Below are 56,448 nucleotides of genomic sequence, written 5' to 3' on the forward strand. Positions count from 1 at the left end.
TGCGTCTATGGTGATGGGTCCTGCGGGCTTCATTGCGGTGATTGCAGGCTGGACAACAACAGAGGTTGGACGTCAGCCTTATACGGTCTACGGGCTGCTCCGAACGGCAGACTCTGTCTCACCTGTTGAAGCGCCTGCTGTGTGGGCCTCGCTTGTGGTGTTTGTCGCGGTGTACTTCATCGTCTTTGGTGTCGGCATCTTCTACATCTTCCGGGCCATGGCTAAGTCGCCGGATGCAAGCCTGGGCGTCGAAGAAGGCGTTCCAGTCAGAACTGCGGGCATTACACCTGCCCAAGCCCTTCAACCGAATGAGGGAGATCGTTCTCATGATGCTTGATTATCCGCTTATCTGGGGTTTTCTCATAGCCGTTGCGATCTTCGCTTATGTTGTGCTGGATGGCTTTGATCTTGGTATCGGGATTTTGTATCCGACCACCAAAGATGCAGATGAACGCACTTTGATGATGAACAGCGTTGCCCCTGTATGGGATGGTAACGAGACCTGGCTCATCCTTGGTGGCGGTGGCCTGTTTGCGGTGTTTCCGCTGGCCTATTCCGTCATCATGCCTGCGGTATATGCACCAATTATCGGTATGTTGATCGGCTTGATCTTCCGCGGTGTGGCCTTTGAGTTCCGCTTCAAATCCTCTGTTGAACGCAGGCCGTTCTGGGATCTGTCTTTCTTTGCAGGTTCCATCGTGGCTGCATTCTGTCAGGGTCTGGTGCTTGGTACCTTGGTGCAAGGCATTGAAGTGGTGGATCGCACGTACGCCGGTGGCTGGTGGGATTGGCTGACGCCATTTTCCGTCATGACTGGTTTTGCGGTTGTTTCCGGTTACGCCCTTTTGGGATCAACCTGGCTGGTGATGAAGCTGGAAGGTGTGCCGCAAGCGCATTTCCGCCGCGTGTCTAAGTATGCAGCTCTGTTGCTGATCGCTTTCCTTTTGCTGGTGAGCATCTGGATGCCCTTCATCAACGAGAGCATTATGGAGAAGTGGTTCAGCTTCCCGTATCTGCTTTACACGTTCCCTGTGCCGCTTCTTGTTGCGATCACCACGCTAATTCTGTGGCGTGCACTGATGACCGACGCGGATTACACGCCGTTCCTCGCCTCACTGGTGCTGTTCCTGCTCACTTATGTGGGATTGGGGATCAACATCTTCCCGTATGTGGTGCCACAGGTTTACACGCTTTGGGAAGCTGCAGCGCCTGACAGCAGTCTGAAGTTCCTGCTTGTGGGGGCGGTCATCCTTATCCCGATGATCCTCGCTTACACGGCTTATGCGTACTACGTGTTCCGCGGCAAGATTAAATCAACGGAGGGTTACCACTGATGACCTCTGACAAGACTGGTGAAGTTGAGCTCCCCCTCTGGAAGCGTTTGCTATGGTTTGCAGCCCTTTGGATTGCAGGCGTCGCTTCTGTAACAGTGGTCTCTTATGCCTTGAGAAGCCTTATTATTTAGGCTTTGCGAGACGCACTTTTAAAAAATAAGGGCGTGCTATCCCCATAGCACGCCCTTCTCCCAATGAACCGCTCGCGGTTCCTCCTCCGCTACGGCTCGAAACTGTTTGGAGTCGAACATCTCCCGAAAATTCGCCTCTCATATTTCAGGGGTGTACTGTGATATGTTTTAAAAATCCTTTCAATGCGTCAAAACCCGCAGTTAGGCGATTTTATTGCTCAAAACCGGCGAAAATGAGCAAATCAAGCAGATGCTCATATACGTGCAACGCCTCGTCCTGGCAGAGAAACAGATCGACCTCTCCTCCTGATTGCTCTTATTGACGCCTTGCAACCTCTTACCTGTCATGAAAAGTTCACTTGTTGTTTGAGGCAATAAAGATTAGTCAGCAGCCCAATTTCTTGAAGGCGGCGTTACCGTTGTTTTGGTTCTACCGATCATTCCGATTATCTCTTTGGAGTAGCATCTATGATTTTCGCGCAGCTCACCGACATTCACATCAAAGCTGGCGGAAAGTTCGCCTACAACTGCGTTGATACGCTGTCTCATCTGCGCAAGGCGGTGGCGCATTTGAACACGTTTCGACCCCAGCTGGACTTTGTGGTGATCAGTGGCGATCTCGTGGATCTGGGCAATGCAGATGAGTATGAGCTGTTTCGTCAGGAGATCGATCAGCTAACGATGCCGTTTTATGTGATCCCCGGCAACCATGATCATCGGGATGCGATGCGCGAGGCTTTTGCGGATCATGGTTATCTGAGTAAAGAAGGCGCGTTGCAGTTCTCTATTGAGAAGGATGGTCTACGGATCATCGGATTGGACACGACCATTCCGGGCAAACATGACGGGCATTTTGATGCCGATAAGCAAGCATGGCTGCGTGCCGAGCTGACAGCTCACAAAGACCAACCTACGCTCGTATTCATGCATCATCCCCCCTTCAAGACCGGCATTGAGCACATGGATGACATCATGCTGATGCGTGCTGACGATGACTTCTGGCCTGTTGTCACCGGACAATCGCAGATCCTGCAGATTGCTTGTGGGCACGTTCATCGGGCGATTGAGGTCTTTAAAAACGGCATTCCGGTGAGCATCTGCCCTGCCTCGGGTCATCAGGTGACGCTTGATCTGGAGCCGGATGGGGAACCAAGCTTTGTGATGGATCCACCAGCGGTGCGGATCTTCCGTTGGACCGGAGGAGAGCTGATCAATCACCTGAGCTTTATCGGTGACTTTGGTGGGCGGCATCCGTTCTTTGACAAGAACGGTAATCTGATCGACTAGGCTGGGTCTTTCTCAGCTCCAGCATCTGCAGCATTCTCAACGATGTCGTGGGAGACAGCGGCACCCATTTCCTGCAGTGCTTCTTTCTGCAGCTCCCAGGCTTTCTGATTGTAGGCGAGGATTGCCGGATCGCAGAGTTCGACACGGTAACCTCTGTTGAGTGCACCAATGCTTGTGTTCTTCACGCAGGCGTTGCCATCCAGACCGGTGAGGATCAGATGATCAACCTGATGGGTCTTCAGAAATGCTGAGAGTTCCTGCTCGCCAAAGGCATCACTCTTGGACTTCTCAATATCCAGATCCGGCTTTGCTGTGACGCGTGGATCCATCTGGAGGCCATTCGAACCCTGCGCTCCCAGTCCTCCCCCCAGCAAGCGGACCAGAAAGTTGGTATACCACCCCTGATAGACATGCCGGATGGCGATGATTGGCCAGCCTTTTTGCTTGGCCAGCTCGGACAGTGCATTGATCTGATCGAGGCGGGATTGCAGGTAATCAGAACCCCATTTGCGAGAGCCGGTTTCTTTGGTGAAGTCGGCCTGCACATCAATGATCAGCAGCGCCGTGCCACGACGACCTTCAGATTTGATCGAGGGACCGTTGGTGGGGGTTTGAATCTTGAGGACACCCCAGAAGGTGTAGGCAGCAAGGGCCGCCAGAGCTAACAGAACTCCCAGAACCAGAATAAGCACCATTCGATCCCCCAAGCCAATTTATGCCTGCAGCTGCACACTATCATGTGGGTGCAGCCCCAAAACATTTATGGATTTTAGGGGGTAAAACCGCTGAGAGACAAGCTCTTCTCAGCGGTTCTGAGCGGTCTTAGTAGGTTTCGTCAGCTGCCGGGAATTGCTCGCGGCGCACATCATTCGCGAATGCCTTCACACCCAGCTCGATCTGGGATTTCAGCTCTGCATACTTGCGGACGAATTTTGGTGTCTTGTCGAACATGCCGAGCATGTCATCCGTCACGAGGATCTGGCCGTCGCAGTCTACAGAGGCGCCAATGCCGATGGTCGGGATTGGCACGCTATCAGAGATCTCACGCGCAACTTCGTCTTTGGTGCCCTCAACCACAACGCAGAACGCACCTGATTCAGCCACCTGACGCGCGCATTCCAGCTGTTCCTGGCGGCTTTCTTCGTTTTTGCCAGCAACCTTGTAGCCGCCTTCCACATGCAGATACTGCGGACGCAGGCCGATGTGCGCAACAACAGGGATACCACGATCCACGAGGAAGCGGATGGTTTCAGGAGCTGCGGAGTTGTACTCCAGCTTAACGGCCTGACAGCCGGTTTCCTGCATCACACGCAGTGCGTTTCGGTAAGCAGCCTGCGGACTTTCTTCAAACGAACCGAATGGCATATCAACGACAACGAGCGCGTTCTGAGAGCCACGCATAACGGCCTTGCCGTGCATGATCATCATATCCAGCGTGACAGCTGTTGTGTCTGGCAGGCCATGGAGCACCATGCCAACGCTGTCTCCCACCAGCAGCAGATCGCAGTGTTCATCCAGCATCTGCGCGATTGGCGCAGTATAGGCAGTGAGGCAGACCAGCTTGTGATGGCCTTTTGCCTTCATGATGTCTTTAGTGGTTTTCCGCCGAATTGCAGATGTATGAGACATGATTCTAGGTGCCCGTTTCGTTCATCCAAAGCAGCCTGCCCTTGCTCAGAGCTTTTGAACTGCCTGTATCCTTTGTTATCCCGCGCACTCGCTGCCAGTCTGTCAGCACATTTCCTGAGTACGCGTTATTATTATTGGGTTTCGATTTTTGCCTGTGCTTTCAGAGGCATGTCCTTGCGCTACCTCACTGAAAGGCGCGCATCGCCCCTCAGAATTGCGCATTGCAACATGTGTCCCCTGCGCCTTTATAGGGAATTTTCGGAGAATATTAAATAACGTTGAGAGACCCAATGGAACTTTTGGTGTGGTATGTACCCGTCACAGTTGAGTTGCGGACTTTCTAAACTGACTGGGTGTCTCCCCCGTCCATTGCTTGAAAGCCCTGCGAAACACCCTTGGATCAGAGTAGCCCAGCTCCGCTGCGATTTGCTCTGAGGACAGGCGAGACCACAACAGCAACTCCATGGCCTGAGATTGGCGGATCTGAGAGAGGATGTCTCGGAAGGAAACCTGAGAAGCTGAGAGTTTGCGACGGAAGCTGCGCTCGCTCATGGAGAAAACACCAGCAATTTCCTCGATGGATGGGTTGTTTTTCAATCGGCGACGGGTTTCTTCTTCGACAGACTTGAGGAAGTCGAGACGCGTGCTTTCTTCCTGCATCATGCCAGCCAGCAGTGTTTCCACTTCGTGCAATACAAACCGGTCCGCAGTTGCCAATGGCCGTTGCAGGTGGTCTGCATCAAACTCGATAGCATTTCGTGAAGCTTCGAATATGACAGATGGGTCGAGAGCGTCCTGAAAGAGACTCTTCTTTTCAGGTGGCGTCTGCATCATCTCGATGCGGTTGATCGCTTGCTTGCTTCCTGTGGTGAAGCGGACAACACCCACCATGGCCGCGAACAGTTCCTGGACGAAGAACGTGAGAAGCACCGGCTCGTGAAAGCGGCTGCGGGCGATCATAGTGAGGGCATTGCCGGAGGATGGCTCCAGATCAATCTCCAGCATACTGCCGGTGAGACGGTGATACCGGATACCCAGTTCCAGTGCCTCTCTGCCCGTTGCGCTTGCCATAACGCCGAGACTGACAAGGCCGAGTGAGGTGATGGATTGACGGTGACCAACAGCCAGACCGAGGCTCTCATCACCCGTCAAAGCCAGTGCTTTCAGGATGATCAGGCGGCTTTGCTGATAGGTCAGGCGGGCATCGTGTGAGAGGAAGGCTGTCGGGTCACTGTACTGGTCCAGCACCGTGTGCGGCAGGACTTTTTCGGCTGCAATGCCGCGCTGCTCCAGCTCTTGCAGCAGGTAGCGCAGCAAGTGTGGTGGCACCTTTGAGCGCTGTGCCACATCTGACAGTGCTAACTGATGATTTTCCGTCTGCATGTCCCCTCCCGCCACGCTCATGCTAGCGGAAACACGGGAGTGACCGCAAGATATGGCCGAAATTGTCCGCCCTACGTCCGTATATGTCCTTCTAATCCACCTTAATCTTCCCCTAAGGTAAGCCTTTCACAGTTCGGGGAGGGAACGGTGGAGATTATTGATAGAGGTGACGCGGTTTGCATTGCTGGTGCAGGCCCGGCGGGACTCGTGATGGCCCGCGCATTACAGCACAACGGCATTGAGTGGGATCAGTTTGATCCAAACCCGGATGTGGGCGGTCTCTGGGACATTAAGCACGAAGGCACTGCGATTTATGAGAGCGCGCATTTCATCAGCTCTCGCAGTTTGTCTGGCTTTGCAGATTTTCCGATGCCGGATCATTTTGCAGATTACCCCAAGCACACAGAGATCCTGAAGTACCTGCATGATTTTGCAGAGGCTTATGGCCTGCGTGAGAAGATCACTTTCTCAACCAAGATTGAGAAGCTGACCAAAACCAAGGATGATCGTTGGCAGGTGCAGCTCTCCAACGGCGAATGCCGCGAGTACAAGGCTGTGGTGTGTGCCACAGGATCACAGTGGCAGGCCAATATGCCCGCGTTGAAGGGCTCGTTTGATGGTGAGATCCGCCACAGCCAGACCTACAAGAACATTCGTGAGTTTGACGGTAAACGGGTGTTGGTGGTCGGAGCTGGCAATTCTGGCTGCGATATTGCCTGTGATGCCGGCGTGATGGGCGAAAAGGCCTTCATTTCCATGCGGCGTGGCTATCACATCATTCCCAAACATGTGTTTGGCATGCCTGCTGATGTATTTGCGGATGGTGGGCCTGATCTGCCGGTGTGGTTGATCCGACCTTTCTTCACCTTGCTGCTGCGCATGTTCAACGGCAGTCTGCAGCGGTTTGGAATACCCAAGCCAGATCACAAGCTGTTTGAAACCCATCCGCTGCTGAACACTCAACTGGTGCATTCATTGCAACACGGGGATGTGACGGTGAAGCCGGATGTGGATCGGCTGGATGGCAAGTACGTGGTGTTTAAGGATGGCAGCCGGGAAGAGATTGATCTGATCCTTTGCGCAACCGGCTATAACCAGCAGTTGGACTTTGCGGGTGACTACTTCAGCTATGAAGGTGGGCGGCCCAAGATGTTCATTCAGGCGGCTTCGCGCGAGCATAAGAACCTGTTTGGTATCAGCTACATTGAAACCAACTCCGGCGCTTACAAGCGATTTGATTATATGGCCGGGCTGGTCGCCAACTATCTGAAGGATCAGCGGGATGATCCTTCCCGTGCTAGCCAGCTGGAGGCGATCATCAGAAGTGAAACACCTGATCTTTCCGGTGGCATTCATTTCCTAAAGACAGACCGGCACGCTGGCTACTGCGATGCAGTGGCGCACACCAAGTATGTGAAGAAGCTTTATCAGCGGATGGGATGGACGTTCCCGGAGGATATTCGGTTCAAGCGAGCTACCCCCAAATCCAAGCAAGCTCAAACTGCTAAGAAGGCGGAGGTTGCTGCATGAACACCTATCGTTTTCAGGGGCGAACAGCGGTGATCACCGGAGGCGGTGGAGACATCGCCGGTCATATCGCCACGCGTTTGCATGAGCGGGGTATGAACCTCGTTCTGGCAGACAAAAATGGCCGTGCAGCCCGCGAGCTTCAGGCCCGACTGGATAACCTGCGGGTTCATGTGTTTGAGGGGGACCTGACACAACGCGATGAGATGGAGCGTCTTTTACGTGAGGTGGAAGAGAACTTTGGTGTGCTGGATGTTCTCATCAACAACATGGCGATCACCAAGGTTGATCGCTTTCATGAGCGCACGCCGGAAAGCATTGAAGAAGAGATCACCATCAACATGGTTGCCCCTCTGGTGCTGAGCCGATTAGCGGTGCCCTATCTGCTGAAGGGCGATGATCCACGTATCATCACGACCACATCGCTTGGCGGAATTCAGCCGCTTCGGGAAACGCCGATTTATGCGGCAACCAAGTTCGGTTTACGTGGTGCCATGCTGTCCTTTGCGCTGGATGAAGACCTGCACGGCATCAAGGTGAGCTGTGTTCTGCCCACGGCGACAGATACTTACATGCTGCGGCAAGAAGCGTTGGAAGGTGGCAGTGTGCTCAACTTCATTGATGAGCCGCAGTCGCCCAGCGTGGTGGCTGATCAGTTCGTGAAGCATCTGGAGAAGCCATGTCTGGAGCGCTACCCCAAAGCGAGCGATTCCTGGCTGACCCGGCTGGCCATGCTGCTGCCCAACCTGATGCCACGCATTCTGCCGTTCTTTGAGAAAAAAGGCCGACGCGGCATGGCAAAGTATGTTGCCTCTCTGCGCAGGCAAGGTCTGCTGGTTGAGGTGGACGGCAAGCTTTATCAGCGCCAGCGGCTGTATCTGGACAATCCGGAAATGGAGCAGGAGTTGGAGAAGAGTTAGGTGCTTGTTGCTTGGCTCTTCTTAAAGCTCAGCGTGCACTGGTCCCATCATTCAAGCTGGATGTTTTAAATGTCACAGCACACGTATAGGTAGGCGTTTATGGTTGGCATCAAACGGATAACTTTGGTGCCCCATGCCTATTTCAAATACCAGCTCTTCACCGCCTGCTGTTTCCAGCGGACAGATCCAACAGGACGCGAACATCAGTTCTGCGACGACAAAGACGGAAGTCCCCAACGAGAGCACTAAGGCCGCTCACGAAGGCAAGACGGGATACTTCTACGCTCCGTTTGTGTCGGATGATGTTCTGAAAATGGTTTCCGGTACCAACCTTTCGCGCTTTAATGCCGGCAAAGAGCTAAGATCGCTCATTGTCGCAACAAACGCTGACAAGGTGAAGTTTGAAGTACTCAAACATGAGTTGGCTGAGAAGAACTACAAAGAAGCCGGTGATCTTGCTTCTGGCTTCAATTCATACATGGCAGAAAATGATCTCTCCGAGACAGGTTTTATAACGACTGTCGGCCCAAACAAGTTTGAAGACATGCTGAAGGCGGCAAGTGATCATGCATGGCGGGCAGATGCATTGCTGCGTGTGAAGGTGATCAGCAACGAAGAGACCGGAATACTCGGCAATCTGAAAACCAAAGAGGATAAACTCTACCTTGTGGGACATGGTCGGCAAGGTGAAGAGGGCATCACCTCAAAAACGGGGCCCGAGGAGCAAGGCTGGGAAGTTGCATGGTCCAAGGATATTGCCAAACAGCTGGCGAAGGGAGGATTGGACAAGTCCTTCAGCGATATTCGGGTCAGCTCCTGTCACAGCGCAGATGCCCGATTGCCGAAATCCTTCTCTCCTGAAGACCTGAAAGCTGCCTCTGAGACAAAGGTAAAGAACTTCTTGTTTATCGAAGTCGAGCGGGAGCAATCTTTTGCACAAGCGCTGGCGAATGACTTGAAAAAAGCTGGTTTCGAGCAGCCGGAAGTTTCCGGATACCATGGTTTGGGCAAAGTGTTTTCCGCTGACACGCATCAGTATCAAGCTCTGGATGAAACAGATGGAGCTGAGACAGCCAGAAGTTCATCCGTGCGGGAAGTTTTTATCCCAGTCTAACGCGTTCTACAGCCTGTCCCGAAGGCTGTAGTAGAGCATGCCGAGGACCATGAGGGGCCAGCGGAGGTGGCGGCCACCGGGGAAGACGTGGGTTGGGACTTTTTCCATCACATCAAACCGGCTGGCCTGTCCATCGATGGCCTCTGCCATGAGCTGGCCTGCCAGCGTTGCCATGGCGACACCGTGGCCCGAGAAGCCGCTGGCGTTGAGCATGTTGGGGGCGAGCTTTGCAAAGTACGGCATGCGGTTAAGCGTGATGCCCAGCGTACCGCCCCAGCCATATTCGATCCGCACATCCTTCAGCTGCGGGTAGATCTGCAGCATGGGTTTACGCACGAAGGCCTTGATGTCCTGCGGGAACTGGAAGCTGTAGCTTTCCCCTCCCCCAAACAACAGGCGATTGTCTGCTGACAGGCGGTAGTAGTTGATCACGAACCGGGAATCCGCCACGGCTGCATCATTGGCGATCAAAGATCTGGCGAGGTCTTCACCCAGCGGCTCTGTGGCGATGATGTAGTTGTTGATGGGCATAACCCGCGAGGCGACGCGTGTTTCCAGACTGTCGATGTAGCCATTGCACGCGAAGACCACATAACGAGCGGTGACCTGACCGTTGGCGAGCTTCAGTCTCGCCGGCTCCCCTTTCTGGATTTCCAGCACCTCTGAGTTTTCAAAGATCTGGACACCAGCGTTTTGACAGGCTTCTGCCAGCCCCAATGCGAAGTTGAGAGGATGGAGGTGTGCGGCGCCCATATCCAGCGTGCCACCGTGATACGCCGTTGTATCGAGCAACTCTTGTATTTCGGCTTTATCTACAAAGCGGATTTGGTCGTAATCGTATGTGTTTGCGAGCTTTTCTGCGTAGGCTTTGCTGTGGCTGACGTAGCTTTGTTTATGGTCTGCGTGGAGAATGCCGGGCTTCAGATCACAGTCGATCTGGTGTTTGGCAATGAGATCTTTCACCAGAGATTTTGCCGTTTCAGCAAGGTTCCAAAGGTCTTTGGCACGGTCCAGGCCGACCAGAGCTTCCAGTTCATCCTGATCTTTACGCTGACCGCTGCCAAGCTGGCCGCCATTGCGGCCAGAAGCGCCCCAGCCAACGCGGTGGGCATCAAGGAGGTGAACTTTGTAGCCGCGTTCGGCCAGATGCAATGCGGAGGACAGACCGGCATAGCCCGCGCCGATCACACAAACATCGCAGGTGTGCTCTCCCTCCAGCATTGGAAAGGAAAGCTGCTTGTTTGCGGTCGCAGCGTAGTAAGAGGCGGGGTGTTGCCCTGCCTTGTCGTTGGCGTGCAGAAAGCCTTGCGAAATAGCCATGTACATCCCTGATGGGGCTTGAGGTTCTTCCCAAATCCCCAAGACAACGCAGGTTTTGGTTAGTGCCCTTCTTGTTTTTCTCGCACGGCTGCCTGCTGAATAAAGTTTACGATCATGTGCGCGACTTCGCTGATCTGCATGGGTGCATCGGAGGATGCGATGGCATGATCGGCAATGTCTTCCGGCAATGTATCACCGCGACGTTCTTTGAAGAGAGCCACTGAATAGTCTTTGTTGAACTCCGGATGCCCCTGCAGTGTGAACGCTCTACCCTTGTAATCAATGGCTGCAAACTCACAGAAGTCGGAGGACGCGATGACCTCCCCGTCTTCCGGCAGTCTGGTCACCTGATCCTGATGGTAAGCCTCAATGGAGAAGCTGGTCAGGCCTTCCGGTACCCAACTTGGGTTCTCCAGAACGTAGTAGGTGAAGACACCGCAGCCCCAGCCTTTGTCAGACTTTTCAGCCTTACCGCCCAGTGCTTCTGCGAGGATCTGGTGTCCGAAGCAAATGCCGACGATTGGCACGTGCTCATCATAGGCGTTTTTCAGGAAGGTTTTGAGCCGGTCGATCCACTTAAGGTCATCATAGACACCATGTTTGGAGCCTGTGATTAGCCAGCCATCGCAATCATGGACGGTTTGCGGCAACTGACCATCCACCACAGGATAGGACATATAGTGCCAGTCGGCCCCTTGCTCTTTTAAGAGCGTTTCGAACATTGACGGGTAATCACCGAAGGTCTTGCTCAGATTTTCAGGTGGTCGGCCAACTTCCAGAATTCCAAGTTTAAAGGTCAAAGAGCACTCCAAAATTCCAAGAGGCAAACGCCGCAAATATATCAGGATGGAATGTCCAGTTATATCCTGTCGGCTTTGCCTCTGTAAACTCTTGGAGGCCACTTGGGTGCAATTCTCATGCAGCTCTTTTGTGCTGGTTGAGCGGGATTGGTTTGTTCAAGGGAAAGGCTGGCAGGTGACTGATGGCGTGCTTTAAGGCTTCCTGTTCCGGTGTTGCCTGAAAGTCAGGGAGCAGTTCCTCAAAGTGCTGTGTGTCCATCCAGTGCGGCACATCCCAAAGGTAGCGCATTTCCAGCAAGTGCTTTGCTAAGGGCCAGAATGGTTGGCTTAAGCGGATCATCCACCAGTTGAAACTCTTGATGGTGATAGTTTCGCCTGTGACAGCAGTGAGGGCTTTGCTCATCTCATCACCTGTCCAAGTATAGCCAGGAAAGGAGATGTCCTCATAGGTGTTCAGCTGATCCCGCATTTCCAGAAGCTGGACCGCAGCTCGTGCCATATCTGGCAGATAGGCCCATGCGTGCGGGGCATCTGTTTTTCCGGGATAGATGAGTTTTCCCTTCTCCAGTTTGGTCGCCATGATGAGATCGAACCAGTTGCCGCTCGCAGAGGTGTCAATGAAGTCTCCGGCACGCAGCAGGATAGTTTGCACGCCCGATGTTTTGTAAAGGCGCTCCAGCTCTATTCTGATGAGGCCGAGCTCATTGGTAGCGTTTTGAGGTGTTTGCGGGCCGATGGGAGGTTTCATGTTGGGGCCGAAGCAGTAGTTGTTGCCCGGAATGATCACGGTCGCGCCAGACTGCTTTGCGGCTTCTATCACCTGACGGGTGAAGGGCAGAACATCCCGCTTCCACTGCGGATATTGTGGGTTTGCGCCGTTGACGATGACATCCACGCCTTTGGCTGCTTCCACCATGTTTTGCGTCTTACGATCAAACTTGCGGGCTTCCCAACCAGCGGCCTCCAGTTGCTCAATCATATTTCTGGAAAATCTGCCGGTTGCCCCCAAAATCAAAGCGATAGGTCTCATATCTGGCTCCTGCGTTATCCTCTTTGACTATGATAGTAGGCACTTTCTTTGCTATGTAAATTCGATTGAAATGCAGATATGATATTCAATTATGAATAGTAGTTTGCATCATCTTTCCTGGGATCTGATCGGCATTTTTGTGGCTGTGGCGGAGACCGGTAGCCTTTCAGCAGCGGCCAAACAGCTGAACCAGAGCCAGCCGACCATTGGGCGTCAGGTGAAAGCGATTGAGGCTGAGCTGGGCGTCTCCCTGTTCTATCGCCATCAACGCGGGCTTGGGTTGACGGAAGATGGTGAGGCCTTGCTGCCCCATGCCAAAGCGATGCATGCGGCGGCGGCGCAGTTTCTGCTGCATGCGGAGGAGCGGAAGCAGAGCGGATTTGCGGGCTCTGTGCGTGTAACCGCCAGTCAGGTGATTTCCAATTATGTGATGCCCAAGCTGATCGCAGAGTTTCGGCAGACTTATCCTGAAATCCAGATTGATCTGGTGCCTTCTGATGATGCGCAGAACCTGCTATTTCAGGAAGCGGACATTGCCGTGCGCATGTTTACGCCAACCCAGTTGGACATCGTTGCCAAGAAGATTGGTGAGACGCCGCTGGGGCTGTTCGCCAGCAAGGCGTTCCTGGAGCGTGTTGGTATGCCCAAAACCAGAGAGGACTTGTTTGCGCTGGACTGGATTGGTTATGACCGATCTGATCTGATCCTGCGCGGCATGCAGGAGGCTGGGTTGAAGGTGGACCGGAACTTCTTCAGCGTGCGGTGTGATGACAGGGTGACTTATTGGGAGCTGGTGCGGGCTGGATGTGGTGTCGGGCTGGGACAGATCGGTATTGGCGTTGAAGATGACAGCCTTGTTCGCCTTGAACTGGACGATCCATTGCCTGCTTTGCCCGTTTGGCTGGCCTCCCCTCATACTCTCAAGCAAATTCCGCGTATCAAGCTGCTCTTTGATTTCTTAGCTGAGAAACTGCCTAAGCTGTTGTGAATGAGAGCTTCTGAGGGACTTTGGTTCTCTTAGCCAGCATTTACCCCCTCAGAAAGCAGGGACAAACCTTCCCTAGCGGAAATTATCCCATTATCCCCTTTCGTACACACGCCCTGTCTCACACTTTTGGCGGTATCTATGCAGGGGGAACTGTCGGGAAAGCTGGAAAAACTGGTGATTCAGCAGGCGCTGATTTTAAAGGCGTAGATTTTACAGTGAGTCTTTTATCGAGAACACTCCTGCAATTTTTGCCCCGTAATTTGACGGTACAAGTTCCCAAGATTGCCACATTTTACTCAGGGTGTTTTCTTAGATCTCACAAGAACACCGAAACTTCTTAGCGAGAACTGAGAGATAAGGCAGACCCAGTAATGCGTTGTATCTGCTTATCTTTCTGCTTCTCGCAAGAAGACCAAATAAAGCGTGGCCCCTCTAAATACAAAGATCACTGAATTGTAGATTGCCGTCATAAAACAAGGGAACGCGCCGTGAGTGATTTTCGCTTGTCCAGCCCTCATGCCCTCAATCCCGAGGAAGGTAGCCATCCAATGCATGAGGTGCTGGACGCCCTCGTTGAAAGCATTGCTTACATCTCCCGCACGCATGGAAACTTTCTCAGCAAGACAGCCATTACGGCCGGTCTGCCGCTCATCAATGGCCGGCTGCAGTTTTCGCAGGTTGAGAAAGCCGCCGAGAACTGCGGATTGCGAGCGGTCAAACAGAGGATCGCGCTCAGCGAAATCTCCAGCAACAGCGTGCCGTGCTTGCTGGTGTTTCATGATCGCGCCCTGCGCCTACTGGTGGGGTATGATACTGCCACGCGGCAAGTAAAGCTGCTGGATCCACTAGAGCTGGAGAGACCGCAGTTTCTGAGCCTCGATATTCTACAGCGGGCTTATTCTGGCTATGCGATCCTGTTTTCCTCGCTTCATGCCAAGGACAGCAGTGGGCAGGTTCGGGAGAATAACAAACACTGGTTCTGGGGGGAGTTCACTCGCTTCTGGCCGGACTTTGGCAGTGTGGCGGTTGGGACGTTGCTCATCAACTTGCTCGCCCTTGCTTCCCCCCTCTTCATCATGAATGTTTACGACCGCATCCTTCCCAATTTTGCAGTCGCTTCTTTATGGGCACTGACGATTGGCGTGGTAATTGCGTTGGCCGGAGACAGTGTGCTGAAAGTGGCGCGGTCTTCCATCCTCAACAGCCTTGGCAAAAAGGCCGATCAGCGGCTGGCTTCCAAGATCTTCTCTCAAATGCAGAACATCGATTTTGCAGTCAAAACCAAAAGCGCAGGAGAGTATGCGGGGACGGTTCATGAGTATGAGAAGCTTCGCGAGTTCTTCAGTTCTACTGCATTGATTGCCTTGCTCGACTTTTGTTTTGTCGGGCTTTTTATTTGCATCCTGTTCTTCATTGTCGGCCCCATCGCCTGGATTCCGCTGCTGGCCATTCCGGTGGTCTGCCTCATCAACTTAGCAGTTCAATTGCCTTTGGAGCGGACGGTGCAGGCGTCCAGTCTGGAAGGTAACAAGCGGCAGAATATTCTGATGGAGACATTGGGCGGCCATGAAACTGTGCGGGCTCTCAATGCAGAAGCACATATGCAGGCGCGGTGGGAGCACTCGGTGGAACGCAGCAGTGAAGTTCTTTTGCAGAGCCGGTACTGGTCCAACCTTGCCATGGTTGGAACGGGGCATGTGCAGGGCATGGTCTCGGTGCTGATCATTGTCTGGGGTGTTTATCGAGTGGAAGCTGGTGCGGTGAACATGGGCGGGCTGATCGCTGCGATGATGCTGTCTTCCCGCGTGCTTGCACCAATCTCTTCCATCGCCAATGCATTGGTTCGCTTTCGGCAGGTACTGCATAGCTATCGCCAGTTGGAAGAGCTGTTGAGCCAACCGACAGAACGCAAAGCAGGGAAAGCAACGGCAAACCTTAGGCGATGCCGCGGTGAGGTTCACTTCCAGAACGTAAGCTTCTCCTATCCGCTCAGCGAGAAGGCCAGCGTAACACATTGCAGTTTTGCGATTGAGCCGGGGGATACGGTCGGGCTGATTGGGTGTGTTGGTTCCGGAAAGTCGACGGTCGGCCGGCTGATGAGCGGATTGCGTTATCCGACTGAGGGCGCTGTGCTTGTTGATGGCATTGATACGCGGCAGTTTGATCCTGCGGATCTGCGTCGGTTTGTTGGCTACCTATCTCAGGAAAACACGCTGTTTCAGGGCACGTTGCGGGATAACCTTTGCCTTGGTCTGCCTCATCTCACCAATGAGGAGATTGAGGAGGTTTGCCATGTCACGGGGCTGGATGCTCTCGTGAACAAGCATCCGGCTGGGTACAATCTGATTGTTGGAGAGAATGGTGGGGCTCTTTCGGGCGGGCAGCGGCAGTGTGTGGCATTGGCACGGATTTTACTTCGCAAGCCGAAGATCCTGTTTCTGGATGAGCCTTCCAGCCAGCTGGACCTTTCTGCCGAGCAGCGGCTTTTGCAAGGGCTGCAGAGTTACAACAATGGGGCCCTGACACTCATCATCAGCACGCACCGCCCTTCCCTTTTGAAGCTCACTAATCGCCTGATCGTTCTGGATCAAGGGCGCGTTATTGCAGATGGGCCAAGTGATGAAGTTCGGGAGATGATGCAGCAACCGCGTCTTCGGGAGGTGCCTCGTCCCACACAGGTGCCTATTGAGGAAAGGCTGCGCGCATGAAGGGCTGGTCGCTTCCCATAGAGCCTTTGCACTTGCCGGAGTTTCACAGTGCAAAGCATTCGCGCATTCTGATCTTCACGTGTGCTGGGATCTTATTGCTGCTGTTCGTCTGGTCTGCTTTTGCGCATGTGGAGGAAGTAACACGTGGTGATGGCCGTGTGATCCCCTCTCGGCAGATGCAGATTGTGCAGGCGCCGGAGCGTGGGATTGTCTCCGAGGTGATGTTCTATGAAGGGGAGATCGTGGAACAAGGGGCGGTTCTGGTGAAGCTGGATAACACCGGCTTTGCTTCCCAACTGGGAGAATTGCAGCAGAAGAAGTATGCGTTACAGGCGCGTCTGGCGCGGTTGATGGCGGAGGCCCGGCAGGCAAATCTTCAGCTGGATCTGAGCAACACACCCTCTGACATTGCAGCCTTTCTGCAGCGGGAGCTGGAGGTTTACAAGGCGCGTAAGGATCAGCTCAATGCGGAAGTTGCCGTGCTGCGTAGCCAGTTTAGCCAGAAAGAGCAGGATCTGAAGCAACTGGAAGCAGAAGCGCAGATGCTGGGTTCCAACCTCACCATTATCGCACGAGAGTTAGAGATCAATCAGCAGCTCTATAAGCGAGGTGTTCTGCCAGAGATTGAGTTTTTGCGTCTCAAGCGTCAGTACACCACCATGCATGGCGAGCAACAAATGCTGGAGGCCTCCTTAGCCAGCGCGCGGTCCGCCAAGCAGGAAGCCATGCAACGGGTGGTCTCTGCACAGACGGCTTTTGCCTCCAAAGCGCAGTCGGATCTGGTGGCGACAAAGGCAGAGCTGGCGGTGATTGAAGAGCGGTTGCGGGGGGCGGAAGATCGCGTTCATCGCAGTGCGTTGGTGGCGCCTGTTCGCGGTGTGATCAACAAGCTCAACGTGAGCACCATAGGCGCGGTGGTTCAGGCAGGAGAGCCGCTGGTGGAGATTGTTCCGCTGGAGGATACGCTGCTAATTGCTGCCCAGATACAGCCGCAGCACGTGGCCTTCTTGCATCCGGGGCAAGATGTGAGCGTGAAGGTAACGGCCTATGACTACTCCATTTATGGAGGACTTGAGGGCGTGCTGGAGCGGATCAGCCCGGATACCTCCGAGGATGAACGCGGTCAGGCGTTCTTCAAGGTGATCGTGCGCACCAGGCAGAACCATCTGGGATCAGAAGAAAATCCTCTACCTATCACACCCGGCATGACGGCGAGCATCGACATTCTCACCGGCGAGAAAAGCGTGCTGAGTTACATCGCCAAGCCGCTGATCAAGGTGAAGGCGGAGGCATTTCGGGAACGGTGAAGAAAATCCTCTCGCGCTTGCTTAAGCCATTTGCGAGAGGAACGTAAAGGAGCTGTAGTCAGGAGCGATCAACAGAAGATCTTCGACATCTGCGGTTTCCAGATTGGCGACAGACTGGGTCAGGCCCATCAGCGCTGCAGGGTTGGAGAGACCCATGCGTAGAACTTCTTCTGGTGGGCACTCAAGCGTGTTGATCATGCGAGCCACGGACTCAAACATGGTGACGTGCGCCCCGGCCAAAGATCCGGCTTTGTTGATAAGCTTGCCATCTTCCAGATAGACCTGATGACCGTAAAGATCGAAGTTGTCTGGCCCACCTACGGTAGGCATGGCATCACTGATGATGATCATGTGGTCTTTGACAGGGCGTGCGCGCATGGCGAGGCGCAGCATGTCGTCTGCCACGTGATGACCATCTACGATCAGCGAGCAATAAGCGGTGCTGTTGATGCCCGTTCCGACAGCGCCCGGCTCGCGGTTGACCATCTGGGACATGCCGTTGAACAGGTGCGTGAAGAGGTTTGCCCCCTCCTCCAGAACAGGTTTGATTTGCGCTGCGCCCGCATCGGTATGGCCAATAGAAACCACTGCGCCCATTTCCACCAGTCTGGCAACGTCGCCTTTGGCCACGCCTTCTGGTGCAACTGTCACCAAAACAGGGATGTCTCGGTCGCGCAGATCGCGGACCAGTTCCAAGCTGCGCTTGTTGAGTGGGCGGACCCAGCTGGCTTCGTGGGTGCCTTTGCGTTCAACGCTGATGTGTGGGCCTTCGATGTGAATGCCTTTAATGCCATGGGAGCCATAGGCATCCTTCATGGCCTCCACAGCCTCTTCCAGCACCTGTGGCGCATCGGTGATGACCGTTGGCAGCAAGGCCGTGGTGCCGAGCTGGCGGTGCGCATCAGCGATTGCTGCCAGACCTTCTGGTGTTGGGGTTGTGTTGTAAAGGACACCGCCGCCGCCGTTGATCTGGATATCGAAGAAACCCGGTGTGATGAGACCAGAGAGCTTTTTCACTGTCGCATCGGCGGGCAACTGGTCTGCTGGAGACAGGCCTGCGCACTTGCCGTTCACCAGATGAACGGCGGTATCGGTCAGCAGGTTCTGCCCGTCAAACAGCTGATCTGGGCTCAGCCAGATATCTTGGTTGCCCGGTGCGGTGCTCATAGAGCCTCCTCAAGCTGAGGTGTCTCAACTCTCTCAAAGAAATAGGGGTCCAATGCCTGCTGAATTTCAGCAAGCACGAGCGCCTTCTCTATGCCAAAACCGTGGCTCTGCAAAGCCCGCGCACGTTCAACAGTTTGAGATGCAAACAGTTGAAGCAGCAGTGTTTCTGGAATCTTATGGGTTTGAAGGGCTGCAAAGAGTGCCTCAAGGGCATCCTGCACCTTCTTCTGAGGCCAGTAATACCGAATGCGATCTGCATAACTGAAGTGGCGCAGCAGGCGCAGTTCCTGATCAGATCCCTGATAATGGGAGCGCCAGTATTTGGGCTCTGACAGCATCTCAATTTCCAGAATTTTTGAGATTTTTGGAGCTGTGCGTTTGTCTTCTTCCAGCCAGTCGAGCATCTGATCGAGTGCGTAGATCGCCTGACGATAGGCGAAGGTGAGTGCGGGGCCGACTTTCAGGATCGCAAAGCCCATGTTGGCGAGACGCGGGAAAGCATTGTCCAGCTGATAGTCAGTGCTGTGCGCTTCGAACACCACGTTCGTGAATGGGTCCAATGCCGCACGCAGGGCTTTGCCGTCATCTGCTGGCAGATGGTCGATATGGAAGGGTGAGAACTCGACGCCCGGCTGCACGACAAGACCGCAAATGCGCTCCTTGGCGGCGTACAGGCCCAGCTCGTCGAACTTCTCGAAATGCATCTGCAAGGTACGGGAGGCACGCGCGGGCGGGGTTGGCTCAATGCCATGAGCCTCGCCTTCCTCACGCGCGCCTCCGGGAGGAGGAACTTCCGTACCAACGATGTAGTTGAGGCGGTCTGGATCTGGAGCATATTCTTCGCAGACTACTGCCAGTTCGGCAGCGCGGCTGGCGCTTAACTCGTCGCCGACCTGAGCGTCCTCACCAGCGCAGCCTTCGGAGCAGTCCAGATGGATCTTGGTGAAACCAGCCTGCACATAGGCTTTCATCAGTTCCTTGGCTTTGGCCATGGCCTGATCTGCTGGCATGGAGCGCCAGGCCTGTGGGCCGAGGTGGTCACCGCCAAGGATCAATGCATCTTCCGGTAATCCAGCCGTGGCGCAGATGCCTTTGACGTAGCTGACGAAATCAGCAGGCTTCATGCCTGTGTAGCCGCCATCCTGATTGACCTGATTGCTGGTGGCTTCCAGCAGCAGGGTTGCGTTCTTTTCTGCAGCGAGCAGAGCTGAAGCGAGGATGACATCGGGCTGTGCGGAGCAGATGGAAGGAAGCGCGGCTCTGGCGCCTGCACGGTTGGCAGTGATCACCTCAAGCAGTGGATTGCTCATGACGCTTCCTCCAGTATTTCATAGTTTTGAACGGCAGCAAGGGCCGCGCCGCGCGTGCCGCTGCTGTCGCCATATTCGGCAACGCGGATTTCCGGTGGCTCGGTCTGGTCCAGCAAATGGCCGGGCAAAGCCTCGGAAATGATGCGGTCGATATTTGGGATCTTGGAAAGGCCACCGCCAAGCACGATGCAGTCCGGGTCCACGGTGCATTGGAGCGCGGCAACCAGTTCAGCCGCAATACGCGCCCACATGCGCATGACTTCCTGCATCTTCGGATCACCTGCAGCGGCGGCTGTGGTGATGGCCTGCGCATCTACGTCCTTACCGGTGACGTGCTTTGCGAGACGGCGCATTCCAGGGCCAGCGAGGTAGGTCTCAAAACAACCTGTGCGACCACATCCACACTGGATGCCATCGAGCCCAAGCTCCTTGATGGTCATATATGGAATGCCGAGATGACCATACTCTCCGGCAGCGCCGTTGAGACCTGAAATCAGGGTGCCGTTGGAGCAATACCCACCGCCAACACCGGTGCCGATGATCAAACCGAAGACGCTGGCATAACTGCGGCCTGCGCCGAGCATGGCCTCTGAGAGGGCAAAGCAGTTGCAGTCGTTTTCAAACGCGACGGCTCTGCCCAGTTTGTCGATCAGATCCTGATGAACAGTGCGACCCGAGGCGAGCAGGTTGGCAGTGAGGAATTTGCCGGTTCGTTTGGAATGGAAGCCGGGAATACCCACCCCCACCGGCAGGCCTTTGGAGCCTGCGGTTTCTTCCAGCCAGATCACCATCTCACAGAGGGCATCTACCAGATTATCGTAGGAATCCTGCGGTGTTGGGATACGTTTGGTTTCAACTACAGCCCAATCATTGTCAAAGGCGGTTGCCTCAATTTTGGTGCCGCCCAGATCTATGCCACCTGCTCGAACCATATCAGGCCTCTTCCAATGCGTAGAGCTTTACACCCGAGACCACGCGGGTCAGCGTGCCCTGCCCTTCAAACGGATTGTCGACGTTGAAGCCAAGCTGATTGGACCATGCCACGCCCAGCCACTGGGCAATGAGTACAGTGAGGACGGACATCCAGCCATCCTCCAGTTTGCATGGAATATGCACATCTGCCTTGGCGGAGTTGCCGATGGTCACCACGGTTTGCTCGCCAAACTGTGCCTTCACCTCATCTGCCAGATCTTCGTCATAGCGGCGGGAGTGCAAGTTATTGGAGAGAAACACGAAGACCTTGGTCTGGTCATCAACGAACGACTTTGGCCCATGCCGGAAGCCAAGAGAGCTGTCCCAGATAGATGGGATTTTGCCCGCGGCCAGTTCCATCACCTTCAGCGCACTTTCACGGGCAACGAAGGCCAGAGGGCCGGACCCCACGAACACAGCACGCTGCGGGATGGTGAGTTTGCCCACCAGCTGATCCGCCTCTGCAAGCACGATTTCAGCTGCGTGGCTGATCTCATTCATGTTGGCGGCGAACTCTTCTGGTGTTTCCTGTCCAAACACAGCCATGGCCGTCAAGATCATGGTGGTGAAGCTGGAGGTCATAGCGAAGCCGCTGTCGTGGCATTCGTCCGGCAGCACAATCACACGCTGGCTGGCCTGTGAGGCAGGCTGGCGGGTTGCCAGAGCACTGTCCTTGTTGCAGGTGATGTTCAGCCGTGGCGCTTCCGGAAAGATTGCGTCCAGCAAGTCCAGTGTGCCAATGGACTCGGTGGAGTTGCCGGAACGACCGAAGGAAACGACCAGTGGGATCACACCGTTGCGTTTGAACGCGTGCGGTGCACTGACCAGATCAGTTGAAGGAACCGAACGCATTGGCAACACGGAGGTTGCGTCCAGCGCTCTGCACAGAAGGTCGCCAATATAGGCTGATGTGCCTGCCCCGCAGAACCAGACTTCCGTGGCGCCTGAGTTGGCGACCCACTCGCTCAGGTCACTGAGGCGGGTAGAAAACTCCTGCCCCCAGCTTACCCAGATTTGCGGTTGCGCCTGAATTTCGCGCGTAGTTGCCCATTTGGTCAGACCGACCATCGCAGCATTCCTTCATAAAATCAAATAGTTACAGTAACCTTAGAAAGTGTTTCCGGTAGGTCTGGATCCAGACCCAACTGGAGAGCAATTTCCAAAATCACTGGGTACAATGCACGCAGCAGCATGGCGGAGCTTGCCGCAGGAGTAAGGCCCTGCGCACCAACGGTTTCTGGTGTCAGGCGGAAAACATTTGCGCCGACGGAGCGGAACCGCTCTTCGGCAAGGCTCAGGCTCTGGTTGCTGACCTCTTCTCCCGTATCCAAAATGAGGACACAGAGCGGTTTGGTGGCCAATTGCAGCGGACCGTGCAGCACCTCAGCCGCTGAGTACGCCTCGGCATGAATGGCCGTGGTTTCCTTCAGCTTCAGCGCCACTTCATGGGCAGCACCGAACCCGCATCCGCGCCCGATGACATAGACGTGCGGGGTGGATTTTACGGCCTCGATAATCTGGTCAGCCTGCTCCAGTTTGGCCTCAGCGCTGGCCAACATGGCCTTTGCTGCTGCTTCACAGGCTTTGGCGTAATCCGGTTTGAGCGCTGCCAGAAGAGCCATTCCGGCAGCGATGGTGCAGATGACTGTTTTTGTGGCAGGAACGGCTTGTTCCAGCCCTGCTTTGATATCGACAAAGGCATCCGCTTCGGCTGCCAACGGAGAGCCGGGTGTGTTGGTAATGGCGAGCGTGTTACCGCCCGCATTCTTGAACCCGATTGCAGCGCTGATCAGATCTTTACTTCCCCCGGATTGAGAGAAAATAAGCGCGCCAGCATTGCCCAGCTGCAATCCATTCCCCAGGCTGAACACAGAGGGCGGCAAGGTTGTTACCGGCTTTTGCAGTTCAGCCATCAGTTCATAGGAGATCAGGTTGGCGGCAGCGTCTGAGCTTCCACGCGCAATGGTGTAAAACGCGTCGAGCTTGTCCAGAGCTGCTGCTTTGACACTTGCTGAAAGGTCCTGAAGCACGCCTTCAGCAAATGCCGGAATTGCCTGATCGATCTCAGCACGCATGTACGCGCCGGGGAGTTTGGTCACTGTATTGATTCCATCTTTTTTGTTGTTGCTGCGGTTCCCCGCAGGTCGAAACTGTCAAATTTTTCCCAATAGGAGGTCAGATCCACGACCTGACCGGTGGTGCGCGCCTGATCCAGCGCCAGTGCGGCAACGCCTGCTTCCAGTGCGTCCACGACGGAAACTGGCAGGCTGTCCATTTCACCGCGCAGGTAAGCGCAGAGGTCCTGACACATCATGTCGTCAGCGCCGTAGTGCGCACCGGGACGGTCAATGGACTTGGTGTAATCTTCGTCCACCAATGTGCCACGGGTATGAGCATCGGTGACTTTCAGATAACCGCGCACGAAGTCGCCTTCCGCCATGCCTTTGGTGCCAATCACGCAGAACCGGCGGTGTTCGTCCGGCACGTTGATGTTGGTGTGGAAGGCCATGGTGGCGCCGCTCTCGTATTCGAGGATTGCGGTCTGGTGATCGACGATATCGCCATCGGAGAGGAACGGATCTTCCGCAGCTTCCCAAATGGACTCCTTCACGTGATACACCTGCGTATCTGCATCTTTTGCCGGTGCATTGCTCGGAACAAAGGATTTTCTGCCGCCAAAACTGGCGACGCGGGTTGGGCGTGAGCCGGTGACCATGTTGTAAATGTCGAGGTCGTGGCAGCATTTTTCCAGCATGAAGCCCCCGGAGTATTTCTCATGGCGACGCCAATCCCGCATGAAGAAGGCCCCATGATAGGGCGCGATATGCTCGTTGGCCTCAATAGACACCACATCGCCAATCTGCCCTGCAGCCTGTGCGGCACGCAGGTCTCTTGCGTGCTGGGCATAGCGGAGGACCAGACCGATGAGCACCTGATCTGCACCGTACTTTGAGAGCAGTTCTGCCAGTTCCATGGTCTCTTCCATGGAGATCACGACAGGCTTTTCAGCGAACATGCGGATGCCAGCTTCCAGCCCCAGACGGATGTGCTCCAGATGCATGTGGTTTGGAGAGCTGACGAACAACAGGTCTGCTTTCTCACCCGCCAACATCTCTTCCAGCGTGTCGTAAGGCTTGATGGCCTCGTGATTTTTGAGGCGCTCAATCTGGTGCGGTTTGGGGTCTACATAGGCCACCACTTCCGCTTCATCCATATGTGCCTGCAGTCTTTCCAGAACGCTGACAGCCCGCAAACCCAAACCAACAACGATGATACGCATGTGTTTCTCCTATGCGAGTTCGAGCGCGCCAAGACGCTGCTGTGCAAGCCCATCTGCATCAAAGACGTAGGCATCTTCTGGCTTGACGTTGAGTTTAATGGTTGTGCCTTCCGGTATTTCCGCCATACCCGGCAGCGATGCGCAGAAAGCGTTGTCGCCATTGACTTTGCCATAGGCGATGGAATGGGCACCGAGGCGCTCCAGTACCTCCACGTGCATGGCGATTGGACCGTTATCATCCAGCTGCATGTGCTCAGGGCGGATGCCAATTTCGACATTGTCGCCTGCTTTGATGTTCTGACATGCAACAGGCAGGCTCATGAGGCCGCCATCTTGCAGCTGCACGTGCAACATGCGGTCTTCCACACGGCTGACCATGGCGGATACGAAGTTCATTTTGGGATGGCCGATGAAGCCTGCCACAAACTTGTTGCGCGGGTGTAGGTAGAGGTCCATCGGGGTGCCGCACTGCTCCACCACACCACCGTTGAGCACCACGATGCGGTCAGCCATGGTCATGGCTTCCACCTGATCGTGGGTTACGTAAATCATTGTGGTATCGAGGCTTTTGTGGAGCTTGGAGAGTTCCACGCGCATGTCCCCGCGCAGCGCTGCATCAAGGTTTGAGAGCGGCTCATCAAACAGGAACACTTTGGGATTGCGAACGATAGACCGGCCAATGGCAACACGCTGGCGCTGACCACCGGAGAGCTGACCGGGCTTGTGCTCCAGGCGCTCTTCCAATTGCAGAATGGCAGCGGCTTTATGGACACGGTCCTTGATCTCGTCTTCCGGGCGTTTGGCAACGCGCAGTGGGAAGGCGATGTTTTCAAAAACTGAGAGGTGAGGATAGAGCGCGTAGCTCTGGAACACCATGGAGATTCCGCGATCAATGGGGTGGTCGTCGGAAACATCTTTGCCATCAATGAAGATGGACCCTTCGGAGGCTATTTCCAAACCTGCCACGATGCGCAACAAAGTTGTTTTTCCGCAGCCAGAGGGGCCAACGAAGACGACGAACTCCTTGTCCTCAATGGACAGGTTGACGTCCTTCAATACGGTTGTTGGTCCAAATGATTTTACGATGTTTTGTAGCTGAAGCGTGGCCATAATATTCGTCTTCTCGCGCTTGATAACGGGGAGAGGCTGCGGGCAGCCTCTCCGGGTTTTGCTTACTTGAACTCTTCGAGTTCTTCAGCGGCGATTGCCACCAGGTTTTCAGCAGTATCGTCCTTCAGGATGATGCCCTGAATCATGGAGTTGATGGTTGTCTGCATCGCTTTGTAATCAACAAAGAGAGGCTCTGGACCGCCGGTTGGGATGGAGTCTACGAAGACCGCCCAGTATGGATCGTCCTTGTAGAATGGCTTTTCCCAGCCAAGTTCTTCGTACTTAAGGATTGGTGTCAGACCCCAACCGTCCGGACTGTCCAGCGTGTACTGAGATTCACCGGAGGTCATCATGCGTGCGAATTCCATCGCCAGTTCTTCGTGGCCGGAGCCTTTGAACACTGCGAGGGAGTCGGTGATCAGAAGCGTACCACTCACACCGTTTGGACCAGCTGGGATTGGTGCAACCTCGGTGGTGATGCCTTCCTTGTGCTGACCGCGCGCCCATGGACCATCGATGTACATGCCGACTTTGTTGTCGTTGAACAGATCACGGACCTGCGTGCGTTCAAATGCGGTTGGACCGTCCTGTGCAACGTCGACCAGCTTGCCGTAGAACTTCAGAGTTTCCAGAGTGTTCTGGGAGTTCAGCGTGATTTCGTTGGTGGATGGATCAATCACCTGACCACCATTGGAATACAGATAGTTCAGGAACTGGTGCATGGTGTTGTCGAAGTCTTTACCGGCCAGACCGACACCTGCTTTTCCGGTTTTGTCCTTGATCGCCTTTGCAGCGGTGTACATCTCATCCCAGGTCTTAGGTGCTTCACAAGCAAGACCGGCTTCTTCGAAGATGTCACAGTTCAGGAACAGACCCTTGGTGGAAAATGCCCGTGGGAAGCCCCAGAACTTGTCGCGATAGCTCACGGTATTCAGCACGCCCGGCTGATACGCTTTCTGCTGATCTTCGGAGATCTTCACGTCAACAACCAGGTTGTTGTCTGCCAGCTGCTTGAGTGTGCGCGAGCCCATGTAAGAAACGGATGGCGGGCTGCCAGCGGATGCAAGCTTCAGAGACTTATCCTGACAGGTGCCCCATGGAAGGCTTTCCATGTTGACGGTGTTGCCCGGGAATTTTTCCTCAAACGCTGCGATAACCTTGCGATCCTGATCCAAGCCGTTGTCCCCACAACGGATGAAGTGCAGTTCTGCTGATTGTGCAGCTGATGCGCCCATTAGTGCGGCTGCGCTTGCAGCCATTGCGAATAGCAGTTTAGTCCTCATGGTTTCTCCTCCCAGTAACCAATGCTATTTTGAAAATGTCACTCCTTGATCGCACCAGCTGTGAGGCCGGCCACCAAGTAGCGTTGTAAAAATAAGAAAATTACGAGTACGGGCAGTATTCCAACAATGCTTGCTGCCATCATCTGGTTCCATTTGACTGACTGGTAGCCAATGAACTCGAGGATGCCCGCTGGCAGAGGCATAAACTCCTTGACGCTGTTAAAGGTGATCGCGAACAGGAACTGCTGTGCGTAGGCTGACAGGAACACAGCCACACCCACCACGATGAGACCGGGAACCGCCAGAGGCAGAACCACACGGCGCAGGGTGTACAGACGGCTTGCACCATCCATGAACGCTGCTTCTTCCAGTTCGCGCGGGATTTTTTCCAGATAGGATTTCAGAAGCCAGATGCCCATTGGCAGCAGAAAGGCTGCACCCGGAACAATCATGGCGAAGTAGGTGTTCAGCAGACCGTAATTTCTCAGGAGCTTGTACAGCGGAATAAGCAGAACCGCGCCTGAGAACATGTTGACCGCCAGAAAGATGCCAAGGCTGACAGACTTGCCTTTGAAGTCAAACCGGGCATAGGCGTAGGCGGCTGGAATGATGAACGCCAGAGACAGAGCTGTCACCGACAGTGAAATCAGCATGCTGTTTGCGATGTAACGCGGCAGCATTGGCACTGTCTCCCACATCTGGGAGTAGGCTCTGAACGAGAAGTCATCTGACCAGAACTGATAGGGCGAGCGGAACAGGTGCTCCAGTGGCCGCAGTGAGGTCATGAACATTTCGAAGAACGGCAACAGAATGAAGCCAAGGAAAATCGCCACGCAGAAGTAGAGAAATACTTTATGTGGCAGCGAGTAACGATCCATCATTTTAGGCTGCCTCGAAACGTTTTTTGATCTGGTGAAGCGCAAACAGGTAGACCAGTGAGAACACGCTGAGCAGTGTCACCACGATCACAGCACGTGCAGCCCCCTGCCCGAACTTGAAGTTTGCGATGGCCATTTTGTAGGTGTCGATGATCAGCGTAGTGGTTGCGCTGCGTGGTCCGCCTTCGGTCAAAATCCAGATGATTTCGAAGGAGTTGAAGGTCCAGATCACGGAAAGGATCGACATGGTAATGATCACCGGCAGGATCTGCGGAATGGTGATGCGGCGGAAGCGATACCAACGGGATGCCCCATCCACGTAAGCAGCTTCATACAGATCACGCGGCACGCCCTGCATGGCTGCCAGCATGAAGATGGTCACCATTGGCAGACCGACCCAGACATCGGTGATCACAGCGGAATAGAACGCGCTGTTTTTGTAGGCCAGGAACTCGAATGGCCCATCCAGCACGCCAACATATTGCAGCACACCAGAGATGATGCCGAAGTGGCCGTTGTAGAGCCACAGCCAGCCGAAACAGCCGATCGCGACCGGAACGATCCATGGTGGCATGACCAGCATGCGGAACAATGCCCGACCTGGGATCGCCGCGTTGAGCAACGTTGCACCGATCAGACCAAAAATGATTTTGAATGAGACAGACAGGAACATCCAATAGAACGTTCTGGAAATCGTCTGACTGAATTTGCGACTGCTGAGCAGCTTTTCGTAGTTGGCGGTGCCGATATAAGCCTCACCGCCAATGTTGGCGTTGGTGAAGGACAAGCGGATTGTCTCAACCAGCGGCCATGCCACGATAAGGATCAGATAAATTGCTGCCGGAGCAATCAAAAGCCATGCAAAGGTTGCTTCTGAGCGGAAGATCCGCTTGAGCACACCTTGTTTTGTTTTTCCCGAACCGCTGCGCTCGCCCTGATAAGGCAGCAGGTCCCCAGACGCATGTGTCATGCGCTCTCCCCAATTCCCAAAGGTGATCGGTTGTACCTCGCCGCTTGCGTCTTGTTATCGCCAGGGAGACGAACTGCGTGTTTATTTGCGAGTTGCCAAAATAATACCAAAACAAATCCATTTGTCTACCATTTCACTACCTCCTGTGAAATATTTCTGATTAACACCAAAAAAGCCCTAGATTTCAGGGAAATCGCGCGGGGAAAAGCCTCGATAATTTCATTGGTATTCTATCGGTATTGTTTTGCATTGGTATCGAAAAGGTATTATAGGTAATACGGATTCATCATGAAGACGAGCAGAATGAGCGCACAAGAAGACACCCATACCGATCTGTTCTCAACGACATCCTGGCAGCAAAGGAGTGGCGGTCCACGCTACCTGCAGCTGTACCGGCACCTTGAATCCGCCATTAAAGATGGACGGTTAGCGGCGGCAACGACGCTGCCTGCCGAGCGGGAGTTGGCGACACTGACCGGGCTGTCTCGCGTGACGATTCGTAAAGCGATTTCGCAACTGGTCGTGGATGGTTTGGTGATTCAGCGCCGAGGCTCCGGTTCCTATGTGGCGCCTCAGATGAAGCGTATGGAGCAGTCTCTTTCTGCACTGACCAGCTTTACCGAGGACATGCAGCGGCGCGGGAAGACGTCTTCCTCGGAGACCTTGTCCTGCGGTATCTACCTGCCTTCGCCGGAAGAGATTGTTGCGCTTGGCCTACCTTCTGATGGGCAGGTTTCGCGGATTACCCGCTTGCGCCGTGCGGATGGTATCCCTCTGGCGATCGAGACCAGTTCGCTCTCGACAGAGTTTGTTCCTGATCCGTCTCGGATTGAAACCTCGCTTTATGAGAAGCTGTCTTTGGAAGGTATGCGTCCGTCGCGGGCGATCCAGCGTATTTCTGCTTGCAAGCTCACAGAGGAACAAGCAGCTCTGCTCGAAGTTTCTGAGGGAGATGCTGCGCTTTACATCGACCGTACAGCGTACCTGCCCAGTGGGCGGGTGATCGAGCTGACCACGGGTGTTTATCGCGGCGATATCTATGATTTTGTTGCTGAGTTGCGCAACGCCTAAAGCATTTCGCGTTTTAGCTGAAACAGGTGAACTGCTTTAGTTTTTGCTTTGCGTATCTTTATCCGAAAACCGGCATCCACTTTTCGGCGATACGAGTAAGATGCAAAAAAGACCCGCGGCCAAGGTTTGGAGCGGGTCTCTTGCTGTTTAGTCTCTCACATCCTGACGCCAGCCGATAGCCGAGAACAGCTTGCCGTAGCAGGCGGCTTTTTGCGTGATCTGTTCTGCATCCGGTTTGTTGACGCGGGTGGCCCAGCCGATTTCTGAAATGCCCAGAATGCGCGGCGCCATCATGCTTTCCATATTGGCATCCCGCAGCACAACCTCCGACCACAAGCAACCTTGCGCGCCGATGATCTTGCCTTCCAGCTCTGGCTCATTTTCCGGTACCGGATCCCAGTTGACGCTATCAGCAAGGCTGGTGATGCCAGCCCAGTTGAGGCCGATCTCATTGAACTCGCCTGATGGTGCAATATCCCAGTAGGCATGGGCCGCTGGTGTCATGACAACGGAGTAGCCTTTGCGAGCGGCTTCGAGCCCCGGTCCCTGCTGGGTCCACGAGAACAGGATGGCATCGTTGTTGATGCCGCCATTCGCACCTTTGGCTGCTTCCTCCCACGCGGCGGGACGTACACCCAGCGAGCTGACGTAGGAGCCCAGTTTGTCCATCATCCAACCCTGTACGTCATCAGCGGTCTCTAACCCCTGCTCTACCTTTAGCTGTTCAATGGCCGGTGATTTGGTCCATGCCGCTGGCGGACGTTCATCACATCCCAGATGGAGATGCGCGAACGGAAAGATGCCGGAGACTTCTTTGGCCAGCGCCTCCATATAGGTCCATGCTTCCGGTAAGGCCGGGTTGATGGTGTTGTTCAGGTAACCGTGAACGGAGACCTCGTTGCTTTCATCGGCAGCTTCACGCAGTTCCGGGTGGATCTGGAGCACTGCCCAGGAATGAGCGGGAATCTCGATCTCTGGCAGAACTTCGATATGCAGTGCTTTGGCGTGCTCCACCAGTCGCTTTGCAAAGGCCTTGGAATAGGTGCCGCCTTGCGGGCCATCCGCAGCACCGTAGATGCCAGGCACAACACGGCCCTCACCGCGCATGCCGGATTTCTTCCAGAGCTCCGGATAGCTTTCCACCTCCAGACGGAAGGCCTCATCATCGCAGAAATGCCAATGGAAGCGGTTGAGCTTGAACAGGGACATCATGTCCACCAGTCGCAACAGGTTTTCCGGCTCGTAGTAATGGCGAGCGCAATCCAGATGCTGACCGCGCCATTCGAAGCGAGGGGCATCCGTTATCTGTCCGCATGGAATAGTGCCGCCGTAGATCAGCTTGAGATTAAGAAGCGTGATCGCGCCATAAAAAGCGCCTGCTGCTGCGGATGCTGTGAGTGTGATGCCTTCTGGTGAGATTGACAGCTCGTAAGCGTCTTCTGCCAAATCAGTGCTTCTGGCGAAGTAGAGCGGAATGCCGTCTTCAGCGAGGAACGGGCCGATGTTGTTGCGCTCGGCCAAGGCTTCCACGGCGTCTGTGCTATCCGCCTCACCTTCCGTATCCCATGAACGGTCGAGCTTGTAGCCAGTGCTAACATCCAGCGTCTGACCAGTGGGCTGCCAGCTTTGCGGGGCTGGCACGAGCATCAGCTCATCGGAGGCAGGATCGGCTTGTTGGTCAGGTAGCTTGGTGGTGAAAGCCTGATCAAGACCTCGTGGGTCAATCTGCACGGGCAAAATACTGCCGTCTTCCATACGAAGGTAAGCGCCTTTGGGCAACCAGCTGCGGTTGGACGGGTTCATGTTGCTCTTATATTTGAGCGTGAACGCCAGCGCCTGTCCTGTTCCCAGCTTGTCATTGTCGAACTGCAGCTCAATGTAGCCTGCTGTCATGCGGTGGATGCTGGCGCCTTCGAGCACTTCGCACGGGGCAAGCATGCTGAAGCAGAGTGTGTAGTTGGAGATTGGTGCATCGCATTTGGCGGAGAGGATGCAGCTGACCTGCCGGTCCGCCGTTCTCCATGTTTCCATTCTGATTGCAGTATCAGCACAGGCAGCAGCTTCCATGCTCACGACTCCTCACCAATTTCAGGATGTAGCAGTGAGCCTGCCGAGGCTATGGGAGGCCAGAACGCATGCTCTAACTGCTTGAATTTGCGAATGTCCCTGTCAGAAATCCAAGTTTCATTTCTTGAAGAACAGGCGCTAGCATAGCTTCTATTTGGCTGGCGCTGTCAACACCTTGCCCTGCAAATAAAATCAGAATTCTGAATTGGTATTACAATCAAGATGAGCAGAAGGTTACTTTAATTTGCTCAAATGAAAGCTATTTTTCAGTGGGTCTTCACGAAGTATCTTGGTTGCATAGCGTGTTGACTACACTGCGGTTTTGCTCGTGTCCTGCGAGGTGCTTTTTCGGCATGCACACGGTGCTGCTCGGGAAGAGCGGCAGCTGATCAGGTATGCAGGCTACCTGCAAAATTCTAGGACCAGTTATTCAGGGGCAGCGTTCACCTCTTCTCTCCTGCAGGCTCATTTGCAGCTGTGTAACGGTTCTGTCCTATGATTTACGAGAATGTTTGAGTTGACCGCAAGAGGCCAATGATGATGGACCGCAAGACCGTAATGACCCGCGACGGCGTGGAGCTTTCCTACCTCACTGGAGGGCAAGGACGGCCTGTTCTGTTGCTGGGTGGCTGGAGCCAAACCGCGACTGTGTGGGCAGGACAGTTTGCAGACTTCTGCCAGAGCCATAAGGTCTATGCTCTCGATAACCGGGGCCATGGGGAGTCACAAAGGCCTTCTGACGGCTACCGAATCCAGAGGTTTGCCAAGGATCTGTTTGATGTGGTGGAGGCTCTGGACCTTCGTGATTTCGATGCGGTTGGGCATTCTCTGTCCGTTGCAATGCTTTGGGCTTATCAGGATATGTTCGGCACTGATCGCCCTGCACGCCGTATGGTTTTTATCGACGAACCCGCTGCCCTCATGGCAAGGCCTTCCTGGACGGAACAGGAAATCAAAGAGGCCGGTTCTATCCACCCCACCCTGGACGCACTTGATGAGATGGTGCGCTCTATTCGCGAGACGCGCAGCATTGAGGATCACCTTGCTCTTATTGGCGGGATGTTCTCAAACAAGGTCAGTGATGCCACTTTGCGCGAGTTGGCTGCGGAGAACCTGAAACTGCCCCGCGATCACGCGGCAGACCTTATTGAAAACCTGATGGTGCAGGACTGGCGCGCGCTTCTGCCCAACATTCCCCAGCCTACTCTGGTGTTCACTGGTGAACTCAGCTGGCATCCTCTGGCCTCACAACAATTTATTGCAGACACCATGCCCAATGCTTCTTTGGAGGTCTTCAGCGAGGCTGAAGGCGGTTCTCACTTCCTAATGTTCGAAAACCCAGCGCTCTTCAATAAGAAGGCTCTGAGTTTTCTGAGTGGGTAATCCGTTACCCTACTGCGTTTTCAGGGTGCTTTTGGAGATCATGTAAGCAGCGCCTGCCAGAGCTGTTCCGGCGAAAGCGTCCATAGCCGCGCGGGAACGGGCGGAGACGGCGAACTTTGATGCTCGGGTTCCCAAGTAAGCGTAGAACAGCAAGGCTGGATATTCGAGGGCGATATTGAAGAGTGCCAGAGCCATCATGCGCAGTGCCATGCCATCCCCTTCCCCCGCAAATACTGGCAGCATTGCCCCGAAGGACAGGACGGATTTCGGGTTTGCCCCCTGCATTGCAAATGAGGTGAGGAACAGCTTCAGAGCGGAAGCTGGCTTTTGCTCTTTCGCTTCGCCCAGCGAGGCGGTGAAAGCGGCTTTGAAAGAGCCATATGCAAGATACAATAGATAAGCTACGCCAATCCATTTCACTGTTTCGAACAGAACAGGAAAAGACAATAGCAGCGCGCTCATGCCTCCAGCGGCGAGCAGTGCGTACATGAGGTTGGCACCGAACACACCTGCCATGCTGGCATGGGTTCTACCAATACCGTTTGAGATACTGTCACCAACCACTTTTAGTACAGCGGGACCAGGGGTGAAATTGAGCGCCATGAAGGTGACGATAAAACCAAACACCAGAGTGGCATCAAATGACTTGAGAAGTTCCATGGCTTTTCCAATGCAACGGTGAAAACGCAGAAAGAACGCAAAGCAACGCACATAACAACGCAAACCCAAAACGGGAATGCGAAGGGGAGATGACTGATGGTTCATCTCCCCTCGCGCGCGGATTAGAAATTCACTCGCCGTAAGCCTTTGTCAGGCCCGCCTCTCCAAACGTGGCACCGTGAGTTCCTTTGGCTGCCCCCTCTCCGCGCACTGTCTATGCAAACTCTGTTGCTGCGCAGTATCGCAAGGGGCGTGCCAAACTGGTTCCGGGGCAGTGAATCTACGGTAACTTATTGGTATAACTAGCTATATCTTCGGAAGCGCAGGCTTTTAGCAGGATGTTAGGAATCGATAATGCTGCCCATTGTTTGATCAGTGTGCCCGCAAGATAATCACGCAGACAAAAAGAAACCCGGCCTTTTGATGAGCCGGGTCTTCTCTTTTTCAATGAGAAATCCAAGGTTTATGCTGGCTCAGCAACCTGAGACGGCGTTGCCATCTTGCAGATCTGATCAATCAGATTGCGCAGTTTCTGGCGGGTTTCAGCGCAGGTGACTTGTCCGTTGTCATCCGTTTTAGACGCCATGTTGCCGACCGCGACGTATCTTGGATGCACCCAGCAGCCGTGGTCAGCTGCAAAAGACGACAGGCGTGGCAGCATTCTTACCCCCCCGAATGGACCCGGAGCCGCGGCCAGCAAACCAACGACTTTCCCCTCAAGTACAGAGTGGGATTTGCCAGCTGCTCTTCTGGATGCCCAGGTGAATACGTTGTGCAGGTGCGGGGTATGGAAGCCGTTGTACTCAGGGGAAGAGATGAGGATTACGTCAGCAGCTTCAATCTGTTGGCGGAGCAACGAGAGCTGGTTTTGAACGGCAGCATCCTCTTCAAGATCGGAATGATAGAGGGGAAATGATGCCAGCTGATAGGAGAGGTGTTCGGTTTTGTGATTGAGGTTATGCGCTTCTTCAGCTGCTGCATCCAGCAAGCTCTTATTCAACGAGCCTTCTCTGGTGCTTCCTGAGATGAGGAGGATATTCATGGGAAACTCCATATGATAATATTTTTGTTTTTATATACATTTTCATTTCTTTATTATGCAAGCACAAAAAAAGCGGCCCTGAACTTCAGCACCGCTTTTTGAAATTTGACCGCAAGTTCTCTTAGGAGAAGAAGCGCTCAGTGATCTGCAGCATGATCTGATGACCACCCCAAACACCAAGGATCGCTACACAACCAGACAGAACTGGTGGAGCTGGAATAGGCAGTTTGATCGCAGTGAAGATTGCTCCGATGATGAAGCCTGCAAGTGTAGACATTAGCAGTTCAGTCATGGTGTCTCCCGTTAATTCTTTCTTATTGTTCAGAAAACTCTGTTTTCTAAGAACTACAGCCTTTGCTTTACTGCGCGCCCATACCCCGCATTCCCCTGGGTGTATGACCGAAAACCATGAAGGACAGCCAGCTAAGGTCCTTGAATAAAATTGGGGCCCAGCCAACAAGGCAGGCCCTACCCTGTAATTGTCACTTTTAACGCAAAAAAAATCATTTGCAGAAAAAATATTCAAAATGCGCTCAGTTGCCGCACTGTCATTTTCATTAGTTTAATTATATCAATATGTTGCCCAGCAATCATTTATGTTAGTTCTGCGTAAAACTCTGGAATATTCTTAGAAAACCTGCAGATTGCACACTGCTGAAAGCCTCAGAATTGTGTTGTCAGCCCCTCTCTCTGCCTTTACGTTAAAGTCAACATAAGAGCCTTTGCAGACCTTACTCTGCAGATACGGGCCAGCAGCTCTACGCTTTTTTGTTGCGCGGTTGTTTTAAGACGCTGTGCGAGGGGGAATAAAATGGCAGAGTACAACATAACAGCGCTGGCTATTCCGCTGTTTCTGTTTTTTATGCTGATTGAATATGCCTATCTGCGCCTGAGCGGACGGGATCTGCACCGGTTTAGCGACAACATCGCCAGCCTCTCCATGGGCATCTGCCTGCTGGTTTCAGATGCGCTGCTGAAAACCTTTACATTCTCGGTATTTATATGGGCCTGGTCCTCATACCGGCTGTTTGACTTTGGCTCAGCCAGCTGGGTCACATGGGTGGTCTTCTTCTTCGGGGTGGACTTTTGTTATTATTGGTTCCACCGCATTGCCCACACCTACAACTTTCTCTGGGGCGCTCATGTGGGGCATCACCAGAGTGAGGAGTATAACCTGACCACTGCCCTGCGGCAGAGCGCGTTTCAATATGCATTCTCGTGGGTCTTTTATCTTCCGCTGGCCTTCCTTGGTTGCCCGCCTGAGGTTTTCCTGATCCAGTTCATGCTGCTGAAGGCCTATCAGTTCTGGCTGCATACGCAGGCGATTGATCGTATCCCCCTGATGGAAGGGGTGTTTTCCACGCCCTCCAGCCATCGTGTCCACCACGCCAAGAACCCGATTTACATCGACAAGAATTTTGGCGGCACACTGGTGATCTGGGATCGGATGTTCGGCAGCTGGCAGCCGGAAGTGGCGGAACATCCTTGCCATTATGGCACCACGACACCGCTGAAAACGTGGAACCCGGTGAAAGCCAACCTGCAGCACTGGTCCATGCTGTTTCGCGACAGCCTGCATACGGAAAGCTGGTGGGATAAGGTTCGTTTGTGGTTCAAGCCAACTGGCTGGCGACCAGAAGATCGGCGACGCGTCTCCAACAAACTTCAGAAAACCGGTGTTTCCAATCGTCCTAAGTTTGATCCAGTCGTCTCTTCAACCACGAAGATTTATTGCGGCGTGTCGTTTGCGCTGCTAGTTTTGCTGGTGACCATGTTCATCTTCCTTTCCCCGCAACTGAGTGCCCGCGCACTGGCATTTGGGGTTCTGCTCATTCTGGCGGGACTGGTGATGATCTCGCAGTTTCTGGAAGGGAAGTTTCAGCTGCGATACGTCGAAGTGGTGCGTGTCCCTGCTCTGCTGTGGTTCCTTGCTGTGCTTTGGACTCTGCCGATCTCGACGCAGGTCTCACAGCGACTGGATGTGGCAAAGGATGCCTCACCCACGATCGAACTTTCTGAAGAAACAACGCTTTCTGCACTGCCGTGGCTGGAAAAGCCAGCAGTATTAGATGGCAGCACGCCAGCTGTGCAGCAGGTGACGTGGCATCCTGACAGGGAACAAGGGCAGCTGGAATACACGCTGCGCTATGAGCTCTCCTCCTTTCCTGAGCACGTGGCAAACATTCTGTCTGGCCGTAGTGCACTGGAAGAAAGCAGCCGTCTTTGGCTTCAAGAGCAGCTTTAGACTGCGCAGTTACTCCCCATGGGGAGCTGTTACATAGGGAAGGTGTCCAGACTTGATCCAGAGCTTGGCACCCTCCTCTCCTGCGGTGATTTTAAGGTCATAGCCAATCGGAACGCGAAGCCAGGCATGCTTGGGCAGCTGCTCTCCCGCTTCTGTGATAGATCCTTCCAACACGAATATTTCTGCGCCGCCTTCCGCTTCCACAGAATGGCTTACCCCTGCCTGCCAGTGTTCCATGCGAACGTTCTCACGCTCGTCCTGAAACAGCGGGGAGACCGCTACGCCGTGCCGTTGAGCATCATTTACGCGGCCAAGCTTGTTGGTGTCCACGCGCACATGGGTTCGGTCATCAAGGTCGAACTGCCAAAGCTTGACGAGGATGGTGCAGCCGGGTTCGGAGGCTGGCGTGTGCTTGGATTCTGGTGGGTTGCGGATGTAGGACCCTGCCGGGAAATCCCCGTGCTCATCCTGAAATACTCCCGCGAGAACAAAGAACTCCTCCCCGCCGGTGTGGACGTGCTCAGAGAAATGGCTGCCGGGTGCAAAGCGAACAACAGTGGTCGCACGAGCAACTTCTTCGCCCAGACGATCAAGTGGTCGGCGATCAACGCCTTTCATCGGGGACGCGACCCAAGGAATATCGTCACTGAACTCCACCACTCGCTTTGAAAAGTCACCGTTGATCTTCACTGATCCCTCCATCATCCAATGTTCCCCAGTTAAGCACAGTTGCAGCTCATTTACAGATGTCACGGTGCTATTAGGGATCACTTCATTGTTAAGCTGTTTGTTGCATTCCGTTCCTAGCAGTCCCTTGTTAGGCTTCCGGCGATTTTCTGATGCACTTTGCGCTGCGCAACTACAGGACGCCCTACCATGAGCCTGCTGGCAGATTTGCTTTCTACCCTTTTTGATCGTCGTTATGTTTTTATGGGCAAGCGGGATGAACGTCCCCTTACCGAGCTTTGCAATGCCTTGATGAGCAGTCAGGGAGATGTTTCCGGCGCTGCCATCGCCCACGAGATTCTGGATGGCTACGCGACAACGGATACTGAGGGGAAACGGGCGTTTTTTGAGTTTCTGAACAGCGAGATGGATATAGATCCTGACCAGCTGGAAAGCGTTGTTTCCTCCTATAAAACAGAGCGGACAGAAGCGAACTATCGCAAGTTGGTGGAGGCTGCGGAGCCGAAGCGGCAGGAGCTGGCGCGGCGTCTTAATCAGGTGCCCGGAGCGACTCATCAGCTGGTGCATATGCGCAAGGATTTGCTCGGCTTCATAAAAGACAAACCGAATCTAGCCCGTACAGACGTGGACTTCCGGCATCTGTTTAACTCGTGGTTCAACCGGGGTTTTCTGGTGTTGCGGCCCATCAGTTGGGATAGCCCAGCGCAGATTTTGGAGAAGATCATCGCCTATGAAGCGGTGCATGCCATTGATAGTTGGGATGATTTACGCCGCCGCCTGCAGCCGGAAGACCGGCGCTGCTTTGCGTTCTTCCATCCTTCCCTTCCGGATGAACCGCTGATCTTTGTGGAAGTGGCGCTGACCAAGGGCGTCCCTTCCTCCATTCAGGGTGTACTTGCTGAGGAGCGGGATATTGTACCGGTTGATGAGGTTGATACGGCAGTCTTCTACTCGATCTCCAACTGTCAGAGCGGACTGGCGGGCGTTTCCTTTGGTAACTCGTTGATCAAGCAGGTGGTTCAGGATCTTTCACGAGAGCTGAGCCAGTTGAAGACGTTTGTCACACTGTCGCCTCTGCCGACCTTCTGTAAGTGGGCCAAAGAGCAGGAGATCGACATTCCGCAGGACGATGCAGCATTGAAGGAGCTGGCGGCCTACTACCTTCTTGAAGGCAAGCGCAGAGGGGATATGCCTTATGACCCAGTGGCGCGGTTCCACCTTTACAACGGTGCGCTGGTGCATGATGTGCATGTTGGTGCGGACACCTCAGAGAATGGCAAGAAGCAGTCGGCGGGTGTGATGGTGAACTATCTGTATGATCTACAGAAGATCTCGCAGAACCACGAAGTCTTTGCAAATAAAAAGGAAATCGTGGCATCCAAGCGGGTTCAGGCGCTGGCGAAAGCTGGTGTGGTGCCGGCATCCTCCCAACCGAAGAGCGATGTAGCCTAACCCGTGATCCGCCGGAGAGCTTTGTTCAGAGGAGCCAATCTGCGCGGCATGGGCAGGTAGACCTCCTCGAACAGTTGTTTGTAGAGCTCAACGGTTTTTGGGTCTGGCTCAAACACCTCGTTCTGGCGCGTCATAGCTTGCATGGCCTGCGTGAAATCTGGGTGGATGCCAGCGCCGACGCTCGCTGCGATGGCAGCGCCCAAACCTGCGGTCTCAAAAGTGTGCGGGCGCTCTGTTGGCAGGCCGAAGATGTCAGCGGTGATCTGCATGATGGCGTCTGATTGAGAGCCGCCGCCAGAGACGCGTAAGACCTTGATCTTCTCACCACTTTTACGCTCAATCCGCTTCAGACCGCGGCGCAATTCCAGCGTAATGCCTTCGATGATAGCGCGGTAGATGTGGCCTCTGGTGTGAACATCTCCAAAGCCGATGATGGCGCCTTTCACAGGCGTGGAACGGCCATTGTCGCGGCCCCATTTGGGCAGCAGTGTCAGGCCATGCGACCCGGGTGGTGTGCTGTTGAGCAGGTCGTCGAAGAAGACTTCCACCGGGCTGCCGATCTCACGGGCTTTTTCCTGCTCCGGGTGGCCGAACTCTTCCTTGAACCAGTTGACCATCCAGTAGCCGAGAATGACTGAGGCTTCCGGCGTAAACATGCGAGGGATACCGCCTGCATAGGCTGGCAAGGGGCGCTCGACCTCGAAGTATTTTCTGGAATGAATGGTTGCGGTTGCGCGGGTGCCGTAGCTGAGGCAGCCGACGGAGGCGTCTACGGCACCGCAGCCAACAACTTCGCAGGCTTTGTCTGCGGCAGCTGAGATGACGGGTAATCCTTCCGGCAAGCCGGTGTGCTGGGCGGCTTCTTCGCTGACGTAACCGATTGGTTTGCCGGGCTCGATCAGCTCTGGTAACTGACTGCGTTTGAAAGCAAAAAGCTCCCAGAGGAAATGGTTGGCATTGGCCCATTGCTGCTTTTTGTAGTCGAAGGGGATGTAGCCAACCTGCGCGCCGGTGGAGTCGCGAAACAGGTCTGTCAGCTTGTAATTGAGGTAGCCAGAAACCTGCAGGAACTTGTAGGTCTTCTTCCAGATTCCGGGCTGGTTTACAGCGATCCAGTTGACCTCACACTCGCTGCGCACGCTTTTGATAGAGCGAGATAGGCCAGCAACGCCGAAGATGGTCTTCCAGAGCCATGGGAGCGGCTTTTGCTGGTCCTCGATGCGTTCGTCCATCCATGTGATGGCAGGGCGCAGAGGGATGCCGCGTTCATCGACAGCAATCTGAGTGCCGCGTTGTGTGGTCACGCTCATGGCTTTGACGGCGGCGGGGTCTGCTCCTCTGTCCCACAGTTCACGGCAGCAGCGGCCCAGCAACTCCCACAGAATGACCGGGTCAATCTCCGACCAGCCGGGATTATCGCTTCGGTAATCCGTGATCGGTTTTTGCACTTTGGAGATCAACGTGCCATCTGGTGCAAAGAGCAAGGCGCGGATGCTTTGGCTACCGCAATCGATGGCGAGGAGTGTTTCCGTCATCCTGCCACCACCTCATGCACCGCTTCCAGCTGCTGTGGTGCCTGTGTCGATGGCAAGCTGTAGTGATCCCGCCAAATTTGCTGGTATCGCGACCACTCATTCCGCCATTTGTCCATGGACCACCCCAGTTTATCTCTCAGCCGCGTTTCCAGCTCTTGTGCTAGTGCGGCTCCGCCCTCTTCCAACACTAAGCCAATTCGCGTGCGGCGCAAAAGGAGATCGTCCAAATGCACGACTTCTTCATGAATTATCGCCCACTCCAGTTCTGCCCATAGGCGATTGCTGCCACAGATGAGAGAGAAATCTGCCTTGGATGTCGCTGCGATAAGTGCTGGCAAATCAGAGCCATAGTAGCCTTTGAGCCGGTTCAGTTCTGCTTCTGGTAGATCAGCGAAAAAGGCATCGTCAACGGTCTCCCCTTCAGGAGTGAACACATAGTCACTTGCCGCTGAGGTGTCGGGAGCCTTGAGGTATTCCGCGCAGGCTTCCAGCACCTGTCCCGCCATCACGCGGAAGGTGGTGAGTTTTCCGCCTGTGACGGTGATGGTGCCGTTGTCATCCCAAACAACATGATCACGCTTGGCTTTTGAGGGATGCAGCTCTTTCGGGTCCACACCTTCATTGCCCACGATAGGTCGGACACCGGACCATGTGGAGATGATGTCCTCCTCTGAGAGCTTGGCTCCGGGGAAGTTGTGGTTGGCACCTTTCAGAAGATAGGCGACTTCTTCTGGCGTGATTGCAGCTTCCAGATCAAGCTTTTCTGAGTGATCCAGATCCGTTGTGCCGATCACAGTACGGCCCTGCCATGGGTAGATGAAGACGCCGCGCTTGTCCTGCGGGTGCAGATAGGTCAGACACTGGTGCACCGGCATACGCCATGAGGGCACAATGATATGGCTACCCCGTAAAGGCCGGATGCGTTTGTCCTGACCAAGCTGTGCGCGCAGTTCATCGGCCCACACGCCGGTTGCATTGACCACGGTTTTGGTTGAGATAGCAAAGACTTCGCGGGTTTCCTGATCCTGTACCTCAAGGACTTTTGGGCCCTCTCCCTCACTGTGGATCATCTTTACAGCAGCGTAGTTGAGCGTGGTGGCTCCGCTTTTTCTGGCATCAGCGAGAACACGCAGCACAAGACGGCTGTCGTCTGTGAGAGCATCGGTGTATTGGGCGGAGCCGAGCAGACCTTCCTCATTGAGGCCCGGCAGTGCAGCAATGGTCTGATCGCGGTCCAGATACTTGTGGTCCCGCTTTTTGGCGAAGTAGCCGTAGATGTTGAGGAGAACGGAGAAGGCCCGACGGGTTGGAAACTGCTTTTCGCGGAAGGGAAAGAGGTAGCTCATGGGCTCAATGAGACCGGGGGCTTCCTTCAGCAGTTTTTCGCGCTCGCGTACGGATTCACGCGCCAATCTGAACTCTCCCTGAGACAGATATCGAAGACCACCATGAACCATTTTGGAGGAGCGGCTGGAGGTGCCCCACGCATAGTCTTTTTGTTCCAGAAGCAGCACATCAAGGCCAGCTCTGGCGGCCATTAACGCGACACCGGCACCAGTGATGCCACCACCGACAACCACCATGTCCCAAGGTTTGCTACGTTCTGTCACAGATGCCAGCTTTTCCTGTCGGCTCACTTGCCTCATATTCCCCATTGCTCCCTCCTCTTGTTTTGAGAGCTACGCAGGTTCGGTGTTGCTTGCTGTTTCTGAAGCGATCAGAACGCCCGGATTCATGCGCTGATCCGGGTCGAAGTTCTTGCTCAGGGCCTTCAGGGCGCTCATGCCCAACTCGCCTTTTTCCGCTGGCAGATAGGGTGCATGGTCACGACCTACGCCGTGTTGGTGACTGATGGTTCCACCATGAGCAACCACAGTTTCTGAGGCCTCTTTTTTGATGATCTTCCAGCGCTCCAATGTCTCTTCATAGGAACTGGCAACCGGGAACAGATAGGTGGTGTAAGCGCTGGAGCCCTGCGGGTAGACGTGAGACAAGTGCGTGAAGGCAAACACCGGAATGCCCTGCTCTTTCAATGCGCTGGTGACTTTCTGCTCAATCACATTGATGTACGGGCGCAAGGCTGACCAATCCATGGCGGTCTCGAAGGTGTCGACGCCAACGCCATGCTCCCACAATGGATGGCGCAGGTATGGGCCTTTGAAGCGACCTTCCTTCCATTTGTCACCCAGCATCTTAGAGAGGATGCGCTTTGCCCCGTGCTGTTTGAGATAAGCGGTTGCTAGCTTTTGGTTGGCGGCAACCTGCTTCTTTGAGCCCGTCAGGCCAAAGGTGAGCATGCACTTCTGATCTGTCAGGCCCTTCAGTTTGAAAAGCATATTGAGCTTGGAAAGCTTCTTTTCCGGCACGGCCAGTTTCAGGCTGACGTCGGTTTCCGTGGCATTGCTCAGGCGCATCATGGAGAGCGGAATGCGGCCTTGTGTAATGGCCTGAACGGCGGCCACTCCGCTTTCCCAATCCGGCATGAAGACCGTGTAAAACTGCTCCGTCTCCGCCAACGGCGTCACGCGCAGTTTTACTTCTGTGAGGATGCCAAGAGTGCCTTCAGAACCGAGGACCATTTCTCGCAGATCAGGACCAGCTGAGGAGGCTGGAAGGCTTGGGATTTCCAGCGTGCCTTTTGGAGTTTCCAGTGAGCCGCCAGCAAAGAGCTGCTCGATACGCCCGTAGCGCAAGGATTGCTGGCCGGAGGAGCGCGTGACCACCCATCCACCTGCCGTGGAGAGTTCAAAGCTTTGCGGGAAGTGGCCGAGGGTATAACCGATGGCCGCCAGTTGGGCTTCCAGATCTGGTCCGCGCACGCCTGCCCCGAAGGTGGCGATCTGGCTTTCCTTGTCGAAGTCCAGCAGGCGGTTCATGCGGGTGAGCGCAACAGTAATCTGCGGCTTCTCACTGACGGGACATGCCAGATGGCCTGCAACGGAAGTTCCACCACCATAGGGAACGAGGATGACATCCTGATCCGCTGCCCATGCCATGAGGTCGCGCACTTGCTGAGAGGTTTCAGGGAATGCCACTGCATCCGGAATGTTCTCAAACGCACCGCTGCGCATTTGCAGCCAGTCAGGAAAACTCTGGCCTGCTGCATGTCTGATGCGGGTCTCAGAAGACGTGTCCAGTAAGGGATGATCGGGCGCGCGAGAAGGAGGAACGCGTTCAATTGCCTCTTGCAAGCTGGCATCCGGTAGAGGCTTGGTTTCGCCTAAAAGCTCTGCAATCAAGGCTTTAGCAAAATCTGCCAGCTCCGCCTGGTGCGTGTCATCGCCCCAACCGTTCCATCTTCTCATCTTTGTCGCTCCCCCACACGTATAAACTGTGCTGCGTGACGCATGCTACACAGAGTTTACGCATAGGGAAACTATGCAATTGGATTATTTTAAGCGCTGGCTAATACAGGCGGGGTCAGACAAGGACCTTCTGGCGCTTTTGCTCTCCCACCCCGAAAACACGCTTGTAGCGGTCGATTTCTTCCCGTGGGCCCATGGCCTTGTTGGGGTTATCGGAGAGTTTCACCGTTGGTTTGCCATTCACTGAGACGGCTTTACAGACAAGAGAGAACGGTGCCAAGGCATCGTCAGGCACAAGGCCGCGGAAGTCGTTGGTGAGCATCGTGCCCCAACCGAAGCTGCAGCGCACGCGTCCGTGGAATTTCCGCTGCAAGTGAGCAATCATGTCTTCATCGAGACCATCTGAGAAGATCACGCGCTTTCTGGTTGGGTCCTCGCCGCAAGCTTCCCACCATTTGATGGCTGCTTCTGCGCCTTTGACGGGATCGCCGCTGTCAATGCGAATACCAGTCCAGGAGGATAGCCAGCTTGGTGCGCGTTCCAGAAAGCCTTCTGTGCCATAGGTATCCGGCAGGATGATACGAAGGTTGCCGTCGTGCTCTTCCTGCCAGTCTTTGAGAACCTGAAACGGCGCTTCAGCCAGTTCTTCATCAGTTTCTGCCAGAGCGGAGTAGACCATTGGCAGCTCATGGGCGTTGGTGCCGATGGCTTCCACTTCGCGGCGCATGGCGATCAGGCAGTTGGAGGTGCCGACAAACTTCTTGCCGAGGCCTTCCATCATGGCCTGTACGCACCAGTCCTGCCACAGGAATGAGTGGCGGCGGCGCGTGCCGAAGTCTGCCAGAGACAGGTCATCGATCTTGCGCAGGCATTCGACCTTTTCCCAGAGCTTGGTCATGGCGCGAGCGTAAAGAACCTGCAGCTCGAACCGGCCCATGTTTTTCAGCACAGCACGGGAGCGCAGCTCCATGAGGACAGCCAGAGCCGGGACTTCCCAGAGCATGACAGCAGGCCAGTCACCTTCGAAGGTCAGCTCGTACTGGTCGTCTTTGACTTCCAGATGATAAGGCGGCAGGCGGAGGTTTTCGAACCACTCCACGAACTCAGCGCGGAACATGGAGCGTTTGCCGTAGAACATGTTGCCGCGCAGCCATGTGCTCTCACCACGAGACAGGGAGAGCGTGCGGATGTGATCCAGCTGATCGCGGAGTTCCTTCTCATCAATGAGCTTTGCCAGCGGGATGTGCTGCGCGCGGTTGATGAGGCTGAAGGTGACCTGTGTGTTCGGCTTGTTCAGAAACACCGACTGCGCCATGAGCAGCTTGTAAAAATCGGTATCGATCAGAGAACGAACAATCGGGTCGATCTTCCAATTGTGATTATAAACGCGGGAGGCAATATCGATCATTGTGCAACCATCTCGCCGGAAAACTTGACGCCGTGGCTTTGCATTTCGTCCATGGCCTCTTTGAGGGACCCATTCAGGTCAATCGCTCGGCAGGCATCCAGATGGACGATAACGTTGAAGCCCTGCTTGGCCGCATCGACCGCTGAAAAGCGCACGCAGAAATCAGTCGCCAGACCAACCATGTGCAGCGTGTCGACACCGCGCTCGCGCAGGTAGCCTGAGAGGCCTGTTGAGGTGGTGTGGTCGTTTTCGAAGAATGCTGAGTAGCTGTCGATGTGCGGGCGGAAGCCTTTGCGGACGACAAGGTCGGCACCGTCGGTTTTCAGGTCTTTGTGGAACGCAGCGCCCTGGGTGCCCTGCACGCAGTGACTAGGCCAGAGGACTTGCGGGCCATACGGCATTTCGGTCATTTCGTAGGGCTGTTTGCCCTCGTGATTGTCCGCGAAGGACTTATGGTCCTGCGGGTGCCAGTCCTGGGTGAGGACTTTGACGGCAAACTCATTTTGCAGCTCATTGACAAGGGGGACGATCTGCTCGCCATGTTCAACAGCCAGAGCTCCGCCCGAACAGAAATCGTTCTGAATATCAATCATAATCAGAGCTTCGTTGGTCGGTCGTGTCATAGTTGTTTCCTGTAGGCGTTGAGAGGTCCTGTCTAAGTTCGCAAAGCAAAATGCGAGGACGTGTAGATACACCGAAGTGGCCAGCGCGAAATATTGCGATAATCTCCGCCAAACTCAAGCAAAATATGCGGGATTAAGCAGCAACCAGAGGTAAAATCTATAATTTGTGCACTGTGTGTCTTAGCCGCCTTACTTCAAGGGCAGCTTTGTGCACAAGTGGCTGGCGTACCTACGTCAGGATTGCTGTTTCCAGAAGGCAAACTGGAAGCCAACAACCAGCTGGCGCAGTCCGATTGCAGCCCCTGCGATGATGGAGAGCATCACGACGGGTGCGCTGACGGCGAGAGTGGAGAAGGCGGAGATGCCCTGCCCGATTGTGCAGCCCAGAGCAATCACACCGCCCGTGCCCATCAGGAATCCGCCGAGGATCTGGCGGCGGAGTTCGCGTGGGTCATCGCAGGCTTCCCATCTGAAGTGGCCTTTGATGAGAGAGCCGAGGAACGCGCCGCTGAGGACGCCGACGACAGAGCCAACGGCGAAGGACAGGCCACCACCGGATGCTGTCATGAGATACATGAGGGTATCGCCCACCGGGACCGTAAAGGAATGGCTGGCGACGCGGATTTCCTCAAAGCTTTCCTCAAACAGATAGCTGGTTGCGACCCAGCCGAGGAGGATCGCGAAGGCGACGGCCAGGGAGGAAATGATGGCGCGGGGGCTCTTGAGGAACTCTTTGCTGCCGATGGCGAGAAGGGCAATGGCCCCTGCGATCACAAGGGCGATGGTAAGTTCGGAGAGGGCCAGCTTTTCTGCCAGAACGTGGGCGATGCCGGTGGTGCTGGCTTCTGCGGTCTCAACCGGAAACAGGAGGACACGCAGGTAGGCTGTTGGTCCGCCGACGGCCATGGCCGCTGAGATGGCGATGACCAGTGAGAGCACGAAGTAGCGCATATCACCGCCGCCAAGACGAGCCAAAGCGCCATACCCGCAGGAGCCAGCCATGGCCATGCCGTAGCCGAACATCAGGCCGCCGACGATGCATGCCAGCGGGTTCCAGCTTTGGGTGAGATATATGGTTTGGTCCAGTGCGATCAGGCCCTGATCTGCCAGCAGGAATGTGGATGCGATAGAGATTGCAATGGCAAAGGCCCACATGCGCATGCGCAGCCATTCTTTGCCGTAGAGTGCGTCTTCAATTGCGCCAAGTGTGCAAAAACGGCCCAGACGTGCAGCAAGGCCAAGCAGAACGCCACCCGCAAGGCCTGCGAGTGCCGCCAGAATATCCTCGGACATTTGATCCCTCCCAAGACCAAAACACCGGAGCTTCAATTATGACTTGTTGTCGTTGTTTTCTTCGGCGCAGAACAACTCGAAAATCAGGTCCAGGACCCTTTGTGCGCGCTCATCTTTGAGGCTGTAGTAGACTGCCTTTCCGTCCCTTCGGCAATTTACCAGACCGTCCAAGCGTAATCGTGCAAGCTGTTGACTGACCGCAGACTGACGAGACGACAGAAGCTGCTCCAGCTCTGTTACTGACTTTTCGCCGGTAACGAGATGACACAGGATCATCAATCGGCCTTCGTGTGTCAATGCTTTCAGGAAATCAGTTGCATCCTTGGCATGGTTGACCATGCGTTCGATGTCTTCTTCTTTCATCCCACGTTCGATCATGGGTATAGCCATTAAACCAGATCCTGCACAACATTCGGAACGGAATGAGCAAGGTCAGCTATAGTTGAAAAAATTAAAGCTGACCCTGGAGCACACCTATTGAGTGGTGGCATACGCTGAATGCAATCGTTTTTCAACCATTGCACTGCGAATACCTCTTAGAAGTCGAGCAAATCCGAGATTTCCTCTAGGCCACTTTGGGCACATTCTTCATCAATTTTTGGAGAGGGTGCTCCGGAAACACCAATTCCCCCAACGATAGCTCCGGCAGATTCGATCGGAAGACCTCCACCCAGCGCAACGGCACCTGGAATGTCACGCAGGCCTGCGGAGAGGTTGCCAGCCTTAATCTCTTCCTGAATTTCCAGAGTGGATCCGCGGAAGCTGACTGCTGTCCATGCTTTGCCACGTGCTGTGTTGACAGTGTGGACGCCAGCGTAGCGGTCGCGAATGGCTGACTGTGTCTGACCAAAGCGGTCCACCACGACAGCAGAGATCTGATAGCCGCCCTCACGGCAGGCTTCCATGGTGGCGACTGCAAGCTTCATTGCGATTTCCGGCTTCAGAGATTTGAAGCTGACAAAGGCAGATTCATCTTCTGCCTGCGCAACGCTGAAACCTGCGGACATGACAAGCAAAGCCGCCCCTGTGATGAATGATTTCATGGAGTTCTCCCAACTGAATAGAGCCCCGGACTTGTCCGGGGAAGATGAAATTCTTTTCAATATTGTTATTGAGCTGACTGAAGCATCTGGTTCAGGGCGGGGTAGAAGAAGTCTTCTCCCGGGTAGCCTTCAATCCGCTGGACTTCGGCACCGTCAATCAAAAGAATAAAGGTTGGCGTGAAGCGCGCTTTGCTTTTCAGCGACACGCCCTTTGGGAGCGGATCATCGATGTCCATGCGCATCAAAGGGGCCTTTCGCCCCTCCTCTGTTTTGCTATAGGCACCGCCGATTTCATCTTCCCAGCGCTCACACCAAGGACAGATTTCGTCCTCTACCAGCAGCAGTTTTGTCTCTGCGCTGGCTACCTGAGCACTGCTGAATGTAAGGGCGAGAATGACAAATGAGATCCAACCAAAATTGCTCATGATATCCACGATTGACAATTTAAAATCTATGATATCTAAATATTCTAATAATAGAATGTGTTTTTAGCAAGTGCCCATATGTATCCAGATCTAACTATAATCGCTGCGGGAAGTGCGGGTCTTCTCTCGTTTCTCTCGCCCTGTATTTTGCCCATTGTTCCGTTCTACCTTTGCTACATTGCCGGCATTGGAATGAACGAACTTTCCGGTGATGGGGTTACGCCTGCCATTCAACGACGCGTTGTTTTTACGTCGTTTTTCTTTGCTGCAGGCATCCTCACAATCTTCGTTGGCCTTGGTGCAACGGCAACCGTTTTCGGTCAACTGCTGCGTGACTGGTTTGATGTGCTGCGCTACATCGCGGCGGCGGTGATCTTTATTCTGGGGCTGCATTTTGTCGGCATCATCCGGCTCAATCTGCTGCTGAGAGAAGCACGATTGGACAGCTCTTCTGCCCCTGCGGGAATCATCGGCGCGTATCTCGTCGGGCTGGCGTTTGCCTTTGGCTGGACCCCGTGTGTTGGTCCTGTTCTGGCAACCATTTTGTTTACCGCTGGTGCCAGTGATGACGTTTCTCAGGGCATGTTGCTGCTGTTTGCTTATGGCGTTGGCATGACGCTGCCGTTCATTCTGGCAGCTGTGTTTTCAAAACCATTTTTGAGCTTCATGGGCCGTTTTCGAAAGTATCTCGGTGCGATCGAAAAAGGCATGGGCGTTCTTTTGATTGTTTTTGCGGTGTTGATTGGGACGAACACCGTTTCCTGGATTGCAGAGCAGATGATCGAGTATGCGCCAGGACTGACATCTTTAAGCTGAGGCGTGCCTGTTTCTGAGGCCCTGCCGGGTCTTGCGGACAGGTACGTTATGGGAGGGATCGATGCTTAAGAAATTTGTGCTTGCTGCTGCGATGGTATTCGCCAGCATGACTATGAGCTTTGCTGAGGTTGGAGAGGACGGTCTTCACAAACAGCCATGGCTCCGCCTTACCTTCAAAGACCTGAGAGAAGACCTTGCCGCTGCCAATGAAGAAGGCAAACGCATGGTTATTCTCTTTGAGCAACGCGGCTGCATCTACTGCTCGCGTTTGCATGAGAATGTCTTTAGCGACGGGGAGGTTCGCAAGTTCATCGAAGACAACTACTTCGTGGTACAGATGAACCTGTTTGGCGATGAAGAGGTGACGGACTTCGACGGGGAAGTTCAAACCGAAAAAAACATCGCCCGCAGATGGGGCGTTGTGTTCACCCCGACCTTCCTGTTCCTGCCTGAAGAGGTGGAGGATGGCAAAACAGCAGGCACTGCATCCGTGCAGACCATGCCGGGTTCATTTGGCAAATGGACCACGCTGAACATGCTTCGCTGGGTCAAACAGAAGGGCTATGAGGGCGATGAACATTTTCAAAAATTTCATGCTCGTGAATTTTTGAAACAAAAAGCAGCCTCAGAATAGCGTTTTCACTCAATTAGTTAGACTAAGGTTCATATATTAACATATTCAATTATGTGAATTTTAAGTTGAGTGTTTCTACGTACCTGAGTAGCATAAAAATATTGAATCGCTGTAATTGGGAGGGAGCAATGAAGGCGATTGCCAAAACTATAGCGGCTGCAACGCTGCTAATTTCTGGGAGTGCCGTTGCCGGGGTTGTTGCTCCAGGTGACGTTCAATTTGTCGAGGCAGCAGTGCCGGTCTCCTTGACCGGTGTTGCAGGTGATCCGGCCAAAGGACGGGAATGGTTCGCCAATCGCAAGCTGGGTAACTGCCTTGCCTGCCACGCCAATGATGATCTTGCTGAAGAGCAGTTCCACGGAGAGATAGGTCCGTACCTTGAGGGTATCGGAGACACCTATACCGAAGCAGAACTGCGGGCGATTGTCATCAACTCGAAGGAAGTCTTCGGGGATGCGACGATCATGCCTGCCTTCTACAAGACTGATGGTTTGAACCGCGTGGCAAAGAAGTTTGCGGGAAAGACAATTCTTTCAGCCGAACAAGTTGAAGACATCGTCGCTTATCTGGCGACGTTGAAGGAATAGGCAGGATTGCCCTGGGTGTGCTGCGGTCCTGATCGGTCGCGCACCACACTCAAAATTATTGCTCAAGCGTATCGTTTGCCGAACCATTCTTCGCGCTTTCCGGCGATACGCTCCAAGGAGGACTTTTTGAAAATGACTGTTACCAGACGTGAAGCGCTTGGTCTTGCAGTAGGAGGCGCAGCAGCCCTAACGACACTGCGCTTTACCGCGCCAGCTTTCGCAGCAGGCAACGCTGTTGAAGATGCAATTCTGGAGTTCACCGGCGGTGCAACGCCAGGAAGAGGTGACATCACCATTGGCGCACCAGAGATTGCCGAGAACGGAAACACTGTTCCGATTGAAGTCTCCGCGCCGGGGGCTGCCTCCATCATGCTGCTTGCAGCTGGCAACCCAAGCCCGGGTGTTGCGACCTTCCACTTCAGCGCCCTTTCCGGCGCTCAGGAAGCCAAGACCCGTATTCGCCTTGCGAAAACACAGGACATTATCGCTGTTGCGAAGATGCAGGACGGTTCTGCCATCACAACCAAGCGCAGTGTCAAAGTCACCATTGGTGGCTGTGGCGGTTAATCAGAAAGGCATCGGGAAAACAACATGGCAAAGGTTAAACCACGCGTAAAAGTGCCTAAGAAGGCAAGCGCCAACGAGGTCGTGACCATCAAGACACTGATCTCGCACCCAATGGAATCCGGTCAGCGTAAGGACAAGAAAACCGGCGAGGCCATTCCACGGAAGATCATCAATAAGTTTGCGGCCACCTTTAATGGCGAGCCAGTGTTCATGGCAAACATTGAGCCATCCGTTTCTGCAAACCCATACATCGAATTTCAGATGCGGGTGCCAGAGTCCGGTTCAGTTCGCTTTGAATGGACTGATGATGATGGCTCCGTCTACGACTTGGAAAAGAAGATCACGGTAGCCTAACGAGCCATTCTTTGGGAGGAGAAGGGTATGAAAAGGACGGTTTCTATACTCGCTGGGGGGCTTCTCTGTGGCGTACTTAGCACAGCTGCACTTGCCGATGACGGACGCGAACTTGTCATCGACGGGGAGACCATAGCAACAACAGCAGTCGCAGCGGATGACCATCCGCTGGACGAGATCATTTCCGGCTGGCGGTTCCGCTCCGCTGAAACTCAGGCGCTGCAGATGGATGATTTTGAAAATCCTGCGTTTGTGGCCATTGAGTATGCAGAGGAGATTTGGGAGACACCTGCCGGGACATCCAACAAGTCCTGCGCGGATTGTCATGGGGATGCAGACAGCTTTGCTGGTTTGCGCACCAAGCTGCCGCGCTGGAATGACGAGATGGGCAAGCCTGCCACGATGGAAATGCTGATCAATGCTTCCATCGAAACGCATCAGGGAGCCGAACCATGGAAATGGGAAAGCGCCGAGATGCTGGCGATGACGGCCATGATCGGGTTGCAATCCCGCGGCATGCCGGTTGCTTTGGAGACCGATGGCCCGATGGCTGATTGGATCAAGAAGGGTGAAGAGCTTTACTACACCCGGGTTGGCCTGCTGAATATGGCTTGTGCCAACTGCCATGAAGACAACTACGGCAACATGATCCGCGCTGACCATTTGAGTCAGGGGCAGATCAACGGCTTCCCGGTGTATCGCCTCAAATGGGGTGGTCTGGGCTCCATTCACCGCCGCTTCAAAGGCTGTATGGATCAGGTGCGTGCTGAACCTTACAAGCGCGGCAGTGATGAGTTTATTGCCCTTGAAGCTTACGTGGCTTCTCGCGGAATGGGACTTTCAGTCGAAACCCCATCCGTTCGTAACTAAGCGATTTTGGAGGTTGCTCATATGTAGCAACCTCCTGATCTAAAACAATTTTCGAAATTCATATAACCTACGGAGGGTGCGGAGATGATCTCGCGCCGTGATTTCTTGCAGGCTGGTGTCGCTGCAGCCGCGATTTTTGGAGCTGGTAATTTTCCAGTTCTGGCCGCGCGTCAGGCCCTGACGCAGAACCAACTTCTGGACTTCAAAACCACCGGCAATGTGACCATCATCCACTTTACAGATTGTCATGCGCAGGTGAAGCCGATCTGGTTCCGCGAGCCCTCCGTGAACATTGGTGTGGGTGCGCAGAAAGGTTTGCTGCCGCATATCACCGGGCAAGATCTTCTGAATGCATTCAACTACCAGACTGGCACACCGGAAGCCTATGCGCTGACCTCCGAGGACTTTGTTTCGCTGGCGCGCAGCTACGGCAAGATGGGCGGGTTGGACCGGGTGTCCACCATCGTGAAGGCGATCCGCTCGGAGCGACCGGATGCGCTGTTCCTGGATGGCGGGGATACCTGGCACGGTTCCATGACGGCGCTGAAGACAGATGGTCAGGACATGGTGAACCTGATGAACGCACTGAACCCGGATGCGATGACCTCGCACTGGGAGTTCACCTACGGCATTGATCGGGTGAACGAGATCGTTGAAGAACTGCCCTTCCCGTTCCTGGGAGCCAACATCTTTGACAATGAGTGGGATGAACCGGCGTTTGAGCCCTACAAGATTTTTGAGCGTGGCGGGGCCAAGGTTGCCGTGATTGGTCAGGCTTTCCCGTACATGCCGATTGCTAATCCGGGCTGGATGTTCCCGAACCTTTCCTTCGGTATTCGCGAGGCGCGCATTCAGGAGATGGTGGAGGAAGTGAAGCAGGAAGGCGCTGATGTTGTTGTCCTGCTCAGCCACAATGGCTTTGACGTAGACCGCAAGGTGGCGCAGCAGGTTTCCGGCATTGATGTGATCCTGAGCGGTCACACCCATGATGCGGTGCCGGAGCCGGTGAAGGTTGGCAAGACCATGATCATCGCGTCCGGTTCCAACGGCAAGTTTGTCTCCCGTCTGGATCTGGACGTGGACAAGAACGGCATCAAAGACTTCACCTACAAGCTAATCCCGGTGTTCTCCGATGTGATCGATCCAGACACTGAGATGGCAGCTCTGATTGAGAAAGAGCGCGCACCGTTCAAGGAGGAGCTGGAAGAAGTCATCGGCACCACCGACAGCCTGCTTTATCGCCGCGGTAACTTCAACGGCACATGGGATGATCTGATCTGTCAGGCGTTGATTGAGGAACGGGATGCAGACATCGCACTGTCTCCGGGCTTCCGTTGGGGACCATCCCTGCTGCCGGGCGACAACATCACCCGCGAAGACATCCACAACGCCACCAGCATGACCTATCCGAATGCGTATCGCACCGAGATGACCGGTCAATACCTGCATGAAATTCTGGAGGACGTGGCCGACAACCTGTTCAACCCGGATCCGTATTACCAGCAGGGTGGTGACATGGTTCGCGTGGGCGGCATGGGCTACTCCATCGACGTTTCCAAGCCCGTGGGTGAGCGCGTTTCCAACATGACGCTGCTGAAGACCGGCGAGACCATTGATCCTGCCAAGACCTATGTGGTTTCGGGTTGGGCCTCTGTTGGAGAGGACACCGAAGGGCCTGAGATCTGGCAGGTGGTTGAAGATTACATCAGCCGCAAAGGCACCATCACAATGGACCCCAACTCTACGGTTCGTGTCACAGGCGTGTGAGGCGATCCCCTTTAGATTTTGAGATGACGAGTAATTGACATGAGTGAAAGACTAAAGTCACCTACCCGCCGAAACCTCCTGAAAGGCGGGGCCTTGCTGAGTGGAGCTGCCTTGACTGGCGCTGCGCTTCCGGCCCGGGCAGATGATCCGGCCATCACCAATCTGCAGCCCTGGATGCAGGAGCTGGGCGATGGTGTGGACGCGATGCCTTATGGCATGCCCTCCAAGTTTGAGGCGCATGTGAAGCGGCGCACCGTGGAGTGGCTCACCGCTGATCGCGTCAGCTCCATCAACTTCACCCCGCTGCACGAGCTGGACGGCATCATCACCCCGAACGGCCTGTGCTTTGAACGCCACCACGGCGGCGTGGCGCATGTTGATCCCGCACAGCACCGCCTGATGATCAACGGTCTGGTGGACAAAGAGCTTGTCTTCACCATGGAAGACATTATGCGCTTCCCGCGTGAGAACCGGGTGTACTTTCTGGAATGCGCCGCCAACTCCGGCATGGAGTGGCGCGGGGCTCAGCTCAACGGCTGTCAGTTCACGCATGGCATGATCCACAACGTGATGTACACCGGCGTTCCATTGCGCTTGCTGCTGGAAGAAGCCGGGCTGAAGACCAACGCCAAGTGGTTGATGCCAGAAGGTGCTGATGCCTCTGCCATGACCCGCTCCATTCCTTTGCAGAAAGCCCTCGACGACTGTCTGGTCGCCTTCAAGATGAACGGTGAAGCGCTGCGTCCTGAGCAAGGCTATCCGCTGCGTCTGGTGGTTCCGGGCTGGGAAGGCAATATGTGGATCAAGTGGCTGCGCCGCATCGAGGTGGGCGATGAGCCATGGCATCACCGCGAAGAGACTTCCAAGTACACCGACCTGATGGAGAATGGTAAGGCGCGACGGTTTACGTGGGAAATGGACTGTAAGTCCGTCATCACCAACCCGAGCCCGCAGGCCCCTATCCTGCACAAGAGCGGCCATACCATCATCTCCGGTCTGGCGTGGTCCGGGCGCGGCACCATTCCTCGTGTGGACATTACGCTGGACGGCGGCAAGAACTGGCATGCGGCCAGAATGGACGGCCCAAGCTTCGACAAGTCCATGCACCGCTTCTATTTCGAGTTCGACTGGGATGGAAAGCCACTGCTGCTGCAATCCCGCGCGCACGATTCCACCGGCTACGTACAGCCAACAAAAGATGAACTTCGCGCTGTTCGCGGCGAAAACTCCATCTACCACAACAACGGAATCCACACCTGGTACGTTGGCGAAAATGGTGAGGCGGAAAATGTTGAAATTTCTTAGTGTTCTGGCAACGGGAACGCTGTTGCTCACCAGTGCGGCAACAGCTGGTTCCTTCAATCTTGGCCGTGCAGCAACTCCTGCTGAAGTGGCGGCTTGGAACATCGACGTGCGTCCTGATGGTCAGGGTTTGCCTGCCGGGCGCGGAAACGTGGAGCAAGGCGAAGAGATTTTTGCTGAACGCTGTGCGGTCTGCCACGGTGACTTTGCCGAGGGCGTTGATCGCTGGCCGGTACTTTCTGGCGGTGACGGCACGCTGACCTCTGAGCGGCCAGTTAAAACCATTGGCTCTTACTGGCCTTACCTGTCCACCGTGTTTGATTACGTGAACCGCGCCATGCCATTTGGCGAAGCGCAGTCGCTCAAGCCGGATGAAGTTTACGCCATCACCGCCTTCCTGCTTTATGCCAATGATCTGGTGGAAGATGATTTTGAGCTGAGCCAAGAGAACTTCACGTCTGTTCGTCTGCCTAATGAAGATGGGTTTTACATGGACGATCGTGAAGAGTCGCCAGTCTTCAAAAAGCGCGATGTCTGCATGAAGGACTGTAAAGCGGAGGTGAAGATCACCGCACGGGCTCAGGTTCTGGATGTGACACCGGAAGAAACCAAGGCCGCAGAGGATGCTGCAGCAAGTGAGGCCCCAAAAACTGAAGAGGTTGCCTCCACAGAACCCGCAGTGGCCGTTGAGCCTGCTCCGACTCCCGAACCCGTTGCCCTTGATGATGCACTCATCAAGAAAGGTGCCAAGGTCTTCAAAAAATGTAAGGCTTGCCATCAGGTTGGTGAGAAAGCCAAGAACAAGGTTGGTCCGATCCTGAATGACATTATCGGCCAGCAGGCGGCTGTGGTTTCCGGCTTCAA

53 protein-coding genes (2 of these 53 cut by a window edge) are annotated in these 56,448 nt (G+C 54.5%); 23 read left to right on the forward strand and 30 right to left on the reverse strand.

What is annotated here, in order from left to right; genetic code table 11:
• The 4 genes from PJE062_RS22225 to PJE062_RS22235 form a co-directional block, all read left to right on the forward strand.
• Positions 1 to 337: the 3' portion of a cytochrome ubiquinol oxidase subunit I gene (locus PJE062_RS22225; RefSeq protein ID WP_083417031.1), read on the forward strand. It extends 1,073 nt beyond the left edge of the window; only the last 337 of its 1,410 coding nucleotides appear in the window; its start codon lies off the left edge, out of view; it ends in the stop codon at positions 335 to 337.
• Positions 327 to 1,334 (forward strand): cytochrome d ubiquinol oxidase subunit II, encoded by a 1,008-nt coding sequence (gene cydB / locus PJE062_RS22230; RefSeq protein ID WP_008552172.1) that lies wholly within the window; start codon positions 327 to 329, stop codon positions 1,332 to 1,334. The genes PJE062_RS22225 and cydB overlap by 11 nt, the downstream gene beginning before the upstream one ends.
• Complete coding sequence (locus tag PJE062_RS26190) at positions 1,334 to 1,465, forward strand: DUF2474 family protein (RefSeq protein WP_014284191.1); 132 nt, start codon at positions 1,334 to 1,336, stop codon at positions 1,463 to 1,465. The genes cydB and PJE062_RS26190 overlap by 1 nt, the downstream gene beginning before the upstream one ends.
• 468 nt (positions 1,466 to 1,933) lie before the next feature.
• Positions 1,934 to 2,752 (forward strand): phosphodiesterase, encoded by an 819-nt coding sequence (locus PJE062_RS22235; protein ID WP_008552104.1) that lies wholly within the window; start codon positions 1,934 to 1,936, stop codon positions 2,750 to 2,752.
• Here PJE062_RS22235 and PJE062_RS22240 read toward each other — a convergent pair.
• From PJE062_RS22240 to PJE062_RS22250, 3 genes are all read right to left on the reverse strand, one after another.
• Positions 2,749 to 3,447 carry a cysteine hydrolase family protein gene (locus tag PJE062_RS22240; protein ID WP_008552271.1) on the reverse strand — a complete coding sequence of 233 codons (699 nt, stop codon included), beginning with the start codon at positions 3,445 to 3,447 and terminating at the stop codon, positions 2,749 to 2,751. The genes PJE062_RS22235 and PJE062_RS22240 overlap by 4 nt on opposite strands.
• A gap of 127 nt (positions 3,448 to 3,574) precedes the next feature.
• Complete coding sequence (gene panB / locus PJE062_RS22245) at positions 3,575 to 4,381, reverse strand: 3-methyl-2-oxobutanoate hydroxymethyltransferase (protein ID WP_037038013.1); 807 nt, start codon at positions 4,379 to 4,381, stop codon at positions 3,575 to 3,577.
• A 318-nt stretch (positions 4,382 to 4,699) separates the two neighbouring features.
• The gene (locus PJE062_RS22250; RefSeq protein ID WP_008552143.1) at positions 4,700 to 5,764 is read right to left on the reverse strand and encodes an AraC family transcriptional regulator; all 1,065 of its coding nucleotides are present in this window, start codon (positions 5,762 to 5,764) and stop codon (positions 4,700 to 4,702) included.
• Between the two features lie 147 nt (positions 5,765 to 5,911).
• Between PJE062_RS22250 and PJE062_RS22255 the strand changes: the two genes are divergently transcribed.
• The 3 genes from PJE062_RS22255 (at position 5,912) to PJE062_RS22265 (ending at position 9,325) form a co-directional block, all read left to right on the forward strand.
• Positions 5,912 to 7,294 (forward strand): NAD(P)/FAD-dependent oxidoreductase, encoded by a 1,383-nt coding sequence (locus PJE062_RS22255; protein WP_008552126.1) that lies wholly within the window; start codon positions 5,912 to 5,914, stop codon positions 7,292 to 7,294.
• Positions 7,291 to 8,211 carry an SDR family oxidoreductase gene (locus PJE062_RS22260; protein WP_008552199.1) on the forward strand — a complete coding sequence of 307 codons (921 nt, stop codon included), beginning with the start codon at positions 7,291 to 7,293 and terminating at the stop codon, positions 8,209 to 8,211. The genes PJE062_RS22255 and PJE062_RS22260 overlap by 4 nt, the downstream gene beginning before the upstream one ends.
• A gap of 133 nt (positions 8,212 to 8,344) precedes the next feature.
• Positions 8,345 to 9,325 carry a hypothetical protein gene (locus PJE062_RS22265; protein ID WP_008552157.1) on the forward strand — a complete coding sequence of 327 codons (981 nt, stop codon included), beginning with the start codon at positions 8,345 to 8,347 and terminating at the stop codon, positions 9,323 to 9,325.
• Between the two features lie 6 nt (positions 9,326 to 9,331).
• Here PJE062_RS22265 and PJE062_RS22270 read toward each other — a convergent pair whose 3' ends face one another.
• From PJE062_RS22270 to PJE062_RS22280, 3 genes are all read right to left on the reverse strand, one after another.
• On the reverse strand, positions 9,332 to 10,645 hold the full coding sequence (locus PJE062_RS22270; protein WP_008552192.1) for an FAD-binding oxidoreductase: 1,314 nt from the start codon (positions 10,643 to 10,645) through the stop codon (positions 9,332 to 9,334).
• 59 nt (positions 10,646 to 10,704) lie between these two features.
• Positions 10,705 to 11,445 (reverse strand): GMP synthase, encoded by a 741-nt coding sequence (locus tag PJE062_RS22275; RefSeq protein ID WP_008552113.1) that lies wholly within the window; start codon positions 11,443 to 11,445, stop codon positions 10,705 to 10,707.
• A 115-nt stretch (positions 11,446 to 11,560) separates the two neighbouring features.
• On the reverse strand, positions 11,561 to 12,475 hold the full coding sequence (locus PJE062_RS22280) for an epimerase (protein ID WP_008552125.1): 915 nt from the start codon (positions 12,473 to 12,475) through the stop codon (positions 11,561 to 11,563).
• A 91-nt stretch (positions 12,476 to 12,566) separates the two neighbouring features.
• Here PJE062_RS22280 and PJE062_RS22285 point away from each other — a divergent pair, with 91 nt between their 5' ends.
• The 3 genes from PJE062_RS22285 (at position 12,567) to PJE062_RS22295 (ending at position 17,478) form a co-directional block, all read left to right on the forward strand.
• Entirely contained in the window at positions 12,567 to 13,463 is an 897-nt protein-coding gene (locus PJE062_RS22285; RefSeq protein WP_008552267.1) for a LysR family transcriptional regulator, read from the forward strand.
• A 488-nt stretch (positions 13,464 to 13,951) separates the two neighbouring features.
• Complete coding sequence (locus PJE062_RS22290) at positions 13,952 to 16,171, forward strand: type I secretion system permease/ATPase (protein WP_208982438.1); 2,220 nt, start codon at positions 13,952 to 13,954, stop codon at positions 16,169 to 16,171.
• Positions 16,168 to 17,478, forward strand: a complete 1,311-nt coding sequence (locus tag PJE062_RS22295; RefSeq protein WP_008552206.1) for an HlyD family type I secretion periplasmic adaptor subunit — start codon at positions 16,168 to 16,170, stop codon at positions 17,476 to 17,478. The genes PJE062_RS22290 and PJE062_RS22295 overlap by 4 nt, the downstream gene beginning before the upstream one ends.
• 21 nt (positions 17,479 to 17,499) lie before the next feature.
• Here the strand turns inward: PJE062_RS22295 and nagA are convergent, their stop codons facing one another.
• The 10 genes from nagA to PJE062_RS22345 form a co-directional block, all read right to left on the reverse strand.
• Positions 17,500 to 18,645 (reverse strand): N-acetylglucosamine-6-phosphate deacetylase, encoded by a 1,146-nt coding sequence (gene nagA / locus PJE062_RS22300; protein ID WP_008552166.1) that lies wholly within the window; start codon positions 18,643 to 18,645, stop codon positions 17,500 to 17,502.
• A complete protein-coding gene (locus PJE062_RS22305) occupies positions 18,642 to 19,955 on the reverse strand; it encodes a class II D-tagatose-bisphosphate aldolase non-catalytic subunit (RefSeq protein ID WP_037038019.1) in 1,314 nt (437 codons plus the stop codon). Before PJE062_RS22305 ends, nagA begins: the two co-directional genes overlap by 4 nt.
• Positions 19,952 to 20,887, reverse strand: coding sequence for an ROK family protein (locus PJE062_RS22310; RefSeq protein WP_008552265.1), 936 nt, complete (start codon positions 20,885 to 20,887; stop codon positions 19,952 to 19,954). Before PJE062_RS22310 ends, PJE062_RS22305 begins: the two co-directional genes overlap by 4 nt.
• A gap of 1 nt (position 20,888) precedes the next feature.
• Positions 20,889 to 21,995 (reverse strand): SIS domain-containing protein, encoded by a 1,107-nt coding sequence (locus tag PJE062_RS22315; protein WP_008552150.1) that lies wholly within the window; start codon positions 21,993 to 21,995, stop codon positions 20,889 to 20,891.
• 20 nt (positions 21,996 to 22,015) lie between these two features.
• Positions 22,016 to 23,026: an SIS domain-containing protein gene (locus PJE062_RS22320; protein ID WP_008552211.1), complete on the reverse strand. Its 1,011-nt coding sequence runs from the start codon at positions 23,024 to 23,026 to the stop codon at positions 22,016 to 22,018.
• On the reverse strand, positions 23,023 to 24,207 hold the full coding sequence (locus PJE062_RS22325; protein ID WP_008552165.1) for a Gfo/Idh/MocA family protein: 1,185 nt from the start codon (positions 24,205 to 24,207) through the stop codon (positions 23,023 to 23,025). Before PJE062_RS22325 ends, PJE062_RS22320 begins: the two co-directional genes overlap by 4 nt.
• Positions 24,208 to 24,216: 9 nt before the next feature.
• Positions 24,217 to 25,317 (reverse strand): ABC transporter ATP-binding protein, encoded by a 1,101-nt coding sequence (locus PJE062_RS22330; protein ID WP_008552251.1) that lies wholly within the window; start codon positions 25,315 to 25,317, stop codon positions 24,217 to 24,219.
• A 62-nt stretch (positions 25,318 to 25,379) separates the two neighbouring features.
• Entirely contained in the window at positions 25,380 to 26,600 is a 1,221-nt protein-coding gene (locus tag PJE062_RS22335) for a sugar ABC transporter substrate-binding protein (RefSeq protein WP_008552078.1), read from the reverse strand.
• Positions 26,601 to 26,638: 38 nt separating this feature from the next.
• Entirely contained in the window at positions 26,639 to 27,481 is an 843-nt protein-coding gene (locus PJE062_RS22340; protein WP_008552242.1) for a carbohydrate ABC transporter permease, read from the reverse strand.
• Between the two features lies 1 nt (position 27,482).
• On the reverse strand, positions 27,483 to 28,448 hold the full coding sequence (locus PJE062_RS22345) for a carbohydrate ABC transporter permease (protein ID WP_008552137.1): 966 nt from the start codon (positions 28,446 to 28,448) through the stop codon (positions 27,483 to 27,485).
• Between the two features lie 288 nt (positions 28,449 to 28,736).
• On the opposite strand from PJE062_RS22345, the gene PJE062_RS22350 reads away from it, so the two are divergent.
• Positions 28,737 to 29,519, forward strand: a complete 783-nt coding sequence (locus PJE062_RS22350) for a GntR family transcriptional regulator (RefSeq protein ID WP_014284167.1) — start codon at positions 28,737 to 28,739, stop codon at positions 29,517 to 29,519.
• A 147-nt stretch (positions 29,520 to 29,666) separates the two neighbouring features.
• Here the strand turns inward: PJE062_RS22350 and PJE062_RS22355 are convergent, their stop codons facing one another.
• Complete coding sequence (locus PJE062_RS22355) at positions 29,667 to 31,586, reverse strand: beta-N-acetylhexosaminidase (RefSeq protein ID WP_008552187.1); 1,920 nt, start codon at positions 31,584 to 31,586, stop codon at positions 29,667 to 29,669.
• 537 nt (positions 31,587 to 32,123) lie between these two features.
• Between PJE062_RS22355 and PJE062_RS22360 the strand changes: the two genes are divergently transcribed.
• Positions 32,124 to 32,969, forward strand: a complete 846-nt coding sequence (locus tag PJE062_RS22360) for an alpha/beta fold hydrolase (protein WP_008552127.1) — start codon at positions 32,124 to 32,126, stop codon at positions 32,967 to 32,969.
• A 9-nt stretch (positions 32,970 to 32,978) separates the two neighbouring features.
• On the opposite strand, the gene PJE062_RS22365 is transcribed toward PJE062_RS22360, so the two are convergent.
• The 3 genes from PJE062_RS22365 to PJE062_RS22375 all read right to left on the reverse strand — a co-directional run bounded on the left by PJE062_RS22365 (position 32,979) and on the right by PJE062_RS22375 (position 34,963).
• Complete coding sequence (locus tag PJE062_RS22365; protein WP_208982439.1) at positions 32,979 to 33,629, reverse strand: LysE family translocator; 651 nt, start codon at positions 33,627 to 33,629, stop codon at positions 32,979 to 32,981.
• 463 nt (positions 33,630 to 34,092) lie between these two features.
• Positions 34,093 to 34,671: an NADPH-dependent FMN reductase gene (locus tag PJE062_RS22370; protein ID WP_008552186.1), complete on the reverse strand. Its 579-nt coding sequence runs from the start codon at positions 34,669 to 34,671 to the stop codon at positions 34,093 to 34,095.
• Between the two features lie 121 nt (positions 34,672 to 34,792).
• Positions 34,793 to 34,963 (reverse strand): XapX domain-containing protein, encoded by a 171-nt coding sequence (locus PJE062_RS22375; RefSeq protein ID WP_008552160.1) that lies wholly within the window; start codon positions 34,961 to 34,963, stop codon positions 34,793 to 34,795.
• Between the two features lie 519 nt (positions 34,964 to 35,482).
• On the opposite strand from PJE062_RS22375, the gene PJE062_RS22380 reads away from it, so the two are divergent.
• Entirely contained in the window at positions 35,483 to 36,916 is a 1,434-nt protein-coding gene (locus PJE062_RS22380) for a sterol desaturase family protein (RefSeq protein ID WP_008552224.1), read from the forward strand.
• A gap of 9 nt (positions 36,917 to 36,925) precedes the next feature.
• Here PJE062_RS22380 and PJE062_RS22385 read toward each other — a convergent pair whose 3' ends face one another.
• Entirely contained in the window at positions 36,926 to 37,606 is a 681-nt protein-coding gene (locus PJE062_RS22385; RefSeq protein WP_008552142.1) for a cupin domain-containing protein, read from the reverse strand.
• A 186-nt stretch (positions 37,607 to 37,792) separates the two neighbouring features.
• Between PJE062_RS22385 and PJE062_RS22390 the strand changes: the two genes are divergently transcribed.
• Positions 37,793 to 39,055, forward strand: coding sequence for a malonyl-CoA decarboxylase (locus tag PJE062_RS22390; protein ID WP_008552258.1), 1,263 nt, complete (start codon positions 37,793 to 37,795; stop codon positions 39,053 to 39,055).
• On the opposite strand, the gene PJE062_RS22395 is transcribed toward PJE062_RS22390, so the two are convergent.
• From PJE062_RS22395 to PJE062_RS22435, 9 genes are all read right to left on the reverse strand, one after another.
• The gene (locus tag PJE062_RS22395) at positions 39,052 to 40,590 is read right to left on the reverse strand and encodes an FGGY-family carbohydrate kinase (RefSeq protein WP_008552184.1); all 1,539 of its coding nucleotides are present in this window, start codon (positions 40,588 to 40,590) and stop codon (positions 39,052 to 39,054) included. The genes PJE062_RS22390 and PJE062_RS22395 overlap by 4 nt on opposite strands.
• Complete coding sequence (locus PJE062_RS22400) at positions 40,587 to 42,245, reverse strand: glycerol-3-phosphate dehydrogenase/oxidase (protein WP_008552249.1); 1,659 nt, start codon at positions 42,243 to 42,245, stop codon at positions 40,587 to 40,589. Before PJE062_RS22400 ends, PJE062_RS22395 begins: the two co-directional genes overlap by 4 nt.
• A 24-nt stretch (positions 42,246 to 42,269) precedes the next feature.
• Positions 42,270 to 43,895 (reverse strand): FAD-binding oxidoreductase, encoded by a 1,626-nt coding sequence (locus PJE062_RS22405; protein ID WP_008552100.1) that lies wholly within the window; start codon positions 43,893 to 43,895, stop codon positions 42,270 to 42,272.
• A gap of 115 nt (positions 43,896 to 44,010) precedes the next feature.
• Positions 44,011 to 45,303 (reverse strand): nicotinate phosphoribosyltransferase, encoded by a 1,293-nt coding sequence (pncB, locus tag PJE062_RS22410; RefSeq protein ID WP_008552195.1) that lies wholly within the window; start codon positions 45,301 to 45,303, stop codon positions 44,011 to 44,013.
• Positions 45,300 to 45,926, reverse strand: a complete 627-nt coding sequence (gene pncA, locus PJE062_RS22415; RefSeq protein ID WP_037038027.1) for a bifunctional nicotinamidase/pyrazinamidase — start codon at positions 45,924 to 45,926, stop codon at positions 45,300 to 45,302. The genes pncB and pncA overlap by 4 nt, the downstream gene beginning before the upstream one ends.
• Positions 45,927 to 46,160: 234 nt before the next feature.
• A complete protein-coding gene (locus tag PJE062_RS22420) occupies positions 46,161 to 47,219 on the reverse strand; it encodes a YeeE/YedE family protein (RefSeq protein ID WP_008552235.1) in 1,059 nt (352 codons plus the stop codon).
• A gap of 36 nt (positions 47,220 to 47,255) precedes the next feature.
• A complete protein-coding gene (locus tag PJE062_RS22425) occupies positions 47,256 to 47,609 on the reverse strand; it encodes a helix-turn-helix transcriptional regulator (protein WP_037038028.1) in 354 nt (117 codons plus the stop codon).
• Positions 47,610 to 47,755: 146 nt separating this feature from the next.
• The gene (locus PJE062_RS22430; RefSeq protein ID WP_008552111.1) at positions 47,756 to 48,262 is read right to left on the reverse strand and encodes a heme-binding protein; all 507 of its coding nucleotides are present in this window, start codon (positions 48,260 to 48,262) and stop codon (positions 47,756 to 47,758) included.
• A 65-nt stretch (positions 48,263 to 48,327) separates the two neighbouring features.
• The gene (locus PJE062_RS22435; RefSeq protein ID WP_247643143.1) at positions 48,328 to 48,687 is read right to left on the reverse strand and encodes a thioredoxin family protein; all 360 of its coding nucleotides are present in this window, start codon (positions 48,685 to 48,687) and stop codon (positions 48,328 to 48,330) included.
• 78 nt (positions 48,688 to 48,765) lie between these two features.
• Between PJE062_RS22435 and PJE062_RS22440 the strand changes: the two genes are divergently transcribed.
• The 9 genes from PJE062_RS22440 to PJE062_RS26945 all read left to right on the forward strand — a co-directional run.
• The gene (locus PJE062_RS22440) at positions 48,766 to 49,503 is read left to right on the forward strand and encodes a cytochrome c biogenesis CcdA family protein (RefSeq protein WP_174519226.1); all 738 of its coding nucleotides are present in this window, start codon (positions 48,766 to 48,768) and stop codon (positions 49,501 to 49,503) included.
• Between the two features lie 61 nt (positions 49,504 to 49,564).
• Positions 49,565 to 50,137: a thioredoxin family protein gene (locus PJE062_RS22445; protein WP_008552260.1), complete on the forward strand. Its 573-nt coding sequence runs from the start codon at positions 49,565 to 49,567 to the stop codon at positions 50,135 to 50,137.
• A gap of 128 nt (positions 50,138 to 50,265) precedes the next feature.
• Positions 50,266 to 50,724 carry a sulfur oxidation c-type cytochrome SoxX gene (soxX, locus tag PJE062_RS22450; RefSeq protein WP_008552156.1) on the forward strand — a complete coding sequence of 153 codons (459 nt, stop codon included), beginning with the start codon at positions 50,266 to 50,268 and terminating at the stop codon, positions 50,722 to 50,724.
• Between the two features lie 132 nt (positions 50,725 to 50,856).
• Positions 50,857 to 51,291: a thiosulfate oxidation carrier protein SoxY gene (gene soxY, locus PJE062_RS22455; RefSeq protein WP_008552095.1), complete on the forward strand. Its 435-nt coding sequence runs from the start codon at positions 50,857 to 50,859 to the stop codon at positions 51,289 to 51,291.
• Positions 51,292 to 51,315: 24 nt separating this feature from the next.
• Complete coding sequence (soxZ, locus tag PJE062_RS22460; protein WP_008552087.1) at positions 51,316 to 51,645, forward strand: thiosulfate oxidation carrier complex protein SoxZ; 330 nt, start codon at positions 51,316 to 51,318, stop codon at positions 51,643 to 51,645.
• 27 nt (positions 51,646 to 51,672) lie between these two features.
• Positions 51,673 to 52,515: a sulfur oxidation c-type cytochrome SoxA gene (soxA, locus tag PJE062_RS22465; protein ID WP_008552264.1), complete on the forward strand. Its 843-nt coding sequence runs from the start codon at positions 51,673 to 51,675 to the stop codon at positions 52,513 to 52,515.
• An 84-nt stretch (positions 52,516 to 52,599) separates the two neighbouring features.
• Positions 52,600 to 54,282, forward strand: coding sequence for a thiosulfohydrolase SoxB (gene soxB / locus PJE062_RS22470; protein ID WP_008552131.1), 1,683 nt, complete (start codon positions 52,600 to 52,602; stop codon positions 54,280 to 54,282).
• 39 nt (positions 54,283 to 54,321) lie between these two features.
• Positions 54,322 to 55,587, forward strand: coding sequence for a sulfite dehydrogenase (gene soxC / locus PJE062_RS22475; protein WP_083417017.1), 1,266 nt, complete (start codon positions 54,322 to 54,324; stop codon positions 55,585 to 55,587).
• Positions 55,571 to 56,448: the 5' portion of a c-type cytochrome gene (locus tag PJE062_RS26945; RefSeq protein WP_008552152.1), read on the forward strand. The gene runs 181 nt beyond the window's last position; 878 of the gene's 1,059 nt are visible here — the first part of the coding sequence; the start codon lies at positions 55,571 to 55,573; the stop codon falls past the right edge of the window. The genes soxC and PJE062_RS26945 overlap by 17 nt, the downstream gene beginning before the upstream one ends.

Source organism: Pseudovibrio sp. JE062 (assembly GCF_000156235.1).
Classification (GTDB): domain Bacteria; phylum Pseudomonadota; class Alphaproteobacteria; order Rhizobiales; family Stappiaceae; genus Pseudovibrio.

Excerpts from the sequence above, each read along its gene's own strand:
- PJE062_RS22295 (WP_008552206.1), top strand. The coding sequence starts at position 16,168 with ATGAAGGGCTGGTCGCTTCCCATAGAGCCTTTGCACTTGCCGGAGTTT.
- PJE062_RS22235 (WP_008552104.1), top strand. The coding sequence starts at position 1,934 with ATGATTTTCGCGCAGCTCACCGACATTCACATCAAAGCTGGCGGAAAG.
- PJE062_RS22375 (WP_008552160.1), bottom strand. The coding sequence starts at position 34,963 with ATGACTGAACTGCTAATGTCTACACTTGCAGGCTTCATCATCGGAGCA.
- PJE062_RS22350 (WP_014284167.1), top strand. The coding sequence starts at position 28,737 with ATGAAGACGAGCAGAATGAGCGCACAAGAAGACACCCATACCGATCTG.
- PJE062_RS22390 (WP_008552258.1), top strand. The coding sequence starts at position 37,793 with ATGAGCCTGCTGGCAGATTTGCTTTCTACCCTTTTTGATCGTCGTTAT.
- PJE062_RS22260 (WP_008552199.1), top strand. The coding sequence starts at position 7,291 with ATGAACACCTATCGTTTTCAGGGGCGAACAGCGGTGATCACCGGAGGC.
- PJE062_RS22305 (WP_037038019.1), bottom strand. The coding sequence starts at position 19,955 with ATGAGCAATCCACTGCTTGAGGTGATCACTGCCAACCGTGCAGGCGCC.
- PJE062_RS22285 (WP_008552267.1), top strand. The coding sequence starts at position 12,567 with ATGAATAGTAGTTTGCATCATCTTTCCTGGGATCTGATCGGCATTTTT.
- soxC (WP_083417017.1), top strand. The coding sequence starts at position 54,322 with ATGAGTGAAAGACTAAAGTCACCTACCCGCCGAAACCTCCTGAAAGGC.
- PJE062_RS22310 (WP_008552265.1), bottom strand. The coding sequence starts at position 20,887 with ATGGTTCGAGCAGGTGGCATAGATCTGGGCGGCACCAAAATTGAGGCA.
- pncB (WP_008552195.1), bottom strand. The coding sequence starts at position 45,303 with ATGATCGATATTGCCTCCCGCGTTTATAATCACAATTGGAAGATCGAC.
- pncA (WP_037038027.1), bottom strand. The coding sequence starts at position 45,926 with ATGACACGACCGACCAACGAAGCTCTGATTATGATTGATATTCAGAAC.
- soxX (WP_008552156.1), top strand. The coding sequence starts at position 50,266 with ATGAAGGCGATTGCCAAAACTATAGCGGCTGCAACGCTGCTAATTTCT.
- nagA (WP_008552166.1), bottom strand. The coding sequence starts at position 18,645 with ATGAGCACCGCACCGGGCAACCAAGATATCTGGCTGAGCCCAGATCAG.
- PJE062_RS22440 (WP_174519226.1), top strand. The coding sequence starts at position 48,766 with ATGTATCCAGATCTAACTATAATCGCTGCGGGAAGTGCGGGTCTTCTC.
- PJE062_RS22315 (WP_008552150.1), bottom strand. The coding sequence starts at position 21,995 with ATGGTCGGTCTGACCAAATGGGCAACTACGCGCGAAATTCAGGCGCAA.
- PJE062_RS22265 (WP_008552157.1), top strand. The coding sequence starts at position 8,345 with ATGCCTATTTCAAATACCAGCTCTTCACCGCCTGCTGTTTCCAGCGGA.
- PJE062_RS22330 (WP_008552251.1), bottom strand. The coding sequence starts at position 25,317 with ATGGCCACGCTTCAGCTACAAAACATCGTAAAATCATTTGGACCAACA.
- cydB (WP_008552172.1), top strand. The coding sequence starts at position 327 with ATGATGCTTGATTATCCGCTTATCTGGGGTTTTCTCATAGCCGTTGCG.
- PJE062_RS22360 (WP_008552127.1), top strand. The coding sequence starts at position 32,124 with ATGATGGACCGCAAGACCGTAATGACCCGCGACGGCGTGGAGCTTTCC.
- PJE062_RS22420 (WP_008552235.1), bottom strand. The coding sequence starts at position 47,219 with ATGTCCGAGGATATTCTGGCGGCACTCGCAGGCCTTGCGGGTGGCGTT.
- soxY (WP_008552095.1), top strand. The coding sequence starts at position 50,857 with ATGACTGTTACCAGACGTGAAGCGCTTGGTCTTGCAGTAGGAGGCGCA.
- PJE062_RS22435 (WP_247643143.1), bottom strand. The coding sequence starts at position 48,687 with ATGAGCAATTTTGGTTGGATCTCATTTGTCATTCTCGCCCTTACATTC.
- PJE062_RS22345 (WP_008552137.1), bottom strand. The coding sequence starts at position 28,448 with ATGACACATGCGTCTGGGGACCTGCTGCCTTATCAGGGCGAGCGCAGC.
- soxB (WP_008552131.1), top strand. The coding sequence starts at position 52,600 with ATGATCTCGCGCCGTGATTTCTTGCAGGCTGGTGTCGCTGCAGCCGCG.
- PJE062_RS22365 (WP_208982439.1), bottom strand. The coding sequence starts at position 33,629 with ATGGAACTTCTCAAGTCATTTGATGCCACTCTGGTGTTTGGTTTTATC.
- PJE062_RS22425 (WP_037038028.1), bottom strand. The coding sequence starts at position 47,609 with ATGGCTATACCCATGATCGAACGTGGGATGAAAGAAGAAGACATCGAA.
- PJE062_RS26190 (WP_014284191.1), top strand. The coding sequence starts at position 1,334 with ATGACCTCTGACAAGACTGGTGAAGTTGAGCTCCCCCTCTGGAAGCGT.
- PJE062_RS22335 (WP_008552078.1), bottom strand. The coding sequence starts at position 26,600 with ATGAGGACTAAACTGCTATTCGCAATGGCTGCAAGCGCAGCCGCACTA.
- PJE062_RS22395 (WP_008552184.1), bottom strand. The coding sequence starts at position 40,590 with ATGACGGAAACACTCCTCGCCATCGATTGCGGTAGCCAAAGCATCCGC.
- PJE062_RS22430 (WP_008552111.1), bottom strand. The coding sequence starts at position 48,262 with ATGAAATCATTCATCACAGGGGCGGCTTTGCTTGTCATGTCCGCAGGT.
- soxA (WP_008552264.1), top strand. The coding sequence starts at position 51,673 with ATGAAAAGGACGGTTTCTATACTCGCTGGGGGGCTTCTCTGTGGCGTA.
- PJE062_RS22400 (WP_008552249.1), bottom strand. The coding sequence starts at position 42,245 with ATGGGGAATATGAGGCAAGTGAGCCGACAGGAAAAGCTGGCATCTGTG.
- PJE062_RS22405 (WP_008552100.1), bottom strand. The coding sequence starts at position 43,895 with ATGAGAAGATGGAACGGTTGGGGCGATGACACGCACCAGGCGGAGCTG.
- PJE062_RS22355 (WP_008552187.1), bottom strand. The coding sequence starts at position 31,586 with ATGGAAGCTGCTGCCTGTGCTGATACTGCAATCAGAATGGAAACATGG.
- PJE062_RS22340 (WP_008552242.1), bottom strand. The coding sequence starts at position 27,481 with ATGATGGATCGTTACTCGCTGCCACATAAAGTATTTCTCTACTTCTGC.
- PJE062_RS22370 (WP_008552186.1), bottom strand. The coding sequence starts at position 34,671 with ATGAATATCCTCCTCATCTCAGGAAGCACCAGAGAAGGCTCGTTGAAT.
- PJE062_RS22270 (WP_008552192.1), bottom strand. The coding sequence starts at position 10,645 with ATGGCTATTTCGCAAGGCTTTCTGCACGCCAACGACAAGGCAGGGCAA.
- soxZ (WP_008552087.1), top strand. The coding sequence starts at position 51,316 with ATGGCAAAGGTTAAACCACGCGTAAAAGTGCCTAAGAAGGCAAGCGCC.
- PJE062_RS22325 (WP_008552165.1), bottom strand. The coding sequence starts at position 24,207 with ATGCGTATCATCGTTGTTGGTTTGGGTTTGCGGGCTGTCAGCGTTCTG.
- PJE062_RS22380 (WP_008552224.1), top strand. The coding sequence starts at position 35,483 with ATGGCAGAGTACAACATAACAGCGCTGGCTATTCCGCTGTTTCTGTTT.
- PJE062_RS22250 (WP_008552143.1), bottom strand. The coding sequence starts at position 5,764 with ATGCAGACGGAAAATCATCAGTTAGCACTGTCAGATGTGGCACAGCGC.
- PJE062_RS22280 (WP_008552125.1), bottom strand. The coding sequence starts at position 12,475 with ATGAGACCTATCGCTTTGATTTTGGGGGCAACCGGCAGATTTTCCAGA.
- panB (WP_037038013.1), bottom strand. The coding sequence starts at position 4,381 with ATGTCTCATACATCTGCAATTCGGCGGAAAACCACTAAAGACATCATG.
- PJE062_RS22445 (WP_008552260.1), top strand. The coding sequence starts at position 49,565 with ATGCTTAAGAAATTTGTGCTTGCTGCTGCGATGGTATTCGCCAGCATG.
- PJE062_RS22240 (WP_008552271.1), bottom strand. The coding sequence starts at position 3,447 with ATGGTGCTTATTCTGGTTCTGGGAGTTCTGTTAGCTCTGGCGGCCCTT.